Source organism: Phytomonospora endophytica, assembly GCF_014202425.1.
GTDB classification, from domain to species: domain Bacteria; phylum Actinomycetota; class Actinomycetes; order Mycobacteriales; family Micromonosporaceae; genus Phytomonospora; species Phytomonospora endophytica.
This window is the reverse complement of record NZ_JACHGT010000007.1, coordinates 1-57,671: the sequence shown is the minus strand read 5'-3', so window position 1 is coordinate 57,671 and position 57,671 is coordinate 1. Positions and strand designations below refer to the sequence as shown.

The window sequence follows — 57,671 nt, the reverse complement described above, 5'->3', positions numbered from 1 at the left end:
ACCGAAGTGGCCATCGCCTTCGCCCGGCACGGGAGGCCCAAGCACCTCCACCACGTGTCGACGCTGGCCGCCTTCGGTTCGGCGCGCGCCGCCGGAGTCGGCACCATCGAGGAGTCGACCGCGCCGAAAGAGGAGTACGCCTGCGGGATCGGTTACGCGCGAAGCAAACTCGCCGCCGAACAGCTCGTCCGCGCGGCCGGGGCGGCGGGCCTGCCCGTCACCGTCCACCGGCCCGGCATCATCCTCGGCGACAGCCGCACCGGCGCCTGCCCGGAAGGCGACGTCGAGGTCCGCCTCATTCGCGCGGCGGTCGAGACCGGCCTCGCCCCGGTCTGCCCCGGCCGTTTCCCCGCGGCACCCGTGGACTTCGTCGCACGCGCGATCGTCAGCCTGTCGCAGCGACCGGACGCCGCCGGCCGCACCTTCCACCCCGTGCACCCCACCCCGGTCGCCACCGCCGACATCTTCGCTCACGCCCGCGCCTTCGGCTACGAGCTCAGCGAAGTCACCCTCGACGAGTGGGACGCCGCCCTCCGCGAACGACTCGCGCTACCCAGCGCCTTCGTCGTACTCGCCCTGTCCGAGGCGATCTCCCACCTCCTCGGCCGCACGCCCGGCCACCTGCTCCCTGAGGTGGCGTGCGCCGAGACCACCCGGGCCCTGGGCGAGACCTCGCCGGATCTGGACCGGGCGCACTTCTTCCGCATCTTCCGGCACCTCGCCGACGCGGGCCGCCTGCCGGAACCACGAGCCATGACACGGGAGCCGAGCGCGTGGAGTTCTTGACCGGCGCCCTGCGACGGCACGCGCGTGAACGTCCCGGCGCCGTCGCGTGCGTCTTCCTCGACGAGAACCTGACCGCGCTGAGGATCACCTACGCCGAACTCGACCGTGACGTGCGCGCGGCCGCCGCGCGGTTGACCGCCGCAGGGGCCGCCGGCGAGGCGGTCCTGCTGCTCCACCCGACCGGCCCGGACTTCCTCCGCGCGTTCCTCGCCTGCCTCCACGCCGGCGCGATCGCCGTCCCCGCACCGGTTCCCGGCGCCGGGGCCGGCAGCGCCGAACGTGTTGAGGGCATCGTCGCCGACGCCGGTATCGCCTTCGCCTGCACGACCCCGCGACTCCGCGACACGGTCGCCCGCCACCTGCCCGGCTCGGTGCGGATACTCGACCTGGACGCCACCGGCACGCCCGCCGATCCGGCCCCCGGTGACATCGCGTTCCTTCAGTACACCTCCGGTTCGACGACGGCCCCGCGCGGCGTGATGGTCGGCAACGACAACCTCGCCCACAACCTCGCGCACCTGGCCCGCCAGATGCCCGTCGACGGCCCGATGGTCTTCGCCGGCTGGCTGCCGCACCACCACGACATGGGCCTCATCGGGCAGCTGCTCTTCCCCTTGAACGAAGGCGGAACAAGCGTCTCCATGTCCCCGCTCACCTTCGCCAAGGCACCCCACCGATGGCTGCGCGCCCTCTCCGGCCACCGCGCGACCCACTCGACCGCACCCGACTTCGGCTACGACCTGTGCGTCCGGCACATCGAGGACACCGACCTGGACGGCGTCGACCTCAGCGCCTGGCGATACGCGGTCAACGGAGCCGAACCGATCCGTGCGGCCACGGTCGCCGAGTTCGCCGAACGTTTCGCGCCCTGGGGCCTGCGTCCAGAGACCCTGTGTCCCGCCTACGGACTCGCCGAGTCGACGCTCCTGGTCACCAGCACGCCGCCCGGCCGGCCACCGGCGACCCTCACCGTCGACGACCGGCGCCTGGTCTCCAGCGGCCGCGCCACACCCGACGTCGACGTCACCGTCGTCGATCCCGAGACCCGGCACGTCCTGCCCGACGGCTCCCACGGTGAGATCTGGCTGCGCGGCGGCAGCGTCGCCCGCGGCTACCTCGGCCGGCCCGAACTCACCGGCGAGACCTTCGCGGCGACCACGGTGGACGGACGCGGACCGTACCTGCGCACGGGCGACCTCGGGTTCCTGCACGACGGCGAACTGTACGTCGTCGGCCGCCGCAAGGAGCTGATCATCCTCTCCGGCCGCAACTTCCACCCCCGCGACATCGAGCACGCCGTCGCGGAGGTCCACGACGCGCTCGCCGGACTCCGCGGCGCCGCGTTTTCCGTCGACACCGGCCGCGAGCACTGCGTCGTCGTCCACGAGCTGCGCGCCGCCAAACTCGCCGGCACCACCCCGGCCGACCTCGCCGAACGCATGCGCCGCGCGGCGCACCGGGCCCTCGGCGTCCCGGTCGCCAACATCGTGCTGGTCCGGCCCGGCGGCGTTCCGCGCACCACCAGCGGCAAAGTCCGGCGCGCGCATCTCCGCGAACTCTTCATGGCCGACGCCGTGCCCGCCGTCTACGAGGAGCTCGAAACGGCCGTCCGCGCGCGCTTCCGCACCGAGGCCGCCGATGCCTTATCCCGCAACCGAACCCGACAGCGAGAAGTTCCCCAGCGAGGCCGTCGACGCACTCACCCGCCAGGGCCTGCAGGGCCTCTACATTCCCGCGTCCCTCGGCGGACGGCTCACCGACCACACCGAGCTGCTCACGGCACTGCGCACCATCGCCGCCCGCGATCTCACCCTCGCGATCGCACACGGCAAGACCTTCCTCGGAGCCGTCGGCGTCTGGCTGTCCGGATCACCGGAACAGACCGCGCGACTGGCGGCGCTGATCACCGAAGGCGCACCCGTCGCGCTGGCCCTCACCGAACCCGAGCACGGCGCCGACCTGCTCGCCACCGACACCACCGCCGTCCGCACCGAGCGCGGATTCGTGCTGCGCGGCCGCAAGTGGCCGGTCAACAACGCCACCCGCGGCAGGCTCCTCTGCCTGCTCGCCAAAGGCGAAGGCGACGCCTTGAACCTGCACCTCATCGACAAGGAGGACCTGCCCGACAGCGGCTGGCGCCACCTTCCGAAGGTGCCCACGCACGGCATCCGCGGCGCCGACATCAGCGGTATCGAGTTCGACGGCGTCACCGTCCCCGCCGGCACGCTCATCGGCACGCCCGGCAGCGGCCTCGCCACGGTCGTCAAAGGACTCCAGCTGACCCGCACCATGTGCGCCGCCCTCTCCCTGGGAGCCGCCGACCACGCCCTGCGCCTCGCACTGGCCAACGACGACACCACGCCCTGGAACGACGAGGTGCTCGCCACCGCGCTCGCCGACCGGCTGATCAACGAGGCCGTCGCCCTCGTGGCCGCACGCTCCATCCACGCCCTCCCCGGCGAGATGGCCGTCATGTCGGCCGTCGTGAAGTACCTCGTGCCGACCCGCACCGACCGGCTCCTCGAAGACCTCGCCGACCTCGCCGGACCCGACGGCGACTACCGCGAAGTCGTCCGCGACCACCGCGTCGTCGGGCTCTTCGACGGAAGCACCGTGGTCAACCTCGCCTCGCTCACGGCCCAGTTCCCCCTGCTGCTCAACGGATACCGGTCCGAACACGTCGACCACGACGGCCTCCGCGCAGCCCTGGACCTGAGCGCACCGCCGCCCGCGTTCGCGCCGGAACACCTTTCGCCCCTGGCGATCGGCGGATCGAGCGTCCTCAACGCCCTGCCCGCGCACACACGATCCGTCACCGGCCCGGCGGCCGGACAGGTCGAAAGCCTCAAGGAACGCGTCGACACCATCACGGCCCGTCTCGGCGGCCCGGCAGCCCCGAACGGGAGAGCCCCGGCCGAGCGCCTCCATCTCGCCGCGCGCCTCACCGAGGCCGTCGCGGCCGCGGCCTGCGTCGGGCTGTGGCTGGCCAACGCCTACCGACTTGACACACCACTATGGACGGACGCGGCCTGGCTGCGCCTCGCTCTGTGGCGACTGGAGAACACGAGCCCGCTCGATCCCCGCCTCCGCGACATCTGCCTCGCCGAGTCACGCGCGACCAGCGGACGCACCCCGTCGCTGATGCCGTGCTGATGCCCGCCGACCGGTCCACCGTCGTGCGCTCGGTGGAGACCGCGCTCGCCACCACCCTCAACTTCGCCCTCGGACGGCGCCTCCACGGCGCCACCGTCGCCGAGTTCCCGCACGCGCGAACCGTGCTGGCCACCGCTCACCTCGACCTGGAGATCCTGCGCGCCGCCGCCGCGTCAGCCGACCCGGGCGCCGAGCATCTCGTCGTCGCCACCGCGAACCGCGCGCTCCGGGAACTGTCGGTCGTCCTCGGCGCGCGCTTCTACCTGCGCGAAGGCGACCACGCCGACTTCGGTGAAGCGTTGCTCGCGGTCACCGAGGGCCTGCCCCCGCCGAGCCGCACACGCCGGGAACTCGCCGAACGGCTGCCCGCCGACCCGCCCACCCGCCGACTCCCGGACCACGCCGCCCGCTGGCGACGCCGGCGAGCCGACGGCCCGGTCACACCGGCCCTCACCGACACCTACACGCACCTCCTGGCCGCAGAACACCACCCGGCCGACAGTCCCTGGCACCACGCCGTCCTCACGACGATCGCCCGGCGATGCGACGGCGACGGCTCACCACTTCCACCAGAAGACGTCGACGACATCTTCACCCACCTGACCCGAGGCGGCACGACATGACCGGACCGACGAACGACACCAGCACCGAGCTCGCCACCTGGCTCGCCGAGCGCGTCGCCTTCTACCTGAAGATCCCGGCCGAAGGCGTCGACCGGAACGCCTCCTTCACCGCGCTCGGCCTTGGTTCGGTGCACCTGATCTGCCTCGCGGCCGACGTCGAGCGCCGCTTCGAACGCCCCGTCGACTCCATGCTCGCCTGGGACCATCCGACGATCACGGCGATGGCGACGCACCTGGCGGGCTGAAGGCCGCGAGAGGTGCGCCGTCGGGTACCCGCTCAAAGACCGGGTGACCGACACCGCTCAGTTCGTCGACGCCGTACGGCGGGCCCACGCCGGTGGCACGGACCGAACTCGGCATCGGCGCCTCGGAGGGCGACAACCGGCGGGTGCCGGCGTACCCGCGCCGCCGGGGTCCTCGGCGAAGCGTCCCTTTAGTTTGGTCGTTGACTTTAATACCCCGACTACGGCAGGCTTTCGGATACCGTCCGCGCACACCGACGCCGACGGCCACAGCCGAGAGGAACCGCCGATGCCGCCCTTCCGCGCCCTCGTCTCGCTCGCCGACCGACTCCTCGGCCGTCTCGTTCCGGCCGCCCGCGCCGACGCGAGCTGCCCGGGCATCGACCTCACCTTCTGCCGGACCGACCTGGCCTGCGCCACCGGCGCCGGGAAACAGCGGATCCGCGTGCACGGCAGCGCCTGTCAGCCGACCGTCGACAACGTCGGCTGCTGCTGAGCCTCAGGCCCGCGCCGAGCGGTCGAGGTGGCCGAGCACCTTGCCGACCAGTGCCTCGACCGGCTCGGTGGCGTCGAGGCGGGGCACGTCCGCCGGCCAGGAGACGTACTCCTCCCGGCGGGCCTGGACCTCGGCCCAGGTCGGGTTGTAGAAGCCCGGAAGTGGCGAGCGGCCCTCGACCCTCGCCCGGTGCAGCGCGAGGTCGTCGAGGAAGCACTCGAACCACGCCACCTCGACCCCGGCCGCCGCACCGATCCGCGCCCAGGTCGCGCGGGCCTCGGGCACGGCGTTGACGGCGTCGACGACGGCGTCCCTGCCGGCCGTGAGCTGAACCTCGGCGACGGCCGCGGCCACCTCGTAGGCCGCGATCCCGCTGCCGGCGGCACGGTCCACACCGCAGCGCCACATCGCGGCCTCGGCGACGTCCACCGACAGGTGCGTGCAGCCCAAAGCCGCGGCCGTCGCGGTGGCCAGTGTCGTCTTCCCGGCCCCGGGCAGGCCGGAGAACACCACGAGTACCGATGCGGGCACGGTCGGCCTCCTCAATGGGGAAAGGATCACCGTAACCGCCGCCCCCGACGTTTTCGCCTTCGGCGTAGAACCTGGGCGGGCGCCGCGGCCTGCCCTAGCGTTTCGGCGACAGCCCTGAACGGAAGGCGGGACCATGCCCCTGTACGAGATCAACGGCACGCGCGTCTTCGCCGACGTGCGCGGCCCAAAGGACGCGCCGCCGCTGCTCTACGTGCACGGCGGTCCCGGCGCCACGGCCTTCGACTTCATGAACGTCCAGGGCGACCGGCTGGCCGAGTCGGTCCGCGTCATCGGTGTCGACCAGCGCGGGCTGCTGCGCTCCGACCCGCTCACGCCGGGCACCGAGCTCACCGCCGACCTCGTCATCGCCGACTTCGAGGCGCTGCGGGAGGCCCTCGGCTACCGCTCCTGGGCGATCCTCGGGCACTCCTTCGGTGGCTGGATGGCCACCGAGTACGCCCACCGCCACCCCGAGTCGGTCTCCGCGGTGATCTTCGACTGCCCCGGCTGGGACGCCGACGTGGCCAACAAGCACCGCCTGGCCCTCGTCGCGGACATGCTCGACGAGGACGGCGACACCGAGGGCGCCGAACGCGCGCGGGAGCTGATGACCCTCGCCCGCCGCATGACCCTCGCCGACGACGCCTGGAGCGTCATCGCCCGCCTCGGCGACCGCACCGCCGAACTGAACTTCCACGACCCGGCCGACGCCCGCCGGTTCACGGCGGCCCGCGCGGCCTCCGGTTTCAGCGACGAGGACTTCGCCCGCGGCACCGCCGAGCACGTCGCCGCCCTCCGGGGCTGCATGTTCGACTCCGCCTACCCGCGGCTGGCCGAACTGAAGCAGCCGAGCATCCTGATCTACGGGCGCCGCGATCCGGTCGTACCGCCCGTGCCCGTGATGGTCTACCGCGAGTCCATGCCGGACCCGAAGGTCGTGGTGCTGGAGAACTCCAGCCACCACGCCCACCTGGAGGAGCCCGACGCCTACGCCGCCGCCGTCCGCGGGTTCATCGCCGACGTGGCCGCCTCCTGACGGCCCTCACCGCAGGTTCCAGGCCCGGATCGTGGTGACCTCACCGGTGTTGCCCTCGGTGTCGGTGACCTTCGACCGGACCGACACCGAGCCGGCGTCGTCGGGATGGTCCAGGACCGTCCACGCGCGGTCGCCGATGCGCAGCAGCGGCGCCTTCCGCCACGACGCGCCCTCGTCGTAGGAGACCTCGAAGGACAGCGATGCCGTCCCCTCGGCGGTGCCCGCCGGGCGCTGGACGTCGAGCGCCACGACCTGCGGGACGGAGGCGTACGCGGCACCGTCGTAGACCCCGGAGGCCTCGACCCGCACCGTGTTCATGCCGACCGGCGTCCACGTGCCCGGATCGGAGGTCGGCGCGGTCGCGAACGTCCACGCGCCGACCGAACGCGTACCGACCGTCGACCAGGGCACAGTCCGCCGCACGTCGCAGCGGACCGTGAGATCACCGTCGAACCCCTCCGGCAGCGGGACCTGCCCGAAGCACGGGACCGGCCCGGCGGCCAGGACGTGGCCGTCGATCAGCAGTTCGGTCTCACCGGTCCACACATCGAAACCGCTGGTCACCGAGCCCTCGACCGGTCCGGTGAACATGGGGACCATCAGCTGGAACGCGTCCCCGCGCCTGGCCAGCAGCAACTCGCCCTCGTCCTGCCCGATGCCCAGGGGAGCCCGGTTCCAGCGCGTCGTCCGCTGTCCCATGGGGACGGTCGTGCGCCGGGTCTCGATCTCGGTGCGGCCCTCGGCGTCGGCGAACGCGAGCCGCTGCTCCCACTCCCAGTCGGGCGCGGGCGTGTAGTACTCCGTCACCGTCTGCGGGATCGGCTGCGGGAGGTAGTACCCGACGGGATCCCCCGGGAAGGCGCGCGGGATGTTCGCGCGAGCCGCCGGCGACGAGGCGCCCTGACTCTCGTGCACGGCCGTGCGCACGGCGAGGTCGGCGTCGGCGACCGTGACCGTCCCGCCCTCGGGCACCGCGCCGGTCGTGGGATCGACGACCTCATAGCGCCACGGCCTCCTCTCGCGCGGCTTGCTGATGAAACTGACATGCGGCGAATAGTGGAAGCCCGCCGACAGGCCCGCCGCGGGCAGCACGTACACCGGCCCCTCCTCGAACGCCTGCGAGAGCAGGAAACCCGTGCGGTCACCGCCCACGGCGACCGCACCCAGCTCGACGACCCCCTGCTCGGGCCGCGCCCGCGGCCTGTCCCGCAACGCGAAGTCCCGCGCCCGCCGCCCGCCGAGATCCCAGGTGAAGGCGACCTCGTCGTGGCCGACCGTCACGGCCGCCGCGACACTCACCAGCGCCGTCGCCGCGCCCTCCTCGCGGATCGTGCCGAACACGTCGTAACGCCCCGGCGGCACCCGCCCCGCCGCCGCGCCCGACTCCGGCGCCGACAACAGCCCGCGCTCGCCGGTGTCGAGGTTGAGCCAGCCGAGGTCGCCGCTCAACGATGCCCCGGGGGTGACGCCCTCGATCCGGGCGGTGAGGCGGTGCAGTTCGGGTTCGAGGTAGGCGCCGAGGGCCGTGCGGACCGTGGCGGTGCCGTCGGAGGCGATGAGCACGCCCCCGTACAGGCCGGGCGTGACGCCGTCGGCGGGGTCGACCGACACCGTCACGCCGGCGGTGCCGTGCGCGGGGACCGTGACGGTGGTGTTGTCCAATGTGTACGGTGACTCCTGGTCGAAGCCCAAGGACAGAGTCACGTCGGTGGCCGAGTGGTTGGCGTAGGTCAGCACGCGGGAAACCGGCTGCTCGTAGGGGAACGCCACGAGACCGAAACTGATCGAACCGGCGTCGGCGCCGACCGGCTGCGTCACCGCGCGGGCGACGTCGAGGCGGCCGGTGCCGCCCTCGTACACGCTCACCCCCTCGATCACCGCGGCCGTGCCCATCAGCACGGCCTTCAGGCGCGCGGCCGTCCAGTCGGGATGGACCTGCCGCAGGATCGCCGCCGCGCCCGCCACATGCGGGCTCGACATGGACGTGCCGTCGGCCGCGGTGTAGAACTCGTCCACCGGCGAACCCATGAAGGTCCCTTCGGCCCGCGCGGCCACGATGGCCTCGCCCGGCGCGAGGATGTCGGGTTTGACCGCCCGGTCGCCCATCCGCGGGCCCCGGCTGGAGAACCACGACAGCGCGTCGCCCTTCGTCACCGAGCCGACCGTGAGAGCCGCGTCGGCGCTGCCCGGGGCCTGGACGGAACCGTCGGCGCCCTCGTTGCCCGAAGAGATCACGAACAGCGTCTGCGTCTCCGCCGACAGCGCGTTGAGCGCCAGCGACATCGGGTCGGTGCCGTCGGAGAGGTAGATACCGATGCTCGCGTTGACCACATCGGCCCCGTTGCGCGCGGCCCACTCGAAACCCCGGATGACCGCGCTGACGTCACAGGTCCCCGCCTTGACGCAGATTTTTCCGACCATCAGGTGCGCACCCGGTGCCACGCCTTTGCGGCGCCCGTCGGAGGCCGCGCCTGAACCCGCCACGATCGACGCGACATGCGTCCCGTGCCCGTGGTCGTCGATTCCGCCCGGCGAGGTCCCGGTGAAGTCCTCGGCGGCCGTCACCAGGCCCGCGAGATCGGGATGCCCCGGGTCGTAGCCGCTGTCCAGCACCGCAACCGTCGAACCCTCGCCCGTGTACCCGGCCTCCCACGCCGCCGGTGCGCCGACCTGCGGCACGCTCTCCTCCAGCAGCAGCCGCGCCTTCCCGTCCAGCCAGACCTTCCGCACCCCCGACATGGCCCGCTCACCCCGTCCGGGCGCCAGCGAGTGCCAGAAGGCGGCGGCGCCGTCGCGGTCGACCTCGACGGCGGTCGCGTCGATGCTGCCGAGGCGAGCGGTGCCGTCCGCCGCGTCGAGGGACCGCAGCGCGCTTTCCGGCCCGCGCACGATCAGCGGCAGGGTCGCCGCCCCGCCGAAGCCGTCGCGCGCGAGCGCGGTGACGTTGAACAGTTCCCGGTCAAGGACGCCGTCGTCGAGCAGTGCGCGCGCGTCGGAGGGAACGATGTAGGTGTCGCCGGGATTGCCCGGCAGCCCGCTGACCCGGGTGAAGCCGACGTCCTCGCGACCCTCGCCGGGCAGGAAGACGGTCCCGCCGGGGAAGACCTCGACACGGTCCCCGGTGATCAGGGGGACGACGGAGGTGTCGCCGGCGGTTCTCGTCCATGGTGGGTCGACGGGCGCGGCCGGTTCGCCCGCGGAGGCCGGTACGGGGCCCGCCGCCAGCACGGCGGCGCAGGCGAGGGCAAGAGCGTGGCGGATCCTCAACGTCGTCCCCCTCGGGTCGTCGGTGCCCAGAGGCTAGTCGGATGTGCGGGCTTCGGGAAGGTCCGCGAGGGCAGCGTGAATCCGTGGGGAGCGCGGGTGAGCGAGACGGCCGATGGGCAGGCGAAGGATCACGCCGGTCGCGCACCACCGCACCCACGTCGACGGCATCTCGACCTTCTACCGTGCCGCCGGACCGCGCGACGTGCCGGCCGTCCTTCCCGTGCCGCGGCCCGCTCGCCGCCCGCGGCGACCGGTGGCGGCTGATAGCCCTCGACCTGCCGGGCTTCGGGAACGGCGCGACCCCGGGCGACTCTCCGTACACCTTCGACGGCCACGCCGCGTTCCCCGGGCGCTTCACCGAGACTCTCGGTCTCGATCGTCATGCCGTCTACCCGCACGATTACGGGACTCCGTTCGGCCTGCGGCCGACCATGAGCGCGCCGGAACGCGTCGCCGCACCGATCATCCGGAACGGCGGCCCAGAGTCCTCGCCCGTGCGCACGCGCGCTGACAGATCGGGTGGCGTTGACGGCGAGCGCCGGGAGTCGAGCCACGCGGCGTAGTCGGTCTTGCTCTCACCGGCGCACGCGCGCCGGCACCCGGCCACGATGAGGGCGGGACGCGGCGCCGCGTCCCGCCCTCATCCACCGGTGCCTAGACCTTCACCTCCTTGGTCACCGTCGCGGTCTTCCCGCTGGCGTCGGTGACCGTCAAGGCCACCCGGTAGGTGCCCGGGGCGTTGTAGAAGTGGGAGGTCAGCGCGCCGAAGCCGGTGGTTCCGTCGCCGAACTTCCAGGCGTAGCCGGTGATCTGCCCGTTCGGGCTGCTCGACGTGGTCCCGTCGAACATGCAGAAGCGGAAGCCCTGCGTGAAGCAGTTCTGGGTGAAGGCCGCCGTCGGGTCGCCCGGCTGCCCGACGTCACCGACCACCAGCGTGAAACCGGTCGTGCGGGTCGCCTTCGTCCCGGTCGCGGTGACCGTGACGGAGTAGCTGCCCTGCGGTGTGCTCGCCGAGGTCGCGATCGTCAGCGTCGACGACTGCCCGGAGTTGATCGTGGCGGGATTGAACGTGGCCTGCGCCCCCGACGGGAGCCCGCTCGCGCTCAAGGTGATCTGCTGAGCGTTGCCCTTGGTGATGGCCGTCTTGACCGTCGAGGTCGCCGACTCGCCGGGGTCGACGGTCGCCGACGACGGGTCGGCGCTCACCGAGAAGTCGTCCTCGACGGGTGGTCCGGTCAGGAAACCGGTGTAGAGCAGCTTGTTGGGGGAGCCGGAGCCCGGGTTGGTGACCTTGCCGGGTGTGGCGTTGTTGACGATCGCGTCGCGGACCTGCGCCGGAGTGGCGCTCGGGTTCGCCGCGAGATAGAGCGCCATGGCCCCGGCGACGTGCGGTGCCGCCATGGAGGTGCCGCTCATGGTGGCGCGGGCGGTGTCGCCGGCGTTGGCCGAGGAGACGATGTTCGAGCCGGGCGCGAACAGGTCGAGGCAGGTGCCGAGGTTACTGAAGCCGCTGCGGGAGTCGTTCTCCGCGGTGGAGCCGACGGTGACGGCGGCCGGGAGGCGGGCCGGGGAGAACCCGCAGGCGTCGCTGCCGTTGTTGCCGCCCGCCAGGGAGTACTGGATGCCCTTGTCGATGGAGCGCTGGACGGCGTCCTCCATGACGGGGTGACTGCCGTTGTCGCCGAGGCTCATGTTCGCCACGGCCGGTTTGACGGCGTTGGCGGTGACCCAGTCGATCGCCTTGCCGATGACGTCGTTGGGACCGCTGCCGTCGCAGCCGAGGACGCGCACCGAGACGACCTTGGCCTTCTTGGCCACGCCGTACTCGTTGCCCGCGGTGGTGCCGGCGACGTGGGTGCCGTGGCCGTGGCAGTCGGAGGCGTCGCTGTCGTTGTCGATGAAGTCGTAGCCGGAGGCCGCGCGGCCGCCGAAGGTCTGGTGGGACATGCGCACGCCGGTGTCGAGGACGTAGATCGTGACGCCCTGTCCGCCGTTCGACGGGTAGGAGTACTTCTTGTCGAGCGGCAGCGCGGTCTGGTCGACGCGGTCCAGGCCCCAGCTCGGCGGGTTGGCCTGGTCGTCGGCGAGGCGCACCATGTGCACGGCCTCGACGTACTCGATGGCCGGGTCGGCGGCCATCCGGCGGGCGTCGGCGGCGTCCATCGTGGTCGAGAATCCGCGGATGGTCGCGTAGTAGGTCAGGTCGACCGTGCCGTGGTACTTCGCGGCGAAACCGGCCGCCTTGCTCTCCACGGTCGAGGCGACACCGGCGACCGCGGCGTCCTTGAAGACCGCGATGTAGCGGCCTTCGACGACGGTCGGTCCGGCGGCGTTGCGGATCTCGCCGGTCGCGGCCTGCGCCGCCGGAGCGGCGAGCAGGACGCAGGCCGCGGCGATGCCGGCCGCCGCGGCCGTCCGCCACAGGTTCGTCGTTCTCATGGGTCGGTCCTTTCGGGACACGGCGGGGGAGGCCGCGTCCGGGGAGTGCGGCGCCTCCACCGGGCACCGTCGGTTGAGCCGACGCTAGGGCCGTGGCGGGTACGGCGCTATCGGGGAAAGCCCTGCGCGAGGGGTAGGGGAGGGGTGGGGTCACTCCCTCGGGCGGCCGGTCGCGGCGAGTTGCCCGCGGGAGCGAACGCCCAGCTTGCGGTAGACGCGCGTGAGTGTCGCCTCGACGGTCTTGACGCTGACGAACAGCCGCGCGGCGACTTCACTGTTCGACGCGCCCGCCGCGACGAGCTCGGCGACGCGGGCCTCGGCGGGGGTGAGCCGCGCGTCGGCCGGGCCCGGGGCGGAGGCCGGTTCGAGGCGGGCGCGTTCGCGCGCGGTGGACTCCAGCCACACCGCGGCCTCGCAGCGGGTGAAGATCTCCTCGGCCTCGATGAGGGTGGCGCGAGCCGCCGAACGCCTGCGGCGCCGCCGTTCCACGTGAGCCAGCGACAGCAGCGCCCGGCCCTCTTCGAGGGGCAGGCCGCGTGCGGCGAAGACCTCGCGCGCCGAGTGCAGGAGCCCGGCGGCGGCGTCGAGGTCTCCGTTGCCGACCAGGACCGCCGCCTCGGCGCGGTCGAGTTCGGCCAGGACCGGTCGCCGGTCGTACTCGACGGCCGCCGCCCGGGACTTGTCGCAGATCTCGGCGGCGGCGCTCAGCTCCCCGGCGATCGCGAGGGCCTCGACGAGTTCGGCGTGCCAGTGCAGGACCGACGGGTCGGACACCTCGAAGGCGGTGTGCAGCGTCTGCACCTTGCGCAGTGAGTCGACGGCTGCGGTGACCTCGCCGACGGCGAGCTGTACGCGGCCGAGCGCGTAGAGACTGTTGGCGGTGAACCAGATGTCGTGGTCTTCGCGGGACGAGCGCAGTCCCTGCCGCGCGTAGGACTCGGCCATGTCGAGGTCGCCGCAGGAGGCTTCGACCAGGGACGCGGCGTATAGGGCCGAACCGGGCGAGCCCTCGCTGTCGGAGACGTGCGCGATGGCACGGCGGGCGTAGTCGCGGGCCAGGCCGCAGCGCCCGGCGCGCAGTTCGACCTCGGCGAGGCTGCGCCACACCTCGACCAGGGCCTTCATCTCACCGAGCCGCTGGGCCACCGGCAGCAGGCGCAGCAGGTCGTCGCGGGCCTCGGTGAGCCGGTCGTCGAACAGCGCGAGGCGGGCGCGCACGAAACCCGGCGCGCCGTGCGGGCTGGCCGGTTCGTCCGGGGTGGACAACTCCTCGGCGCGGGCGAGCAGTTCGTCCGAACCGGGTTCGCCGCAGAGGAACTGGAAGCGGGCGACGGTGGCCAGCGCCTCGACCAGGAAACCGCGGCCGGCGCGGTCACCGGCCTGCTCGGCAAGATCGACGGCTTCCCTGGCGAGGCGGGCGGCCGCGCGGGTGTCCCCGTCGCGAAGGTGGGCGCGCCAGGCCAGCCAGAGCCGTACCTCGCCGAGCAGTTCGGGCCGCCCGGCGGCGTGCGTCTCGGCGTCGGCGAAGACCTCGTCGAGCACGTCGAAGGCCTGCCCGGCGACCTCCATGATCGACAGTCGCGCCCGGACCCGGTCGGCCGGGTCGGTGGCGCGGTCGAGGACGGCGTCGGCCGCGCGCTGGGTCAGTTCGGTGTCCCCGGCGAGCGCCGCCTGCCGGGCGGCGGCCCGGTAGCGGCGGACGGCGGCGGCGGTGTGCGCGGGCGGGGTCCGTTCGGCGGCGAGCATCGACAGCGCGGCGGCCCTGCGGCGGTCACCGCGCCGCTGCGCGGTCTCGGCGGCCTCGTCGAGGCGTTCGGCGATGGGCTCGGAGACCGCGTCGGTGGACAGCGCGCGGTGGTGAGCGGCGGCGACCTGGTCGGAGACGGCGGCGGCCAGCGCCCGGTGCGCCGAGGCCACGGCCGTCTCGGCGGCGTCGACGCGGAGCGTGTCGGCGACCAGCCCGGCGCTGAAGCGGATCCCGCCGTCCCCGTCGAGGGAGAGCAGGCCCGCGGCCGCGGCGGCGGTGAGGTCCTCGTGGATCTGTCGACGCCCGCAGGCCCGCAGGAGCCGCACCGTCGGCCTTTCGGCGAGCGCGGCGAGCAGGAGGGTCTCCCGCGCTCGCCGGGGGAGGGCGGCCAGGCCGCGGCGGGTCGAGCGGCGCGCGGCGGCACCGATCTCGGGCGGCGCGGGCAGGGGCGCGCGCGGTGGACGGGTACCGAGGGCACCGGCGATGCGCAGGGCGAGGGCGGGGTTGCCTCCGGCGGCGGCGTGGATGCGCCCGGCCAGCCGCGTCGGCAGGCCCACCCCGGCGAGGAGCTCGGCGATCTCGGCGACGCTCCACCCGGGGACCATGAGCTCCTGGCACGGGCTTCCGCACACCTCGGCGACGAGCGCCGGGTCGGTGGTGGCGAACAGGACCGCGAGACGGCCGGGCCGCAGGTTGCGGCAGACGAAGCGCAGTACGTCGGCGCTGCCCTCGTCGAGGTGCTGGGCGTCGTCGACGGCCACGAGCACCCGCCGCCCGGCCGACAGTGCGCCGAACGCGTCGAGGACGGCGAGACGGACGGCGATGCGGTCGGGCGCGGGATCGCGGCCCGACTGGCGTAACAGGGCCGAGAGGGCCGCGCGCCGGGGTTCGCCGAGCCCGTCGAGGATCTCGCCGGGGACCGCGGAGAGCAGGTCGGTCACGGCGGCGTAGGCCTGACCGGCGTAGGCCTCGGACAGATGGGCGCGCAGCGCGACCGCGTCCGACTCGTCGACGACGGTGTTCAGCAGGGTGGTCCGGCCGGTCCCGGCGGCGCCCCACAGGACGACCCGGCCGACCGAGGACAGGCGCTCGCGGAGCTCCCCGAGCACGGCGGCGCGTTCGATGAGGCGGGCGTCAATGTTCATGCGCACTCCCCGGGCACCGGCGACGTGTCCTTGAAAATACACCGATCTTGGATTTTCCCCGCGTGGATTCACACCCAGGCGGCGAGGAAGCGCCCGGTGACGCCGCCCGGGGCCGCGGCGACGTCGGCCGGCGTTCCTTCGGCGACGATGCGGCCGCCGGCGTCCCCGCCGCCGGGTCCGAGGTCGATGACCCAGTCGGCGGCGGCCACCACCGGCATGTCGTGTTCGACGACGATCACCGTGTTCCCGGCCTCGACCAGGCCGCGGAGCTGCGCCATCAACAGGTCCACATCGGACGGATGCAGGCCGGTGGTGGGCTCGTCGAGGACGTAGAGGGTGCGTCCCCGCCGCTTCCGCTGCAACTCGGCGGCGAGCTTGACGCGCTGCGCCTCACCGCCCGACAGCGTCGTGGCGGGCTGGCCGAGCCGCAGGTAGCCCAGCCCCACCTCGTCGAGGACGGTCAGTGCGCGGGCGGCGCCCGGCACGTCGGCGAAGACCTCGCGCGCCCGCTCCACGGTCATGTCCAGCACGTCGGCGATCGACGCCCCGCGCACCTTCACCTCAAGCGTTTCGGGGTTGTAGCGCCTGCCCCGGCAGACCGGGCAGGGCGCGGCCGCGCCGGGCAGGAACAGCATCTCGATGTGGATCTCGCCTTCGCCCTGGCAGTTCTCGCAGCGCCCGCCGGCGACGTTGAAGGAGAAGCGCCCGGCGTCGTATCCGCGCTCCCGTGCCTCGCCGGTGGCGGCGAACATCTTCCGCACGGTGTCGAACAGACCCGTATAGGTGGCCAGGTTCGAGCGGGAGCTCCGCCCGATCGGCCGCTGGTCGACGCGTACCAGGCGATCGACCGCGTCGAGACCGGTCGCGGTCACCCCGGCCGCCGGGTCGTCCTCGACCGGTACGCCCTCGGCGTTGTCCTCGCCGTCGGCGGGCGGCTCGCCGCCTAGTTTCGCGGCCACCACACCGGTCAGCACCTGACTGACCAGTGTGGACTTTCCCGAACCCGACACTCCCGTCACCGCCGTCAGGGTCCCGAGCGGGAAACGGGCGGTGAGGTCGCGCAGATTGTGCCGGGTGATCCCCGACAGCTCCAGCCACCCCGAAGGCTCGCGCGGCTCGGGTCGCGCCCGCCGCTCACCCGCGAACAGGTACCGCCTCGTGGCCGACTCCCCGGCCGCCGCCAGTCCCGGGACCTCACCGCTGTACAGGACCAGGCCGCCGCGTTCACCGGCGCCGGGACCGACGTCGACGATCCAGTCGGCACGGCGCATCACGTCGAGGTTGTGCTCGACCACGAGCAGCGAGTTGCCCGCCCGGCGCAGCCTCCCCAGTGCCGTGAGGAGCGCCTCGGTGTCGGAGGGATGCAGTCCCGCCGAGGGTTCGTCGAGGACGTACACCACCCCGAAGAGCCCCGACCGCAGCTGCGTGGCCAGCCGCAGCCGCTGAAGCTCCCCGGGCGAGAGCGTCGAGGTCGACCGCGACATGCTCAGGTATCCCAGCCCGAGCTCGGTCATCGTCGTGATCCGTTCGGCCAGGTTGGCGACCAGTGCCCGCGCGGCCTCCCCTTCGGCGCCTTCGGTGTCCGGGGTTTCCTTCCTGAGGAACTCGGCCAGCTCGCTCAGCGGGAGGGCCGCCGGGAAGGAGATGTCGTGCCCGCCGAAGGTCACGGCGAGCGACTCCGGCCGCAGCCTTTTCCCACCGCACACCGGGCACGGGCGCGAGGTGAGGAAACGCGCGGCCCGCGCCCGCAGTGCCGGGCTGCGGGTCGTGGCATAGGTGTGCAGGACGTAGCGACGGGCGCTGCTGTACGTGCCCTGGTAGGGGCGCGTGATCCGGTCGGCGTCACGGACGGGGTGGACGGTCACGACCGGCTGGTCCTCGGTGAGCAGGATCCACTCACGACGGTCGGCGGGCAGTTCCCGCCACGGCAGGTCGACGTCGACGCCCAGCTCGGCGAGGATGTCGCGGTAGTTCTTGCCCTGCCACGCCCCCGGCCAGGCCGCGATCGCGCCCGCGCGGATGCTCAGGTCCGGGTCGGGCACCATGCGCTCGGTGTCCACGTCGTGGATCGTTCCGATCCCGTGGCAGTGCGGACAGGCGCCGACCTGGGTGTTCGGCGAGAAGGAGTCGGAGTCGAGACGTTCGGCGCCCGGCGGGTACGCCCCGGCACGCGAGTAGAGCATCCGCAGCACGTTCGACAGGTGTGTCACCGTCCCCACCGACGATCGCACCGACCCGCCGCCGCGCGGTTGCTGCAACGCGACCGCGGGCGGCAGGCCCGTGACGTCACCGACCTTCGGTGCCCCCACCTGCTCGATCAGCCGCCGTGCGTAGGGGCTCACCGACTCCAGGTACCGGCGCTGCGCCTCGGCGTAGATCGTGCCGAACGCCAGCGAGGACTTCCCCGACCCCGACACGCCCGTGAAGACCACGATCCGGTCGCGCGGGACGTCGACGTCGACGTGCCGCAGGTTGTGCTCGCGCGCGTCGCGCACGCGGATGAAGGGATCGTGCCCGCCCGGCGCCGCGTCGATCATGGGATGACCGTAACGCCGGTGGGGGAGGCCGGTACGGGAAACCTAGGCGGCCGCCCGCTCGCCGAGCGGACGACGCCGCTGCGCGACGTCGGTCAGGGACGGCGGCTTCCACGCCCCGTCCGGGTGGTAGACGTTCGTTCCGGGCGGGACGATCGCGTCGATCCGGTCGAGGGCCTCGTCGTCGAGTACGAGGTCGGCGCCGGCGAGGAGCCCGTCGAGCTGCTCCATCGTGCGCGGCCCGATGATCGCCGAGGTCACCGCGGGGTGGGCGACGGTGAAGGCGACCGCGAGTTCGGGCAGGCTGCGGCCCAGATCCGCGGCGAGGGCGGCGAGGCGCTCGACGGCCTCGAACTTCGCGGCGTTCTGCGGCAGTGACGGGTCGAAGCGGCCCGGGGTCAGCGCGGCCCGGCCTTTCGACAGGTCGACGTCTTGTCCCTTGCGGATCTTCCCGGACAGGAAACCCGATGCCAGGGGGCTCCACACGAGCACGCCCATGCCGTAGCGGCGGGCGGTCGGCAGGACCGAGGTCTCGATGCCGCGCGCGAGGATCGAGTACGGCGGCTGCTCGCTGCGGAAGCGCCCGAGCGCGCGCCTCTCGGCGACGTGGTGTGACTCGGCGATCTCCTCGGCGGGGAAGGTCGAGGACCCGAAGGCGCGGATCTTGCCCTGCCGCTGGAGGTCGGTGAGGACCGCGAGGGTCTCCTCGACGTCGGTGGTGTGGTCGGGCCGGTGGATCTGGTAGAGGTCGATCCAGTCGGTCTGCAGCCGCCGCAGGCTCCGCTCCACCTGCGCGACGATCCACCGCCGCGAGTTGCCGCCGCGGTTGGGTCCCTCCCGATCGGGGAAGTGGACCTTGGTGGCGAGGACGATGTCGTCGCGGCGGCCCTTGAGGGCCTTGCCGACGATCTCCTCGGACTCGCCCGAGGAGTACATGTCGGCGGTGTCGACGAAGTTGACGCCCCGGTCGAGCGCCGAGTGGATGATCCCCACGCTGTCGTCGTGGTCGGGGTTGCCGACCGCGCCGAACATCATCGTGCCGAGGCAGTGGACGCTCACTTCGATGCCGGTTCCGCCGAGGACGCGGTAACGCATGCTTGCTCCTTCGTGCTGGTCAGCGCCGGTCGCGGGCGTTTCGCCCGGCCGGATCGGACCCGACTCTAGGAGCTAGAGGGGACTCTAGGTCAAGTTCGCGCGAAGACGGCCGGCCCGCCGCGTGCGCGACGGGCCGGCCGGACCTTCCGCGTCCTAGAAGACGAGCCGCTCGATGGGCTCGGCGAAGAAGTACACCGTGAACAGGGCCGAGACGACCCACAGCAGCCAGTGGACCCGCCTGGCCTTGCCCGCGACCAGGCTCAGCACGACGTAGGAGACGAAGCCCGCGCCGATGCCGTTGGTGATCGAGTACGTGAAGGGCATCACGGCGATCGTGAGGAACGCCGGGATCGCGATCGTGATGTCGGACCAGTCGATGAGCCGGACCTGCGTCAGCAGCAGGAAACCGACGACGACGAGGGCCGGGGCGGCCGCCTGCATCGGGACGATGGTGAGCACCGGCGTGAAGAACAGCGCCACGGCGAACAGCGCGCCGGTCACCACGCTCGCCAGGCCGGTGCGGGCGCCCTCACCGACGCCCGCGGCGGACTCGATGTAGGACGTCGCCGAGGACGACGAGCTCGCGCCACCGGCCGCCGAGGCGACCGCGTCGACCATCAGGACGCGCCCGATCCGCGGGACCTGGCCCTTCTCGTCGAGCAGCCCGGCCTCGCCGGAGACGGCGACGACGGTGCCCATCGTGTCGAAGAAGTCCGACAGCAGGAGTGTGAAGACCAGCAGGACCACGGTCAGCGCGGTGACCTCGCCGAAGGCGCCGGTGACGCTGAAGTCGCCGAGGAGCCCGAAGTCGGGCGCGGCGACGGCGCTGTCGGGGAAGGCCGGGGTCGTCAGACCCCACTTCTGCCCGGGCGCGATCGCCTCGATGACGATGGCGACCGCGGTCATGCCGATGATGCTGATCAGGATCGCGCCCTTGACCTTGCGGACCATCAGCGCGAAGGTCAGCAGCACGCCGAGGCAGAACACCAGGATCGGCCAGCCCGACAGCTGGCCGGAGGCGCCGAGCTGCACGGGGACGGTGGTGTTGGCGGCGTCGCCGATGCGGGTGACGAAGCCCGCGTCGACGAAGCCGATGAAGGCGAGGAACAGGCCGATGCCGACCGCGATCGCCTGCTTGAGCTGCATGGGGATCGCGTCCATGACGGCCTTGCGGACGCCGCCGGCGACCAGCACGCACAGCACGATGCCGGTGATGACGACCAGGCCCATCGCGTCGGCCCAGGCCATGCGGGGCGCGATCTGGTAGGCGACGAGGGCGTTGATGCCCAAGCCCGCGGCCAGCGCGACCGGCAGGCGGCCGACGATGCCCATCAGGATGGTCATGATCGCGGCGATGAGCGCCGTCGACGTGACCAGCTGGACGGTCGACAGGTGCGCGCCGTACTTGTCGGTCGCACCGCCGAGGATGATCGGGTTGAGGACGAGGATGTAGGCCATCGTGAAGAACGTGGCCAGTCCACCGCGAAGCTCTCGGCCGATGTTCGAGCCGCGCGCGCTGATCTCGAAATAACGGTCGAAGGCGCCGGTCTGGGCCGGTGGCGGGTTCTTCGTGGTCGGTGACGGGGACGAGGGCATGATTCTCCCGGAGTTACCGCGGGCGGGGGCGATCGACGATGATCCCTTGACGGTCGCTGAGAGGCTAACCCGGCGGTCGTCGTCCCTGCTCACGGGTGCGCGATGGTCTCGGCGAGGTCTCGGGAATCTCGCGGTTCGGTTCCACGCGGACCGTCACCCTCCGAAGGCTCGTCGCACATGGTCGACGAGCGTGCGCAGCGCGGGACCGCCGGGCGCCTTCGGCCACACCAGTGCCAGCACGCCGGGGATGTCGACGTCGTCGATGATCCGCACGGCGAGGGAGTCGCCGGCGCGGACACTCGACTCGCTCAGGATCGCCGTGCCCAGGCCGCGCGCGGCCAGGTCGGCGACGGTGTCGGGGGCACTGGCCTGGAGGGCGATGTCGGGACGCAGGCCCTGTGCGGCGCAGGCGCGGTCGAAGACCGTGCGGATCCCGGTGCCCGCCGGCAGGGACACGATCGGGCTCGTGCAGACCTCGCCGAGGCTCGGCCGCTCCGACTTGGCGAGGGGATGGTCCGGCCGGACGGCGGCGACGAGGCGCTCGCTGACGATGGTGAAGGACGACAGGTCCTCCGGCGGCGCGGCGGCGGCGCCGATGAGCGCCAGGTCGAGCAGCCCGGTGCGCACCTGCTCGGCGAGACGGTCGGAGGTGTCCTCGCTGAGCACGATCTCGACACCCGGGTGGGCGTCGTGGAAGGCCGACAGCCCGTCGAAGAACGGCGTCACCGTGCACGCGGTGATCATCCCGATCGACAGGCGGCCCCGGATCAGATCGGCCACCTCGCCGACGGCCTGCCGGACCGACTCGGCCGCCGACAGGGCCGCGCGGGCGTGTTCGAGTGCCGCCGCGCCCGCCGAGGTGAGCCGGGCCGTGCGCCCGGAGCGGTCGATGAGTTCGGCGCCGAGCTCCCGTTCGAGCTGCCTGATCTGGGCGCTCACCCCGGACTGGCTGATGTGGACGCGAGCGGCCGCGCGCGTGAAACCGGCTTCCTCGGCGACCGCGACGAAGTACTCCAGCTGCCTCAGTTCCATAAGCGCTGATTCTAGTAGCCATGATAACCATCTGTTGGACTTCCGGAGCCGATCGTCGCAGACTGGTAGGGAACCAGCGATCTTGAGAAGGAGACAGTCGTGAGCGACTACGAGAAGGCCATGCGACCCGAGGACATCACCCGTCTGTTCGTGGAGCGCTCGAACGCCGGGGACGCCGCCGGCGTCGCCGAGCTCTATGAGGAGGACGCCGTCATCGCCTTCCCTCCCGGGCAGCAGACGGTCGGCCGCACCGCCATCCGTGAACTGTGGGCCTCGGTCCTGGCCAACGCGCCGAAGTTCGAGCCGGAGACCCCGCTGCCGACCCTCATCAGCGGCGACCTCGCACTGACCTCGACCCCGCCGAAGGACGGCTCGGGCGCGCGCGCCCAGGTCGCCCGGCGCCAGGCCGACGGCAGCTGGCTGCGCGTCCTCGACCAGCCGGAGTTCGTCACGCCCAAGGCGTGACGTCGCGGGCGGCGCCGGTCACCGGCCGGCGCCCGCCCCGCCACCTGCCCGCCTCGCTGCGAGTCGCCGGGCCCTCACCCAAGGGTCCGGCCGGACGACTTCCGGCTGCTCACCGTGGACTCCGGAGCACTCCCTCCACCCCATCGCCCTCCCACCAGCGACCCCGCCTCCCTTCCCTTACGCAGCATCGGGACTGTCGCACCCGCCGGGTATAAAAAACCCACCACGGACGACCGTTCGTGGTGGGGCGTCGCCGCCTTTCCGGCCAGCGACGCTGCCCGAAAGCGGTTGGAGGTCGATGGTCTTGGTGTCGGACAGGCCCGCTGACGAGAGGCGGAGCACCACACGCGTGCTACCGCCCGTCGAGGCCCGCAAGCTCACGAAGGTCCCCTTCGTGGAAATGGCGGACGGGCGGCTGCAGGGCGTGGTCTCCAGCGGCTCGGACCCCGCCCGCGTCTACGTCTCGTCGATCGGCGCCGCCGAGCACGGACTCGGCTGCAGCACCAACAACAACAGGCCCTGCGGCGGCCTCGGCGGCAGATGGGCGTGCAACCACATCAAGGCGATGGTGGACGAGGCCGTCAAACAGTACGGCCCCGAACGCGTCGGACGTTTCCTCGGCGTCGAGGCCGATGAAGTCAGCACCGGCCGCGACCTGCTCGACCGCATCAACGGCACCGCCTCCTCGACACCGGCCGCCGTGGTCTTCGCGCGTTTCCTGCGCCACCTGACCTACCTGGAACTCCCGTCGACCAGCGGCCCGATCCCCGAGCTCCACTGGTTCCCCGCCACCGGCGGGGCGGTGTGACGATGCTCGCGACACAACTGGCCGCCCTCACCGAAACCCGCGAAGGCCTCACCGAGACGCTCGCCGTGGTCGACGGCTTCGACGACGCCCTCGTCCACGGCCTCAGCCGACTCGGTGCGGCCCAGTCGGCCGCGCTGGCCGCACTCGCCTCCGCCGTCGCGGTCACGCCCCTCGGCGACCGCGTGAACGAGGCCGTCGAGAAGATCTCCGCGGGTTCCATCGGCGACGAACACCTCGCCGCCCTCGCCGCCGCCCGCTCCGCCCTGCTCGGCGCCGTCCACGACGAGCTGATCACCGGACTCGACACCGCCCTCGGCCGTACCCGCACCGCCTGGACGGAAGGCGCCACGCCCGCCGAGGCGATCCGCAGCCCACGCGGCGCCGCACGCGCCTGGCTCGCCGAACTCGCCATCACGGGCTGGCGCGGCGTCGAGCACGAACTGGTCTCCGGAGCCGCCCAGGCCATCGACGGCCTTCTGGCCGACCCGGCCTCCCGCCGCCTGGCCGTCCTCCTCGACGGCCTCGCCGCCGAACTGCGCGCGTCGAGCCCGGTGGCGACCGCCGAACTGGTCCCGATCCGCCGCTGGGCCGACCTGTGGACCCGCGCGGTACTGCTCGCCCAGGACTCCTGGACCCCGGCCGCCACCGCGGAGACGGTCACCGGCCGCCTCCTCATCCTCGGCGTCGACCTCCACGAGCACCCCACCGCCGTACAGGCCGAGGTGCACGCGGTCCTCGAAACACCCGGCGGCCCCACCCGCCTCGTCCGCACGGCCGTGTCCGCCACGAAGGTCGACACCGTCGTCGGCCCGGCCGTCTGGAAGCTCTTCACCGCCTACCCGGTCCTGATCGCCGCCCTCGCCGAACGCCGGAGCGTCGAGATCACCGACATGCCGCTCCTCGACGGCGGCGACCTCTACTGGATCGACGGCCAGGCCGTCGCCGGCGCCCCGGCGGAACCCTTCGCCACGGCCCGCGTACAGCTCGCCGAGGCCGCCGCGCCCGCCACGCAGCCCCTCGACCGCCACCCGGCGCGCATCGGCGAACTCGTCCTCGTGGAGGGCTACCAGCTGACCAAGGGCGACGGTTACGTCGCCTTCGCGATCGGCGACGACGCGATCGTGGTCGACACCGACCGCCTCCCGGCGGCCGGACCGCTCACCTGGAACCTGGTCGTGGCCTCGACCGCCTGCATCGGCCTGCTCCGCTGGGACGCCGGGACCTGGACCCTGCAACCCCTCGCACTCCAGGCGATCGTGAAGAAGAAGCCCGCCGAGGCCCACACCGCCGACTGGGCACAGGGCCCCACCGACCCCAAGGTCGTCAAGGCCGCCGCCCGCGCCGGCGACGCCGTCGCGGTTCTCCGCGAACGGGCGGGACGGTTGCTGCGCAAATGAGCATCGACATCAACCCCGACGAGAACCGCCGCCAGGTTCTCTACTGGCGCCTGCTCGCCCGCGTCTTCGGCGCCGAGGAACAGGCCGCACTGGAATCGGCGAGCGTCGCCATCGTCGACGACATCGGACTGCCCCCGGTCCTGATGGACCCAGGCGTCTCGGTCGACAACGTCGTCCAGCGCTTCCCCGAGCTCGCCGACGAGTTCGACGGGCTTATCAGCGGCCAGACCCAACCCGGTACGGACGGCGCCGAGGACTCCGCAGACCCGTCACGCCCCGGACCCGCCGAGGTCCGCCGCGCGGCACTGGTATCCAAGATCCTCCTCAGCGTCTTCGCCACCGGCACCGGCGACGTCAACGCCGGACAGCTCGCCGACTGGCAGGCCGACGCGGGCTGGCTCGAACGGGCCATGGGCTGCGCCCCCGGCGAACTCCGCGGCCGGGGCGCGGGCAACGCGCCCGGCATCGGCGCCGGAAACGGCCCCGGCAACGGTGAACTCGCCGCCGTCCTCGCCGGGATCGAAGGCGACCTCGTCAAGCGCATGCGCCTGCGAGAGGTCCTCGCCGACCCCCAACTGGCCAAGAAGCTCACGCCGAGCATGTCCCTCATCGAGCAACTCCTGCGCGACAAGGACAACCTCTCCGGCGTGGCGCTGGCCAACGCCAAGGCGCTCATCCGCCGCTACGTGGACGAGGTCGCCGAGGTCCTGAAGACCACGATGGCGCAGACCAGTGTCGGCACCATCGACCGCTCCGTCCCGCCCAAGCGCGTGTTCCGCAACCTCGACCTCCAGCGCACGATCTGGAAGAACCTCACCAACTGGAGCCCGGAGGACCAGCGCCTCTACGTCGACCAGCTCTTCTACAAGCAGACCGCCAAACGGGTCACGCCCGCCCGGATGATCGTGGTCGTCGACCAGTCCGGTTCGATGGTCGACGCGATGGTCAACTGCACCATCATGGCGTCGATCTTCACCGGACTGCCCAAAGTGGACGTTCACCTGGTCGCCTATGACACGCGCGCGCTCGACCTGACGCCGTGGGTCGCCGACCCCTTCGAGGTCCTGCTGCGCACCAAACTCGGCGGCGGCACCGACGGGACGGTCGCGATGGACCTGACCGAGCCGAAGGTCGCCGACCCGCGCAACACCGTCGTGGTCTGGATCTCCGACTTCTACGAGTGGCGCGAGCGCGAGCTGTTCGACAGCATGCAGGCCCTGCACCGCTCGGGCGTCAAGTTCATCCCGGTCGGCGCGGTCAACGGGCGCGGCGGGCAGAGCGTCAACCCCTGGTTCCGCCAGCGCTTCAAGGAAATGGGCACCCCCGTGCTCTCCGGTCACATCAAGAAACTCGTCTTCGAGCTCAAGAACTTCCTCACCTAGGAGAATCCACCACCATGTCTGCTGAGATCCTGCGCGCGCCCGCCGAGGTCAAGTACGCCGAAGAGCTGGACTGGCTGGAGTCGGTCGACGACGGCCCCAAGCCGTTCTCGTGGCGGCTGAGCCCGAAGATGGTGCGGCTGTTCATCCTCGGCTCGGAGCGCTCCGACGGCCTTGACCGCCAGATCGGCCAGAAGTGGTTCGGCGACCGCAGCTTCGTCGAACGCAGCATCGTCACGCTGGCCTCCGACCGGGGACTGCTGCTCATCGGCGACCCGGGCACCGGCAAGAGCTGGCTGGCCGAGTTGCTGTCGGCGGCCATCTCCCGCAACTCGACCCTGGTCGTCCAGGGCACGGCCGGTACCACCGAGGACCACATCAAGTACTCGTGGAACGTCTCGATGGTGATCGCCAAGGGCCAGTCGCGCGACTCGATGATCCCCTCGCCGATCATGAACGCGATGGAGCAGGGCGTCATCGGCCGCTTCGAGGAGCTGACCCGCTCCACGAGCGACGTCCAGGACGCGCTCATCTCGATCCTGTCGGAGAAGTACGTCTCGATTCCCGAGCTGGAGGACGACAACATCGTCTTCGCGCAGCCCGGCTTCAGCATCATCGCCACCGCCAACAGCCGCGACAAGGGCGTCAACGACCTGTCCTCGGCCCTCAAGCGGCGGTTCAACTTCGTGCGCATCCCGGTGGTGAGCAACAAGAAGAGCGAGACCGAGATCGTGCGCTTCCGCACCACCGAGCTGCTCGACCGCCACCGCATCGAGCTGGACCTCCCGCCGACGCTGCTGGACATCCTGCTGCAGAGTTTCGCCGACCTGCGCGCGGCGGCGGCCTCGGCGACCAACGACGACGACAAACTGGAGTCGGCGCTGTCGACGGCCGAGCAGATCGGCGTCCTGGAGGACGCGATCCTGCACAGCCACTTCTTCGGCGACCGGATCCTGCGCGCCGAGACCCTCGCCGGGTCGCTGGTCGGCTCGCTGGCCCGCCGCCAGCCGGAGGACCTGGCGATCCTCAACAAGTACTGGCACGGCGTCATCGAGCCGCGCAGCAAGGCCGACGGCGGCGAGTGGAACGGCTTCCTGGAGGGCGGCCGCGAGGCGATCGCGACGCTCTCATGACCGAGGGCCCTTTCGGTGCGCTCCGCGAACAGCTCCTCGACGCGGCGGCCGCCTTCACCGGTACGCCCGGAGCGCTGCCCGGCATCCTGTCGGGCATGGTCGACGACGTCGACCGGGCGCTGCGCGAGGAACTGGAGATCTTCCCGGTCTGTCACCACTCGCCGGCCTCGGCGCTGGCGATGGCGCGGCGGCTGCGGGAGAAACAGCCCAAGGTCATCTACATCGAGATGTGCGAGGATCTGCGGCCGCTGCTCGGCGAGCTGGCCAACTGCCGGCTGCCGGTGGCCCTGCAGGCCTACGCGACCGACCTCGACGGTTTCCCGCCCGGGTGGGGGCCGTTGAGCGTCATCGCGCCGATCACCGAGTCCTCCGCGGAGTACCAGGCGATCGCCTACGCGCTGTCCACCCCGGACGTCGAACTGGTGGCCGTGGACCGTTCCAGCGACCACGTCTTCCAGTGGGCGCCGAAGGACGATCCGACGGCCGAACCGGGGGAGCAGGCGGCCGTGGTCGCCGACCCCGACGGCGAGGACGCCGCCGAGGGCCAGGCGCTGCACGGTGACGCCGTCGGCATGGAGATCGGCGACCTCCGCCCGCGCTTCGCCGAGCTGGAGGAGCACCTGCTCCACCACGGCAAGGTGCGGCACTGGTCGGAGTGGTGGGACCAGTACGTCGAACAGCCCCTCGCGGGCGCCGACTACCACACCTACCGCCAGGTTCTGGTCCTCATCGGCAGCCTGTTCCGGCACCTGCGTCCCAGCGGCTCCGCCAAGAACGACCGCGACGAGGACCGCGAGCGCTACATGTGGACGCGGATGCGGCAGCACATGGCGGCCACGGGCACCAGGCCCGAGGACGCGATGTACGTGTGCGGGTCCTTCCACGCGGCCAGCCGGGTCGCGGAGTTCGGTGTCGGCGGGACCGACACCTACGAGATCACCGAGCCGAGCGCGACGAAGTGGCTCTACGGGCTGATCCCGTCGAGCAACTCGGCGATCGAGGCGCAGTTCGGTCTCGCTTCGGGTTCGGTGTCGATCGCGTCGGCGACGTGGACGAAGGCGATCGCGAGCTACGGCGTCAAGCCCTTCCGGCTGGAAGGGCAGAAGTCGGCGAAGAAGAAGCCCGCGAAGCGCGCGGCGAAGGCCGTCGTGCCGGCGGCACCCGGCCCGGTCACCGACCGCCTGTCCGGCTTCCTCGCGCAACCACCGCGGCCGGGCGGCCTCGACGAGTCGGAGCTGCTCGGCTGGTGCGTCGACATCGTTCGCCTCGCCCGCCGGAACGGCTATCTCGCCAGCACCGCCGACGCCATCGCGGTGTACGAGACGTCGATCCTGCTGGCCGGGATCCGTGACCGGGCGCGGCCGACGCCGTACGACTTCCAGGACGCGGCGGTCACCTGCATCGAGAAGGACTCCGTCCCCGGCAAGCGCGACGTGCGCCGCCTGTGCGAGATCCTCCTCGGCGGCGACCGGATCGGCCAGGTCGGCTACCACTCCCTGCCGCCTCTGGCCCGCGACGTCTACGACCGGCTCGCGCCGCTCGGCCACGATCTCACCAAACGCAACGTTCAGCGCGTGCTGCTCGACCTCGCCGCCGACGAGAGCCTGCGGCCGTGCTCGGACCTGCTGTGGATCCTGCGCAGGCTCATGCCCGAGGACGCCGCCCGCCCGATCATGGGCGCGCGGAAGCTGGGGGAGCGGTCCATCCAGGAGAGCTGGGACCTCGCGCTGGGCCGCAACCAGCGGGCGCTCATCGAGCTCGGCTACGAGGGCGTCACGATCGAGCAGGTCCTCGAACAGCGGTTGCGCAAGGAGGTCTGGGCCGACAACGCGACCGCGGCGGGTGCGCTGCGGGCGGTGGAGGACTCGATCCTCTACCTGTCGAACCCGCGGTTCACCGACGAGCTCGGCGCCCGTGCCGTCGACCTGCTGTCGGCCGAACGCACCGTCGACGGGGCACCGGAGGTGCTCAGGCACATCCGGCGTCTGCAGGCGCACTACCGGGCCACCCGCCCGGACCTGCCGGTCTGGTGCCAGGACTTCGTCACCGCCGGATACGCGCACTACTGCACGCTCCTGCCGACCGCCTTCGTCGACGACGACACCGGCATCCGGCAGGTCGCGGCCATGCTGGGCTTCCTGTTCAGCATGGAGAGCCTGGCGCTCGCGCTGGGCTGCGACCGGGCGCAGCTCGAACTGGCGGTGCGGCAGTCGCATCCGGAGACGCCGGGCAAGATCGCGCTGCTGTGGGCGTCCCACACGCAGCTCGGCATGCTCCCGATCGCCGAGCTGCGGGAGCGCTGCGACGGACTGCTGGCCAACCCGCTGGTGATCCCGTCGTTCCCGCAGTACCTCAGCGGATTCGTGCAGGCGCTCGATCCGGTCCCGGTGCTCACGCCCTTCGTGGTCGAACTGATCTCGAACGCCTTCGGGCGGCTGCCCGACGGTGTCCTGCTGCCGTGGCTGCCGACGCTCATCACGACTCTCCGTGAGCACGCCGGCGAGTTGGTTCCGGTGCTGATCAAGGAAGCGGGCCGGACGTTCCCCGGCACGCTCCCGGCGGTTGACGCCTGGATCCCGCCGTGGGTGGCGGCTCCCGCCCCCGCGCGGGCTGCGGGCGGGCCCGCGGTGGAGAGCGGGCCGGTGACCGAGCTGCTGCTCGCGCACCGCGACACGCCCGACGCGCTGGCCGCCCTGCTCGGCTGCGGAGGCGAGTGGAAGAACGTGGGCGAGGGCGGGGACGCTCAGGCGGGCGACCCGAAGGTCGGCGGGCTGCTCACCGCCCACCCGGCGTCGGCCGAGGCGCTGGCGGTGCTGCTCGGCGGGGTCTAGCCGGGCTGTGGCGGAAATGTGGGGCCGCCGTGGCGGGCGGTTCTAGCGTCACCGCAATGCGATCGGCTCGCTGCGCGGCGCCCCGGTCGTGTGCCGGCTTCGGCGGGGCCGTCTCCCCACGACGGTCCCGCCGGACACGCGGTGAGGGTCCGCGTCGCGGCGGCCGTCGGCCGGATACCCTGCCGGGATGCTCGACTTCACCACCACGTCCGGTCGCGTCCGCGGGCGGGAGGCCGCGCCCGGCGTCACCGCCGCGCTCGGGATCCCCTACGCCGCCGCGCCTTTCGGTGCCTTCCGCTTCCTCGCGCCCCGGCGCCCCGGCTCCTGGGACGGAGTGCGCGAGGCCAACGCCTTCGGGCCGATCAGCCCGCAGTCGGCCGCGCTGCCCGGAGCCCCCGCATGGGCGCCCGGTGACGTCGACATCCTCACCGTCAACGTCTGGACCCCCGGCGGGCCGAACGACGGTATGCCCGTCGTGGTCTGGATCCACGGCGGCGCCTACACCTTCGGGTCCTCCGCCCAGCCCGACTTCGATGGGACCGCACTGGCCCGGCTCGGGATCGTCGTCGTCACCCTCAACTACCGGCTCGGCTTCGAGGGCTTCGGCCACGTCTCCGGAGGGCTGCACCCCGACAACCGCGGCCTGCTCGACCAGGTGGCGGCCCTGACGTGGGTACACGCCAACATCGCCGCGTTCGGCGGCGACCCGGGCAACGTGACCGTCGCTGGCCAGTCCTCGGGGGCCGCGTCGGCCGCCGCGCTGGCCGTGATGCCCGCCGCGCGCGGCCTGTTCGGTCGCGCGATCCTGCACAGCGTCGCCAGTCCCTTCTACGAGACGGTCCTCGCGCGTGAGACCGCGCGGCTGGTCGCCGCCTCCGCGGGCGTCACCGCCGAGGCGAAGTCGCTGCTCGCGGCACCTCCGGAGACACTCGTCGCGGCCGGTGACCGCGTCGCGGCGTCCTATCGCGAGGATCCCGGTTCGGGCTGGCGCCACTACGATCCGGTGCTCTACGCGCCGATCGTCGACGACGCGACCATGCCCGTCGATCCGCTGTCGGGGATCGCCGACGCCGACGTCGGCCTGCTGGTGTGCTCCACCGCGGACGAGTACTGGCTGCTGCACGCGGTGGGCAGCGCCAAGGACGTCACCACCGACGACGGCCTGGCCTCCTTCGTCAAGGACTACGGCCTCCCCGGCGACATCGTCGACGGCTACCGCGCCTTCCTCCCCGGCGCCGACGTCCGTGACATCTACCTGGCGATCTACGGCGACCAGCTCTTCGGCGAGTACGGCGCGCGGCTCGCCGCCGGCGCGAAACGCGCCCACCTGGCGCGTTTCGAGCGCCGCCGGGAAGGCGTGCGCCCGTGGCACTGCGCCGATGTGCCCTTCGCCTTCGGCACCATCGGCGACCCGGCTCTGGACTTCCTCATCGGCGGTCCCCCCGACGACGCCGACCGCGACCTGTCGGCGCGCATGACCCGTGCCTGGGCCGACTTCGCCGCCACCGGTGACCCGGGCTGGGACCCGGTCGGCGCCGACGGCGGCCCGGTCCGCCTGTGGCACAGCGGATCCGGGCCCGACCTCGGTGAGGCGGCGCCCACCCGGCGCCTCTGGAGCGGCGTGGGTTTCGCGGCGGCGCGGTCCTGATCAGCCGAAGGGGGACAGGCAGGTCGAGGAGTAGACGTCCCGATCGCCGAAGGCGAAGCCGCCTGGCGCGATCCTGACGGTGACGGCGCCCAGGGAAAAGCCGCAGCGTCCGGAGAACTTCTCCACCGGCCTGTCGGGGTGGTAGTAGGGGCGGCCCTCGCCGCTGACGCGGATCACGCCGGGTGCGACGGTGATCAGCGAGAAGTCGCTCGGGCCGGGTGTCAGGCGCACCACCGGATACTTTTCGACCTCCCAGACGACCGTCGGGGTGTTGTACTCGGATCCGTCCTCCAGCGCCACGCGGTTCGCGCCGCCGTAGCCGGCTTTAAAGGGGCAGCCTGTGGGGTTCGGCAGTCCCTGCGCCGCGCAGGCGTCCAGCCAGGCGGCGAGCCCGCGCTGAAGGGCGTCGGCCAGCTCGGGTCCGGCGGCGAAGAGCGGCAGGTACTTCTCGCCGACGATGCCGTCGGGTTGATCGCGCCCGTCTCCCGACCTGGGCACGGCGACGTAGGACGGTGCCGTGACAACCTCGGCGAGACTCGGATAGGGGCGGTAGGCGCCGGGGAAGAGCCAGAGGTTCTCAGCGGTGCTCACGACCCCGTTGAGCTCCAGGAAATCGGCGGGGAGCTCGCCGGTGCGCAGCTTCACCAACGGGTTGAGGATGCGCCAGCCGTCGTCGCCTTCGACGAGCTCGAAACGGCCTTCGCGGGAGGTCCCGTCGGCGGCGGTGATGGTCACGTCGACCGCCGCGGGGTCCTCGTCCTCGTTGTGGCGGCGGACGAGGCGGGTGACCTCCCAGTCGTCGGCCATCGCGGCGGGGACGAGAAGGTCGGCGGAGGTGTCGGCGAAGAAGGCGAGCTGGTCGGTGTACTCCAGCGCTCCCTCGGCGTCGCGCGCGAGCAGGTGCGCGAAGTAGTCTTCGACGACGTCCTCGGGGGTCGTGCGGTTCACCGCGATGACGACGACGGTGGCGGCGACCGCGACGGTGAGCGCCCCGGCTCCGAGGGCCCACCGGCGCTTCCGGTGAGACGGGGTGTTCTCTTCGGTGCTCACGCTTTCCCCTTGTACTCGCAGGTGGACGCCGCCGGACCGGCCGGGAGCCCGAAGCGGCCAAGGGCGGGTATCGCGTAGACCTCGGGGGTCCCGTCGGGGCGCAGCGCCGCGCGCAGGAAGCCGCCGTCGACGCCGCAGTCGGCCTGGAAGCGGACGTCCTTGAGGCCCTTGGTTCCGCTGGCGGTGAGGCGGATCAGGCCGGGCTCGGCCGCCGTCACCGCCAGGCCGACGGCCGGGTTCGTGGCGTCGACGGTGACGACCGGGCGTTCGACGATCTCCCAGGTGACGTCGTGGACATCGCGCACGATGTCGTCGCCGGCCTCGATGCCGTCGCCGACACCGAAAGGGCAGCCTTCGGGAGTCGCGACGGTGAAGGTCACGCAGTCGTCGATGATGGCGTCGGTCTGGGCCTGGACGGCCGCGAAGGTGTCCGGAGAGGGCACGAACGGCGGCGGGGACACTTCGAGCACGTCGTTGAGGTACTGCTCGGGCGGCAGGAGGTCGGCCGGTGCACCACCCCAGAAGGTGTAGCGGCCGGGGAGCAGCTCGATGCGCTGGTCCTGGTAGCCGTGGACGTTGCCGCCGTAGAGGTCGGCGGTGAGCACCTCGCGGCCGTTGACGGCGATGTAGGTGAACGCGGGCGCGGCCACCTCGACCTCGATGAAGGGGTCGATGATGTTCCACTCGCCGCCGAATTCGAGCACCTCCAGGCGTCCGGTGGTGCTCGACGCGTCGTCGCCGATGGTGACTTCGACGTAGTCGGCGACGGGGCCTCCGCCGCCGTACTCGGCGTCGAGAAGACGCCAGCCGTCGGCGATCGCGTCGGGGTGGAGGAAGGTCGCGCGCTCGCCGTAGGGGACGCCGTAGCCGATGCGGCCGACGTAGGTGAGAGCCTCGTCGACGTCTCCGTCCACGATGGCGGCGAAGAAGTTCTCGACGACGGACACGGGATCGTCGTCGCGGCCGACGACATAGGCGGTGACGGCGATGCCGACGAGGAGCGCCGCGACGCCGGCGATCAGGCGGTTGCGGCGGACGTCGCCGGGAGTGCCGCCGGCGGGCTCCGGGGAGGAGGCCGGTTCGGTCGCGGGGGCCGGCGACTCATCGGTCGTCACGCGCAACTCCAGGGGGCTCGGGCACGAGGACTTCCGCAGGGTAAGGCGCCTGTCAAGCGGTGATCGTGACGTGACCATGACCCGGTCGGCACCGATCGGGGACATTCGCCGCGTAGCGTCTTATATCGACGGGCACGACATGATCACCAGGACGAACGGAGGCCGCCGAGATGAGCGAACGCACCGCCGAGATCGCCCTGCGCCGGTGCCACTGCGGCACCGAACTCGCCGCGCTGGAGCACGCCATCGCCGGGCTTCCGGGGGTCACCTCGGCGCGGGTCGACCGGACCCGCTCGGTCGCGCGCCTGGCCTACGACCCCGGGCGGACGGGGCCGGAGGAGCTGCGCGCGGGCGTCGAAGGGCTCGGGCAGGACTGCGACCGCCGGGGGGAGCCGCGCGCCGGCCACAAGAACGAAAGCCACGCCGAGCACCGGCCACCCGCCGGTCATCGGCCGGATCCCGGTTCGGCCGAGCACGCCGACCACTCCGGTGCCGGCACCCACGACTCCCACGCCGGCCACGGCGCCTCCATGGTCGCCGACATGTTCCGCCGCTTCATCGTCTCGGTCGTGCTCACCGTCCCCATCGTCCTGTTCTCCCCGATCGGCCACAGTCTCGGCTTCACCGCCCAGCCTCCCTTCGGCCTCTCCATGGGCTGGTTCGGGCTGATCCTGGCCACGCCCGTGGTGTTCTGGTGCGGGTGGCCCTTCCTGTCGGCGGCCTGGCGCGCGCTCCTTCAGCGCGAGGCGAACATGATGACCCTGATCGCCACGGGCATCCTCGTGTCCTACGTGTACTCGGTCGTCGCGACGCTCTTCCTGCACACCGAGGACGTGTACTTCGAGGCCGCGGCCATGCTGACCTCCTTCAGCCTCGCCGGGCACTGGCTGGAGATGCGCTCCCGCTTCGCCACCGGCCGCGCCGTCGAGGCGCTGCTCGCGCTCGCCCCGCCCACGGCCCGGGTCCGCCGTGACGGCACCGACAGCGAGATCCCGCTCGACCAGGTCGTCGTCGGGGACACGGTCGTCGTCCGGCCCGGCGGGAAGATCGCCGTCGACGGGCGCGTCGACGGCGGCGAGTCCTACGTGGATGAATCGATGATCACCGGCGAGCCGGTCCCCGTCGCCAAACGCCCCGGGGACCGCGTCACCGGCGGCACCGTCAACCAGACCGGCGCGTTCACCTTCACCGCCACCGAGGTCGGAGCCGACACCGCACTCGCCCGCATCGTGGCCATGGTTCAGGACGCGCAGGCCTCGAAGGCACCCGCGCAGCGCCTCGCCGACACCGCCGGCAAGTACCTCGTGTTCCTCGCCCTCGGCTCCGGCGCGCTGACCTTCCTGGTCTGGGCCCTCTTCGGCGGGCACGGCGTCGCCTTCGCCGTCACCGCCGCCGTCTCCACCATCGTCATCGCCTGCCCGGACGCCCTCGCGCTCGCCACCCCGACGGCCATCACCGTCGGCGTCGGTACCGCCGCCAGACACGGCGTGCTCTTCAAGAACGCCACCGCGCTGGAGGCCACCGCCGGGATCGACACCGTCGTCTTCGACAAGACCGGCACCCTCACCCTCGGCCGCCCGACGGTCACCGACATCCGGGCCGAAGGCGCCGGGGCCGACGAGATCCTCGCCCTCGCGGCCGCCGCCGACGGTTCCTCCCAGCACCCGCTCGCCGAGGCGATCGTCCGCGCCGCGAAGGACAAAGGACTCACCGTGGCGACCGCCGCGAGCTTCGACTCGGTACCCGGCCGGGGCGTCGTCGCCGACGTCGAGGGCCGCCGCGTCCTCATCGGCAACGCCCGCCTCCTCGCCGCCCACGGCGTCGACCCGGGCTCGCTGGCCGCGCAGGTCAGCGCCCTCGCCGCCGACGGGAGGACCGCGATGTACGTGGCCGCCGGTGAACACGCCCTCGGCGTCATCGCCGTCGCCGACCCGGTCCGCGAGAGCTCACGGCCCGCCGTCGGCGCCCTCCACGCCGCCGGTGTCACCACCGTCATGCTCACCGGCGACCAGCGCGGCACCGCCGCGGCCGTCGCCCGCGCGATCGGCATCGACACCGTCATCGCCGAGGTCGCCCCCGAGGACAAGGCACGGCACATCGCCGCCCTCCAGAAGTCCGGCGCCACGACCGCCATGATCGGCGACGGCGTCAACGACGCCCCCGCCCTCGCGCTCGCCGACGTCGGCGTCGCCATCGGCGCGGGCACCGACGTGGCCGTCGAGGCCGCGGACGTGGTTCTCGTCCGCAGCGACCCCGCCGACGTCGCCGCCGCGATCGACCTCGCCCGGGCCGTGCGCGGCAAGATCAAACAGAACCTCTTCTGGGCCGCGATCTACAACCTGCTCGCGATCCCCGTCGCCGCGGGCGTCCTCTACCCCGCGACCGGCGTGCTGCTCAGACCCGAATGGGCCGCGCTGCTCATGAGCGCGTCCACCGTCATCGTCACCCTGAACGCGCTGGCGCTTCGGCGTCGCAGGGCACCGGTGCCCGCGGCGGCCTAGGATCGCCGAGGCGCCCGGCGATCATGGCCTTGAAATGCGGGCACGCGGCGATGTCCTCGTGCTCGCAGGCCAGCGCGCACTCCACCAGCGCGAGGGAGTCACGCGCGGCGGCGATCCGCGCCCGCAGCTCCTCGCGGTTGCGGCCCAGCACCTCCCGGCGCACGCGCCGGTCGGCGCCGAGCATCACGGCGATGTCACCGAGCCCGAGACCGCCGTCCTTGGCGCGCAGGATCATCGCGACGCGCTCCAGGTCGGCCGGACCGTAGCGCCGCCTGTCGCCGCCCACCCGCTCCGGCGCCAGCAGGCCCATCGACTCCCAGTGCCGCAGGACGTGCGCGGGAAGCCCGAAACGCGCCGCCGCGTCCCCGATCGCCAGACTTGACTTCATGTCGACATTAAGTCGCACGATGATCGGCATGTCAACCGAAACACTGATCCACCTCCTCGACCGCGCCGAGACCCTGCCCGGCGCCGCCGAGCTTCGCACCCGCACCTACGAGCTCCTCCGCCTGCGCTCGGGCGCGCGCGTGGTCGACATCGGCTGCGGCGGCGGCCGGGCCGTCGCCGAACTCGGAGCCCGCTGGGCCGACGTCGTCGGCATCGACGCCGACCCGCGGATGGTCGCCGCCGCCCGCGCCCGCCACCACACCGCCGACATCCGGCAGGGCGACGCCACCGCCCTGCCCTTCGCCGACGGCGAACTGGACGGCTACCGCGCCGACAAGGTCTTCCACGAGCTCCCCGACCCCGCCGTCGCCGTGACCGAGGCCCACCGCGTGCTCACCCCCGGCGGCCGCGTCGTCCTGGCGGGCCAGGACTGGCACGCGCTCGCCATCGACAGCGACCACCCGGGCCTGACCACCCGCGTCGTGCACGCCCGCGCGAACGCGATCATCGCACCGCGCGCCGCTCGCGCCTTCCGGAACCTGTTGCTGACGGCGGGTTTCACCGAAGTCGCCGTCGAGGTCCACACCGGGATCTTCACCGACACCGCCATGCTGCCGATGCTGACGGGACTGGCGAGCACGGCTCTGCGGACCCTGGCGATCTCACCCGGGGAACACGCGACCTGGCTGGCCGAGCAGACCGCCCGGGCCGAGGCGGACCGCATGCTCCTCGCCGTGCCGATCTTCGTCGCGTCGGCGACCAAACGCGCCTGAGGTGACCACGGGTGCGGGCGCGGGGCCCAGCTGCCACACGGCCATCGGTGCCGTGCGGTGCGGCGCGGCGAAAGATGTCGGACCGGGCCGATAGCTTTCGAGACACCGTCTCGTGTCGTCGGATGACCGGAAGTAGCGCGAATGCAGATCAAGGCCAACGATGTCCAGCTGTGCGTCGAGACCTTCGGCGACCCCGCGGATCCACCGATCCTGCTGATCGGCCTCACGATGCTGAGCTGGCCGGACGCGCTGTGCACGGCGCTGGCCGGGCGGTACGTGGTGCGCTACGACCTTCGCGACACCGGCCGGTCGACCTACGTCGACCCGGATGCACCGGCCTACGACCTGCGCGACCTGGTGACCGACGCGTCCGAACTGCCGGCGGCGCTGGGCCTGGGGCCCGTACACGTGGTCGGGATGGGCGTCGGCGGGTTCATCGCGCAGCTGCTCGCGCTCGACCACCCCGAGCGGGTCGCGTCGCTGACGCTGATCTCGACCCGCCCGGTCGCGCCCGGTCCGGTCGACGCCGACCTGCCCGACCACGCGGGAGAAGTGATGGGGCGGCTCTTCGGGCGCCCACAGCCGGACTGGACCGATCGCGAGAGCGTGATCGAGTACCTGACGGGGTCGGCGCGGCTGCTTTCCGGATCGAGGGGATTCGACGAGCGGGACGCGCGAGCGGCGGTCGGCGCGATCTTCGACCGGACCGAGCGAACGGCGAAGGCACAGCGCGCCGCCCATCTCGGCACCGTCTTCGCGGCCCTCGACTGCCGGCCGCGCTGGCGCGAACGGCTCGGCGAGATCACCGCCCCGACCCTGGTGGTGCACGGCGATGAGGATCCGTTCTTCCCACACGGGAACGGGGAGAGGCTCGCCGCCGAGATTCCCGGCGCCGGCCTGCTCACACTGCCCGGCATCGGGCAGGGCATACCGCGCGTGACGTGGCCCGTCGTGGTCGACGCCCTGTTGCGCCACACCTCTTGACCCACCGCCCGGGCTCCATGGTGGAGGGGACGCTCCATCGGGTCCACCGGTCTCATCGAAGCGTCGACCGGTACACGCCGACTGCCGCGTGCGGCGCAACATCGTGACGGCGTGAGGGGACGGTCCACGACCGCCGGCCAATGACGAATACCGGTGTCGGCGACCCGCCGGGTCTCGGGTGGATCGCCGTGTTCCGGTTCCCGCCACACGCCACCCGAACGGCGTACCTCCGGCCGCGATCGAGGCTCGCGAGGCTCGCCTTTTCCTCACCGTCGTCACCCCTTTTCCGCCGATTTGCTACCCTCCGCCGGGGCATTCGTCGGCATCGGGGGAGGAGAGTCGGATGCGCGAGGTGGTCGTCATAGGGGCCGGATTCGCCGGCATCGGCATGGCCGTGGCGCTCAAACGCGCCGGGCGGCACGACTTCGTCGTGCTGGAACGGGCCGACCGCCTCGGTGGTGCCTGGTGTGCCGATCCTCGCGGGAGCCGCCCGGCCGACGTTCCGTCGTACTCCTTCGAGCCCTACGCGGAATGGTCGCGTGCCTTCGCCGCACCGCCCGGATTCGCCGACTACCTGCGGCACTGCGCCGATGAACACGATCTCAAGGCGCACATCCGTTACGGGGCCGAGGCGAGCTCCGCCGTGTACGACGAACCCTCCGCGACCTGGTCGATCGCGACCACGGGCGGAACGGCCTACCGGGCGCGCGCGGTGGTCGCCGCCGTCGGCGCGTCCCGGAATCCCGTGACGGCCGGGCGGCACGCTTTCCGGCTCGACGGCCGCGACGCGGCGGCCGCCGCGATCGAGCGCCGGATCCGTGACGTGGCCGAGGCCCTGGACGACTCACCCGCACCCGAGCCCCGGTCGTGGTCCCCCGGTGGCCTGCGCGCACGGCTGCGTCGTGTCCTGTGGCGCGTGGGCGGCTGCGCCGACTGGTACCTTGATCGCCACCGTGGTCGACCCGGGCACTGACCGGACGGGCCGCTTGGTTACGCTATAGACGTTTGGGACATTTCGTCCCGGCCGACCATCTACCCCCGAGGATTCACGTGCCGGTTTCCGCCGTCCTCACTGGACTGTCGGGGTGGCTCCCGCCCCGTGCGGTGGACAACGCCGAACTCATCGAGCGCTTCGGCCTCGAAGCGGACTGGATCCCGCAGCGGACCGGCATCCTCAGCCGCCGCCACGTCGACCCCGGTGTCGCGACCTCCGACCTCGCCGTGCGCGCCGCCGCGCCGCTCGTCGCGGCCGAGCCCGGCCGGATCGACACCGTCGTGCTCGCCACGATGACCCCCGACAATCCCTGCCCCGCGACGGCCCCGGTCGTCGCCGCGGCCCTCGGGCTGACCGGTGCTGCCGCTTTCGACGTCAACGCCGCGTGCGCGGGCTACGTGTACGCCCTGGCGACCGCGACCTCGCTGGTCGTCTCCGGTGTCGCCGAGCGCGTGCTGGTCATCGGGGCCGACGCGATGTCGACCATCGTGGACCCCGGCGACCGCAACACCGCCGTCATCTTCGGTGACGGCGCCGCCGCCGCGCTCATCGAGGCGGCCCCGGACGGCCCGGGCAGCTTCGGTCCCTTCGATCTTGGCGGCGACGGGGGACAGGCCGGGCTCATCACGATCCCGGCGGGTGGTTCGCGGCAGCGTTCCGACGGCACCGAGGTCGAGCCCGGCGACCACTTCCTGCAGATGGCGGGGCTTCAGGTGTTCCGGCAGGCCGTCGAGCGCATGGCCTCGTCGTCGGCCCGTGCCCTCAAACAGGCCGGGCTGCGCGCCTCCGATGTGGACTGGCTGGTCGCGCACCAGGCCAACCGCCGCATCCTCGACGCGGTCGCCGACCGTCTCGGCGTCCCCGCCGACCGTCGCGCGGTGCATCTCGACCGCGTCGGGAACACCAGCGGCGCCTCGATTCCGCTGGCCCTGTGGGACCTGTGGCGCGACGGGCGGGTCAAGCCGGGCGACCGGATCCTCGTGACCTCCTTCGGCGCGGGACTCGCCTGGGGTTCGACGACGCTGACCTGGCCGTCGCGTCCGCTGATCCCCTGACCGGAGAGCACCGGGAAAACACCGGGGACCGTCCATTCGCGACGGTCGCCTCGCGCGAGCGCCGCCGGGTCGGATCACCCCGTGGGCTGTGTCGACCTTGCGACAAGGGGTCCCGAAGGGACACCGCATACCAGGACGTGACCGACTCGTTACCTTTTGTCGAGAGGCGGTCCTGGCCGGGCCTCACTATTCTCGGTAATGAACAGTCAATCCGGGCGGGAACACCCACAGCAGAACGGATCGCGACACGATGAAGAAACTGATTCCATGGGCGGCGCTGGCTTTCGTGGTGTTCTTCATCGCGTACCGGCCCCAGGAGGCGGCGAGCATCGTCAGCACGATCCTCGGCGGCATCGGTGACGTCGGCGAGGGCTTCGGCGACTTCGTGGCGGGCGTGTTCGACTGACCTCGGATCTCAGTCCGCTCACAGCGGGCCTCAGCGGCCGCACAGGGCCCGGGCGGAAGTGTCGGGTCCATGGAGACCACACGACGCGCACTGCTCACCGCGGCCGGTACGGCCGCGCTCACGGTTCCCTTCGTCCTCCCCGGGGCGGCGGCCGCCGCCGAGGGGGAGGCCGTGGTGCCGGTACTGCCCGCACCCACCGGTCCGTACCCGGTGGGGCGCACCGAACTGCACCTGATCGACCACTCACGTCCTGACCCGTGGCTGAGCACCCAGCCGTACCGCGAGATCATGATCAGCGTCTGGTACCCGGCGCGCGACATCGGCGGCCACGAACGGGCGCGCGTCTTCCCGGCGAGGACGGCCGCGTTCATGTCGAGCCGGTCGATCTACCCGGGTGTCCCGGCCGGCGCGATCGACTGGGCCGCGACGACCTCCGCGGCCTACACCGACGCTCCCGCGGCCCGCTGCGGGCGCGCGCCGGTCCTGCTGTCGGTGTCGGGGCACTTCCAGCCACGCGAGATGTGGACGACGATGTCGCAGGAACTCGCGAGCCGCGGCTACGTCGTCGTCACCGCGTCCCGCACCCACGAGTTCCCGGTCGAGTTCCCCGACGGCCGCTACGTCGACACCCACCAGCCCGGCCCGATCCCGCCCTCCGACCCGATCCCGTGGCTGCGGCAGACCATGGACTCCTGGTGCGACGACGCCCGCCACATCCTCGACTCCCTGGAGGTCCTCGCGGCAGGGGGCGACCCGTCCGAAGGGGACCGTCCGCTGCCCGACGGTCTCGGACGCCTCGTGGACCCCGCGCGCACCGGGACCTTCGGTGCCAACGCGGGAGGCGCCGCCGGCGCGATCGAGACGGCCTTCCGCGACCGGCGCGTCGACGCGGTCCACGCCGGCGAGGCCGGCTTCACCTACGAGGTCGACGGCGTCGCCGAACCTTTCGTCACCTTCCACGAGAACGGCATCAGGCGCCCGCTGCTGGTCATGCGGGCGTCGACGGAGTACCAGACGGCCGATCCGCTCTACGACCGCTTCTTCGGGCTGTGCACGGGCCCGGCCCGAGAGCTGGAGCTCGTCGGCGCGGGCCAGGGCTCCCAGAACGACCAGCAGACCTTCCTCCCACGCTTCCAGGAGGCCCTCGGCCTGCCGCCGGGCCACTTCGCCGGGGAGATCGGCGACATCGTGCCGCGCCGCTCGGTCCGCGCGCAGAAGGCCTACCTGACCGCCTTCTTCGACCGCTACCTGCGTCGCCGCGGCGGGCACCTGCTCGACGGCCCCTCACCGGCCTTCCCGGAGGTCGCGTTCCGCCGCTGACCACGGTACGAAGTGGACCGAAGGCCGGATACTACCCGCAACCAAAGTCGTCGGGACGCATCATGTCGGAGCATGATCCTTCTGCCCGAGAGCCGTGTGAAGGTGTTCTGCGGGGGCCGCATCCCGACGCGGCCCGAACGAGGGGGGAACGATCAGATGTCAGTGCGCACACGCACCCTGGCGATCGGCGGAGTCGCCGCGGCGACGGGACTGGCGCTTCTCGCGCCGGTGCCCGCAGCGGCACACGGGCCGGCGGAGGTCAGCTGCAACAACGGGGTGTTCTGCATCTACACGCCGGACGACCCACCGCGCCAGGGGAACCTCACCGAGGGCGTCTACGACCTTGGCGGGTGGGCCGGCGGTGTCCTGAACGACAACGTCAACTGGTTCTGGAACCTGACCGGCGACAACTGGTGCGTCTACGAGCACGCCGGTTACGAAGGGGCCGTACAGGTCGTCTCGCCCGACTACTTCGGGAACCTCGACGGCTTCGGTTACCGGGTGAGCTCGCTGAGGGTCCGCCCCTGGCACGGCTGCTGACGAGCCGTCGCCGCGCCGCCCGCCTCCGCGCGGGCGGCGCGGTGCGTCAGCCGCGCAGAGCCCCCTCGCCTTTCGACGTGAGGGACTCGATCATCACCGGGTAGTCGCGGTCGTCGGGCACGAACCCGTCGATGTAGTCCCCCTCGTACAGCCTGCGCAGCGCGGCCTCCACGTCCGGCCGGCGCGGCGAGTCCACCTCGGCCAGATCGAGAGCGGGCACGTCGTCGGCGTTCTGGAGCCGCTGGCGAAGGTCGCGCAGCACCTCTGTCTCGAAGTCGTTCAGTTCACGCTCGTCCATGCCCCTGATCGTCTCGCGCGCTCGTCGCGGCGGGAGGCCGAACGAGGGAAACGGGCAGGTCGAAGGCCGTGCCGAGCGCGTCGAGTTCGGCGGCGAGCGCGTCGCCGGGCACGGCATCGAAGGCGTCGACGGTGACCTCCAGCCGACGCGCCTTCGGTGTCCGGCTCCAGGTTCCGGCGACCCGGCCGTCGACCACGACCACGGGCTGGAGGAAACCGCCGCCGCGCTGGACGGCGCCCGAGCGCGCCGGATCGAGCGCGAAAGCACGGTCGCGGTAGGCGAGCAGATAGGGGTCGAGGTGGCCGAGGAGCCGCACCCGGGGCACGGGATCGGTGACGGGCTCCGGCGCCCGCTCGGGGATCACCGCCCGGGCCTTCCCGAGCGGCAGGCCCGACCAGGACGCGAAGTCCTCGGCGTTCGCCGGACCGTGCGCGTGGAGGAACCTGGAGGCCAGTTCGGTGAGCGGTTCGGCGGGGGAGACGCCCGTGGGAAGCGGCACGAACAGTTCGCTCTCGGTGCCGTCGAGGCAGGCGCGTCCGCTCATGCAGAGGTGGGACAGCAGATGCGCGCGGGCCTGTCCCTTCGGGACGCCCACCGACGCCGCGACGGCGAGCAGCTCGTCGCGGGTGGCGGGCAGCGCGCGGGCGACGGCCGCCGTCGCCCGCGCCAGGAGCTCGTCGGTCAGTCCGAGCTGGAGACGCCGTGGTCGCGTCTTCGCGGCGAAGACCGGGCCGAGGAGGGCGACGAGCCATCCGGCGTCCTCCGACGTGACCATGTGGAGGGTCCCGCGCATGACCCACGTGCGCACCACATCGAGCGGTGCGAGCTCGGCACCGGCGGCGAGGCGAGGCCGGATGACGTAGGGGGCGACCCACGGGCTCTGCGCCTGGACGCCGACGAGGTGGGCCACGACCTCCCGCGCGGTCGGCAGCGGCCGGGTCAGTGCCTGTGCGGTCATGCGGGCCGCGCGAAGATCCATGCGGCGACGATAACCACCGCCCCGGACGCAATCGGCGTGACACCGGCCCGGCCGCGACGGTATAAACTCTCCGTGCCCCTCAGCCGCCGCTCCTATGCCGACGCCGACCTGCCCGGCGTCGTCGACGCCGTGTCGCGCTGGATCGCCCAGGCCGGCCGGGTCGGCTACGACCACGTCGGCGAGATCCCGCACCGGATCTACGAGAACCTGCGCGGACGCCGCCCGGTCGGCGAGACCGTCCACCTGTGGGAGGACGCCGCCGGGCTCGCCGGGCTGGCCGTCACCACCCGTTTCGGGAACGCCTTCGACGTGTTCGCCGCGCCGAGGCACCGGGGGAGCGCGGCGGAGTCGGCGATGATCCGCTTCGCCTTCGAACGGACCGCCGCGCTGAGCCCGCTCGATCCGGCCGACCCCTTCGTCTGCACCGACGTCTTCGCCGCCGACCACGCCCGTGTCACGCTGCTGGAAGCCGAGGGCTTCGAGGAGTTCCGGGTCTGGGACGACGTCCGCGAACGCGCCCTCGACGGCCCGCTCGACCCGCCGTCGGTCGCCGTCGGTTTCCGGCTGCGATCGGCGCGCCCGGACGACGCCGAAGGCCTCGCCGAGGCCCGCAACACCTCTTTCGGCGAGGACTGGACGGGCGCGAGGTACGCCGCCTTCATGCGTGCGCCCGGCTATGACCCGGCGCGGGAGATCGTCGCCGAGGCGCCCGACGGCCGCGTCGCCGCCTTCACCGTCCACTGGACCGACCCGCGCAACGCGACCGGCCACTTCGAGCCCGTCGGGACCCACACCGCCTTCCAGCGGCTCGGGCTGGCGCGGGCGGTGATGCTCCACGCCATGCGCCTCATGCGCGACGAGGGCATCGCCACCGTCACCGTCAACCACAACACCGTCAACATCCCGGCCCGCCGCCTCTACGAGTCGCTCGGGTTCGAGCGCACCCACCGCACCCTCGGCTTTCGCAGGCCCCACCCGGACCACGCCGGACCCGCGACGGCGTGACATGCTGCTCCGACAACCGCCGGGAGCAGCCCTCGATGCCGCGGCACGATGAGGGGGACACGTGGGCGCACGTTTCGAGGAGCTCGACTGGAAGCCGACGCCCATGGGCGAGATCAGCCTGCGGCGCCGCCGTGAACCCGTGACCGGCAGCGACATCCTCGAAGTGAAGCTCGGCGAGGAGTTCCTCATGTCGAGCCTCTTCACCGTCGCCGAGATCGAGGTCGCGCGCCTCGCGCTCGCCGGCGTGAGCGGCGCGGGGCTCGACGTCGCCGTCGGCGGACTGGGGCTCGGGTACACGGCCAAGACGGTCCTCGACGACGAACGCGTCGCCTCGATGATCGTCATCGACGCCCTCGGCGAGGTCATCGGCTGGCACGAGAGCGGGCTCATCCCGCTGGGCACCGAGCTGAGCGCCGACCCGCGCTGCCGCTTCGTGCACGGCGACTTCTTCGCACTCGCCGCCTCCGGCGACGGACTCGACCCCGAACGTCCCGGTCACCGTTTCGACGCGATCATCGTCGACATCGACCACTCCCCGCGCCACCTCCTGCACCCGAGGCACGCGGCCTTCTACGAGCCCGAGGGCGTCGCGCGCCTGGCGCGGCTGCTGACGCCCGGCGGCGTGTTCAGTCTGTGGTCCAACGACCCGCCGGACGCCGACTACGCCGCCGTCCTGTCGGGCGTGTTCGGCGAGGTGCGCTCGCACGTCGTGCGCTTCGCCAACCCGCTCCAGGGCGGGGAGTCGGCGAACACGGTCTACACGGCGAAGTCGGTTCAGGCATCCGAGCGCGGCACGACCAGCCCCGCCTCGTAGGCGACCGCCACGGCCTGGGCTCGATCGCGCAGCCCGAGTTTGTGCAGGATCCGGCTGACGTGGGTCTTGATCGTCTCCTCACCGACCACGAGCCGCACGGCGATCTCCACATTGGACAGTCCGGCGGCGATGAGCTTGAGGACGTCGACTTCCCGGGGCGTGAGCGCGTCGAGCCGCGGCGGTGTCGGCCGGGGCCGCAGACGCGCGAACTCGGCGATGAGGCGACGCGTCACGCTCGGCGCGAGCAGCGCCTCCCCGGCGGCGACGACGCGCACGGCGTCGAAGAGGCGCTCGGCGGTGACGTCCTTGAGCAGGAAACCGCTGGCCCCGGCCACGAGGGCGTCGTAGACGTGCTGGTCGAGGTCGAAGGTCGTCAGCATCAGCACGCGCGGGGCCTCGTCCCCGGCGGTGATCAGCCGGGTCGCCTCGATCCCGTCCATCACCGGCATCCGCACGTCCATCAGCACCACGTCGGGCCGTGCCTCCCGGCACACCCGCACGGCCTCCTCGCCGTCCGAGGCCGTCCCGACGACCGCCAGGTCGGGCTGCGTGCCCAGCAGCGCGGCGAAACCCGCGCGCACGATCTCCTGGTCGTCGGCGACGACCACCCGCACCGCGCTCACGCGTCTCCCACCGGAATGCTCGCCTCCACCATGAATCCACCGGCCGGCGCCGCGCCGGTCCGCAACTGTCCGCCGACGGTCCCGACGCGCTCGCGCATGCCGAGCAGCCCGTGTCCCGCCGGTCCAGCACCGGGCCGTGGACCCGGCCCGTTGTCGCGGACCCGCAGGCGCAGCAGCTCCGGTGCGTAGTCGATCTCGACGTCGACGGCCGCGCCGGGCGCGTGCTTGCGCGCGTTGGTCAGCGATTCCTGCACGACACGGTATGCCGCGAGCTCCACACCGGCGCCGAGTGGGGCGAGCCGCCCCGACACGATCAGCCGCGTCCGGCCGCCACCGGCCGCGCGATTCTCGTCGACGAGGTCGAGGAGCTGGTGCAGGCCCGGCTGCGGCGTACGGTCGGGTTCCTCATCGGTGTCCTCGCGCAGGACCCCCAGCAGCCGCCGCATCTCGGTCAGCGCGGTCCGGGCCGTCTCCCCGATCGCCAGCAGCCTGCTCGCGCCCTCCGGCGGCATCCCGGGCGTGGTCAGGCGCGCCGTCTCGGCCTGCACCGAGATCATCGAGATGTGGTGGGCGACCACGTCGTGGAGCTCCCGCGCGATCCGGGCCCGTTCCCCCAGAGCCGTGTACTCCACCATGGAGCGCTCCATCTCGCGACGGGCCTCGTCGCGGGCGGTCGCCTCGGCCCGCGCCTCGGCCAGCCGCCCGTACAGCAACGCGAACCAGGCCAGCAGGACCGCGACGACACCGCTCACCGCCGGGCGCGTGTAGAGCACCGAGGCCATCGCGGCCGCGACGGTCACCGTGAGCGCGACGGGCAGCGGGTACGCCCGCGAGAAGGCCAGTGGCACCGTCGCCGCCAAGCCCACCAGCAGCAGTATCGTCGGCGTCGGGGCACCACTGTGCAACGCCTCCACGACCGCCAGCAGCGCCAGCGGCACCGTGGCCGGGGGCTGCCAGCCGTAGGCCGCGAGCGCCCGCCCGACCGTTCCGGTTCTGTTCACAGACGCCATTGTTCCGCCCGCCGCGCGCGGCGTCGTCCTCCCCGGCCGGGACCCCCACGTCCCACCACAGGGGGACACCCGGCCCCGGCGTCCCCAGGACACGCTCCCCGAAGACGGCTCTCCGGCGTGACGACCGGCCCGCCCTTCACCCCATAGCGTTCGTCGGTATGGAAGCAACCATTGAAGTCCGCGGGCTGCGCAAGCGGTTCGGCGCGACCGTCGCCGTGGACGACCTGTCGTTCACCGTGGAACCCGGCCAGGTGACCGGCTTCGTCGGCCCCAACGGCGCCGGCAAGTCGACGACCATGCGAATGATCCTCGGCCTGGACCGGCCCGAGCGGGGCACGGCCCTCATCGGCGGCCGCCGCTACCGGGAGCTGCGCTCACCGCTGCGCGAGATCGGCGCCATGCTCGACGCCTCGGCGATCCACCCCGGTCGCCGTGCCCGCAACCACCTGCTCTGGATGGCCCACGCCAACGGCCTGCCCGCCTCCCGAGTCGACGAGGTCATCGACCTCGTCGGCCTCTCCTCGGCCGCCCGCCGTCCCGCGGGCGGATACTCCCTGGGCATGTGCCAGCGGCTCGGTATCGCCGCCGCCCTGCTCGGCGACCCGCCCGTGCTGATGCTCGACGAGCCCGTCAACGGACTCGACCCCGAAGGCATCCGCTGGATCCGGGGACTGCTGCGGTCCCTGGCCGCCGAAGGCCGCGCCGTACTGATCTCCAGCCACCTCATGAGCGAGCTCGAAGGCAGCGCCGACCACCTCCTGGTCATCGGCCGCGGCCGGCTCGTCGCCGACACCGCCGTCCGCGAACTCCTCTCCGCCGCCTCCGGCGACCGCGTCGAAGTCCGCACCGACGAACGCCGCGAGGCCATGGCCGTGCTCACCGACGCCGGGGCCACCGTCGCCGTGACCGAAGGCGACGCCCTCGTCGTCTCCGGCCTGACCGCCGCCGCGATCGTCGAGATCCTCACCGGCAAGGGCGTGGCGTTCCGGGGCATCGCCGAACACCGCGCGACCCTCGAAGAGGCCTACATGGACCTGACCCGCGACGCCGTGGAGTTCCGCGCGCTCGCCGGGGAGGCGTCATGACCGTCACGGCCTATCGCAGCCACGTCGAAGTCCGGCGCGCGGCCTTCGGCCGCCTCGTCCGCGCCGAGTGGACCAAGTTCGCCACCGTGCCGCGCTGGATGATCACGGTCACGGCCGCGATCCTGCTCAGCGTCCTCCTCTCCGGCCTCGTCGCCGCCGGCGCGGGGGAGAACACCTCCAACGACGGCGGCGGCCCGCCGGTGTCGGCGGACCCGCTCCAGCCCTTCCAGGACCGTGGCCACTTCGTCAGCCAGCGCCGCTCGGGCGACGTCGACGTCATCACGCGCGTCGACTCCCAGACCGGCGGCGGCGACTGGGCCAAGGCGGGCCTGATGATCCGCGGCGGAAGCGAGACCGGGGCCCCCTACGCCGCGATCGTCGTCACGCCCGGCCACGGCGTCGTACTCCGCTCGGGTACCGACGTCGACATCGCCGGATCAGACGGCGCGGCACCCACGTGGCTGCGCCTGACCCGCTCCGGCGACAAGGTCACCGCGCTGGAGTCGGCCGACGGCGTGTCCTGGACCGGCGTCGGCACCGTCGAACTCGGCGGCCTCGGCGACGACGTCCTCGCGGGCCTGTTCGTGGCCGCGCCCGACGAGGTCGTCGTGACCCGCCAGTTCGGCACCGAGGCGATCTCGGGCAACACCGCCTACACCACCGCGACCTTCGACAACGTCACCCTCACCGGCGGCGCCACCTCCGACTGGACCGAACGCGAGCACCCCTCCGGGCCGGCGGTCCAGGACGACACGACCGGCTTCACCGTCGCCGGCGGCGTCTACACCGTCACCGGTTCCGGCGACCTCGGCCCGGACCTGTTCTCCCCCGACAGCACCCGCATGGTCCTCAACACCGTCCTCGTCGGACTGTGCGCGACGATCGCACTGGCCGTCCTGTTCATCACCTCCGAATACCGGCGCGGCATGATCCGCACGACCTTCCTCGTCAGCCCCTCCCGGGGACGGGTCCTGCTGGCGAAGGCCACCGTCATCGGCGGCGTGGGCTTCGCCGCCGGGCTGCTGTCGGCCCTCGGCTCGCTCCTCGCCGCCAAGGCGATGCCGGGCGGTCTCCCCCTCCCCGACCTCTTCGCTTGGCCCGTCGTGCGCGCCACGCTGGGCAGCGGCGTCCTGGTCGCCGCCGCCGCGGTCTTCGCGCTGGCCCTCGGTTCCCTCATCCGCCGCAGCGCCGTCGCCATCGCCGTGGCGCTGCTGGCCCTCCTCGTGCCGCAGGTGGCCGCCTCCGGGCTCCCGCTCGACGTCGCCAACTGGATGGAACGCCTGTCCCCGGCCGCCGGGTTCGCCGTGCAGCAGACCGTGCCCCGCTACGACGTCGCGATCGGCCCCGAGGCCGGGATCGCCGTCCTGTGCGCCTACGCGGCCATCGCGACCGGCTTCGCGCTGTGGAGCCTGAAGCGGAGGGACGCGTGATGCGGGTGATGCGCTCGGAATGGACCAAACTGCGGACCCTGTCCAGCACCGGCTGGCTCCTCGCCGGAGCCGTCCTCGCGACCATCGCGGTCAGCGTCACCGGCGTCCTCTCCGTCGACACCTCCCACTGCCCCACACCGGCAGAGTGCTTCGAGGACACCGTCCGGCTCAGCCTCGGCGGCATCCGCTTCGGGCAGGTCGTCGTGGTCATCCTCGCCGTCCTCGCCGTCAGCGGCGAGTACGCCACCGGCACCATCCGGGCCACCCTCACCGCCAACCCACGCCGCCTGACCGTCCTCGCAGGCAAGGCCGCCGTGCTCGCCGCGACCGTCGCGGCCGCGGGCGTCCTCGGCGTCCTCGGCTCCCTGCTCGCCGGGCGGCTCATCCTGCCCGGCAACGGGTTCAGCGAGACCAACGGCTACGCGCCGCTGTCCCTCACGGACGGCCCGACCCTGCGCGCGGCCACCGGAAGCGTGCTCTACCTCGTGCTCATCGCCCTGCTCGCCCTCGGTTTCGCACTGATCATCCGGGACACCGCCGGAACCATCACGACCGTCTTCGCGCTGCTGTTCGTCGCGCCCGTCGTCGGCCTCCTGGTCACCGACCCCGAATGGCGCGAGAAGCTCGACCAGCTGACGCCCATGACCGCCGGACTGTCCGTCCAGTCCACCATCGGGCTCGACACCATGCCGATCGGACCGTGGCCGGGCCTCGGGGTCCTCGCCGCCTACGCCGCCGCGGCCCTGCTCGCCGGCGCCGTGCTCTTCGCCAGGAGGGACCAGTGAGGGCCCGCAGGACGGCGGCGCTCGCCGCGGCCGTGCTCGCACTCGCCGCGTGCAAGCCCGAAGTGGTGCCCGCCGGGCCGGACGCCGGTGGCACGGGACCCGTGGAGACCTGGGCGACGTCGCTCGTGCCGTGGGGCCTGCGGGGCGCCGTCGCCGTCGTCGAGGACGGGACCACGACCGTCTCGGCCGGTTTCGGCGCGCTGACGCCCGGCGGGACGGCGCCGATCGGGACGGGCACGCGCATGGCGATCGGCTCGCTGACCAAGCCGGTCACCGCGCTGGCGATATGGCGGCTGACCGACCAGGGCCGCGTCGGGATCGACGAGACCCTCGGCGAGCTCCTGCCGGGCGTGCCGGGCGACAAGGCGCCGATCACGGTCGGGCAGTTGCTGTCGCACACGTCCGGCATCGCCGACGCGCACGGCCCCGACGAGGAGCAGATCGACCGGGCCGAGGCACTGCGCCGGATCTATGCCGCTCCGCCGCTGTTCGAGCCGGGGGAGGACGAGTCCTACTCCAACAGCGGCTACACGCTCCTGGCGGCCGTCATCGAAGAGGCCTCGGGCCGCGCGTACGAGGACTACCTGGCCGAGGAGATCTTCGCGCCGGCCGGGATGACCGCGTCGGGCTTCCACGCCGACCCGCCGCCTCCGGGAACGACCGAGGCGACCGGGAGCAACGCGACCGGGACGTCCGGGACACCCTCGGGTCTGCCCGCGCTGAGCTGGACCCTCCGGGGAGCGGGCGGCGTGGTGTCCACGGTCGACGACCTGCTCGCCCTCGACCGCGCCCTGTTCACCGGGTCCCTGCTGTCACCGAAGACGCGCGAGGTCGCGCTGGAGCACTCCCTCGGCGAGATCGCACCGGAGATCGAGGGCATCGCCGCGGCCGGAGAGACACCCGAGATCGACCAGACGAGCATGTGGCTGTCGGCCCCCGGCGAAGGCCGCGTGGTCGTCGTGCTCAGCGCCGACCGCCGCGTCCTCGCCGAAGACCTCGCCGGGCGTCTCGGCCGCCACCTCCTGCTCGGCGAAGGCCTGCCCGCGCCGCCGCCGACGGCCGCGCCCGACCCGGCGGCCGACGCCGCCGTCGCCGGGGAGTACCGCTCCGAGACCGGCGCCGTCATCACCGTCGCCGCGCACACCGACGGCATCCGCCTGAGCACCGACGACGGCCGGGCCTTCGGCGACCTCTTCGCCGTCGGCGACGACACCGGCGAGATCGCCTCCCCGGAAGAGGTCGTCGCCACCGTCGAAGAACTCCGCGACGAGTACTACCTCGACTGGCTGGCCGCGAAGGAGGCCGAACTCGGGCCCCTCGACCGGATCGAGATCGTCGGGATCGCGCCCGTCGACTCCCCGGAACCCGCGACCTACCTGCGCCACCACTTCGTGCGAGGTACCGCACTGACCTTCTGGGCCGTGAGCGCCCACGGCGAGGTGCTCAGCGTCGAGCTGGGCGCCGCCCCGCCGGGCGCGGTGTTCCGCAGAAGCGCCGTCGAGGGCTACGTGTCCTACGCCGTCGCCGGCGCCTTCGTCGCGGGCCAGATCACCTTCGACGGCGACGTCATGCGGATCCGCAACGGCGACCGCACGACCGAGTACCACCGTTGAACAGGCGCGGAGGGCCGCTCCCACGGCCCTCCGAGCCTCGTCGCGTACCGTGTCACGGTGTCCCAGCCCCTCCACGCCAGACTCGTGCCGCTCGCCCGGCGCGGGTGGCTCCTGCTCGCCGGGCTCGCCACCGGGGCACTGACGGCGGCACTCGAACTCCTCTTCCTCCTCGCCGCGGGCCTCGCCTGCGCCCTCACCGCGCCCTTCCCCCGGCCCCGCACGACCGTCCGGCGCGCGATCCTCGACAACGCCCACCGCCTCGCGCGGATGGAGACCCGCAGGCTGCACCACTTCTTCGGCGACCCCGGGGCCTCCACCTACACCGGCCGCCGCGTTCTCGCCTACCTCGCCACCCGCCTGTGGGTCGGCGCCGCCGGCGGGCTCATCGTCTCCCTGCTCGCCATGGGCGGCGGCATCGCCGGGATCCTCCTCGCACAGCTCGTCGACGGGAGGTTCAACGACGGGCCCTCGATGTTCTTCGTCAACGTCTTCCTCGGACTCGTTCTCCTGTTCATCGACCTCCAGGGCATGGCCGGGCTCGCCACCGTCGAGAAGCGGCTCGCCCGCGACCTCCTCGGACCCAGCGGCACCGAGGAACTGGAACGGCGCGTCGGCGAGCTCGCGGCCAGCCGCGCGGCGGTCATGTCGGCGGTCAACGACGAACGCCGCCGCATTGAACGCGACCTCCACGACGGCGTCCAGCAGCGACTCGTCGCGCTGGGCATGCTGCTCGGCCGCGCCAGGCGCGGCGGGGACCCCGACCGGACCGCGGAACTGCTGCGGCAGGCTCACGAGGAGACCGCCGAAGTCCTGCGCGACCTGCGTGAGGTGTCCTGGCGGGTGTTCCCCACGGCCCTCGACGACGGCGGCCTGCGCCCGGCGCTGGAGGCCGTCGTCGAACGCAGCGTGATCCCCGTCCGGCTCGACTGCCGCGTCGACGGGCGCCTCGACATCGAACTGGAGACGGTCGCCTACTTCGTGGTCAGCGAGGCCGTGACCAACGCCTCGAAGCACTCCGGCGCCGCCGCGATAGAGGTCGAGGTGTCACGGCACGGCGACCGGCTCGGCGTCACGGTCACCGACGCCGGCGAGGGCGGCGCCGACCCCGGAGGCGGCGGCCTGTCCGGACTCGCCCGCCGCGTCGCCGCCGTCGACGGGGACTTCCATGTCGAAAGCCCACCCGGGGGCCCCACCATCGTCAGAGCGGAGCTACCGTGCGCGTGATCGTCGCCGAGGACTCGACCCTGCTACGGGAAGGCCTCATCCGCCTCCTCGCCGAGGAGGGCCACGAGGTCGTCGCCGGTGTCGGCGACGCCGAGGAGCTGATGGCCGCCCTGGCGGCGGTCGGTGCCGACGGCGTCGACGCGGTCTGCGTCGACGTGCGCATGCCCCCGGGGCACACCGACGAAGGGTTGCGGGCCGCGCTGAAGATCCGGGCCGAGATGCCCGGGATCGGCGTCCTCGTGCTCTCGCAGTACGTCGAGAAGCGCTACGCCACCGAACTGATCACCGACCACGCCGGAGGCGTCGGCTACCTGCTCAAAGACCGCGTCATGCACGTCGGGGAGTTCCTCGACGCGCTGGAGCGCGTCGCGCGCGGCGGGGCCGCCTTCGACCCCGAGGTCGTACGGCAGCTGCTCGCCCGCACCACGCACGTCGACCCGCTCGCCACGCTGACCGCGCGGGAGCGGGAGGTTCTGGACGTGATGGCGCAGGGCTGGACGAACCAGCGCATCGCCGGGCGACTGCACATGTCGCTCAGCGCCGTCGAGAAGCACGCCGCGGCGATCTTCACCAAACTCGGGCTGGCACGCGGCGACGGGTACAGCCGCCGCGTGCTCGCCGTGCTGCGCTACCTGGACTCGTGACGCCCGCGCGGTGACCGCAGCCGTGCGATCACCCACCACACCACCGCCACGGCGACCGCCGCGATCACGACCTTCGACAGGACGCCGACATAGGCCTCGACGACGTCCCAGCTCTCCCCGAGGTAGTAGCCCGCGATGACCAGGGCGCTGTTCCAGATCAGGCTGCCCAGGGTCGTGTACAGCAGGAAGGCGGGCATCGACATGCCCGAGATCCCCGCCGGGATCGAGATGAGGCTCCGGAAGATCGGGATCATCCGCCCGAAGAAGACCGCCTTGCGGCCGTGCCGCTGGAACCACGCCTCGGTGCGGTCCACGTCGGCGAGTTTCACCAGCGGGAGCTTCGCGGCGATCGCGCGCACCCGGTCACGGCCCAGCGCCGCGCCGATCAGGTAGAGCGCCACCGCCCCGACGAGGGAGCCGAGCGTGGTCCAGAAGATGGCCTCGGCGAGGGTCATGTCGCCGCGACTCGCGGTGAAACCGGCCAGCGGCAGGATCACCTCGCTGGGCAGGGGCGGGAAGAGGTTCTCCAGGGCGATCGCCAGGCCCGCGCCCGGCCCGCCGAGGGACTCCATCAGGCCCACGGCCCAGCCCGCGATGCCGGTGGGTTCATCAGTCAAGGTCACGAATGTGAAGTTATGCGGCCGCGGGCCCCGGCGCCTTGGGGTAAACCGCACTTCCGCCGTCGGCGGGCACTACTTTCTCCTTACGGTCGCCGCCCAGGCCTCCCGGCCCGGGCGGCGAAGGCCGATCCGGCCTAGCAGTCCTCGCCGGTGTCGACACACCCGAGGAACTCGCCGGTGCACTGGTTGACGGTGCACCACGCGCCACCGTGAGCGCCACGGCACTCGAAGCGGGTGACGACGCACGGGTCGTCGGCGGCCGCGGCGGACGACCGGGGCACGACGCGGGAGAGGAGACGGTCGCTGAGGTTGTTGAGAAGGCGCACGGTGACTCCTTGATCGATCACGGGCAGTTCGTCGGAGCTTACGGGCCGCTCGCACATCAAAGCGCATATCCGTCCACTGAGGACGTATGCCTCCCGGCCGGATACCACCGCGGATGACGACCCGGACGCAACCCGGGGACGACGACGCCGCCAGTAACGCGCGCCTAGCCTCGGCCGGGCCGGGATCAGCACCGGCACGACCGAAGGAGCAATCATGCGCAAGCACTGGCACAAGGCGGCGATCGTGCTCGCCGCGCTCGCCGTGACCCTCACCGGACCCGCCGTCGCGTCCGCCGGCACCACGCCCGAGGGAACGGCCGGGCGCCCGTCCGACCGTGCGGCCTTCGCCGCGATCCTCGAAGCCCAGACCGACGCCTGGTTCGCCGAGGACGGCACGGGCTTCGCCGCGACCTTCTGGCCCGACGGTGACGTGGTCACCTTCAACGGCGACCACCTGGCCACGCGCGAGGGGATCGCGAGCGGGATGCAGTACTACTTCGACGAGTTCATGGATCCCACGCACATCAAGACCCTCGGCGAGCACGTGACCTTCGTGAACGCGAACCTCGCCGTCATCGTCCGCATGTCCTGCCTGCTCGTCGAGGAGAACGCGCCCTGCCGCGCGGGGTCGGAATCGACGAACACCAACGTGATGGTGAAGAAGTGGGGGCGGTGGCTGCAGCAGTCGTTCCAGAACACGCGGAGCTTCACCATCGGTTGAGGCCCGCCGTCCGCCGTTGATCCTTCGTGGCCGGCGGACCCCAACCCGGAACCAACGCCCGGCCACGGTTCGGCGCGTAGCGTCGACAGCCCCGAGGGAGCCGGAGGCGGGCGTGGCCGATCTTTTCGACAAGTGCGCGGCGAGCACCGAGAGGGCCGCCGGGATGCGTGCCACCCGGTCGTTCCCGTACGGGAAACCCGTGGAGGCGCGCGACGGGACCGTGGTCACCGTCGACGGCCGCCGCGTGATCATGGCCGGATCGAACGACTACCTCGGTCTGGCGACGGATGCGCGCGTCGTCGCCGGGGCGGTCGCGGCGACGGAGAAGTACGGGGCCTCGTGCACCGGCGCGCCCATCATGACCGGGACGATCGCGCTCCACCGCGAGCTGGAGGAACGCCTCGCGGCCTTTCTGGGCCGCGAGGCCGCGGTCGTCGCGACGACGGGCTTCCAGACCAATCTCGCTCTCGCGACGTTGCTGGGCAGGGACGACGTGGTGTTCGCCGACGCCGCCAACCACGCCTCGCTGGTCGACGCCGCCAGGCTCGGCTTCGCCCGCCACCACCGCTACCGGCACGGCGACACCGCCCACCTGGAGCGCCTGCTCGCCGGGAGCGACGCGCGAGGGGGAGGGCTCATCGTCACCGATGGGCTGTTCTCCATGGAAGGTGACGTGTGCGACCTGCCGACGCTGGTCGACCTGGCCGGTCGGTATCACGCGAGACTCGCCGTCGACTGCGCGCACGACATCGGGCTGCTCGGGCCGGGCGGGCGTGGCGTGCCGGCGATGTTCGGGCTGGAGTCGCGGGTGGACATCGTGACGGGGACGTTCTCGAAGTGTCTCGGTTCGACGGGCGGTTTCATCGCCGCCGAACGGGGCGTCGTGGACTTCTTTCGCCATCACGCCCGTTCGATCGTGTTCTCGGCCGGTCTGCCGCCGGCGTCGACGGGCGCCGCCCTGGCGGCGCTGGACGTGATGGAGGCGGAGCCGGAGCGGCGGGAGCGGGCGTTCGCGTTGGCGTCGCGCATGCGCGATGGGCTGCGCGGCCTGGACTTGGCGGTCGGCGGCGGCGATACCCCGATCGTGCCGGTGCACGTGGGGGACGACTTCGTGTGCCGGAGGTTGTGGTGGGAGTTGTTGGGGGAGGGTGTGTTCGTAAACGCGGTGTCGTCGCCCGGCGTGCCGGTGGGACGTGAGCTGGTCCGCGTGTGCGTGACGGCGGGACATTCGGAGGCTCAGGTGGATCGCGTCGTGGACGCGTTCGCCCGGGCGGCGGCCCGCGTGGGCTTGGGTGCGGAGGCGGGGGCGGGTGCGGGTGCGGGTGCAGGGGTGGGGACGGTGGCGGGGGAGAGGTGAGAGCAGGGGAGCGGGAGACGCCGACGGCCCCGCCTACGGTGTGCGGGGTGCGGCCCACGCGGGTTGAGCGGATTGAGCCAAGGGCGCCGGTCCGCCGTGAGCGTGAACCTTCCTCGGCTCGTTCACGCAAGCCAGGAGCCCGGCCTCAGCGGTTCTGCCTCCGGTGAGCCGCGAAACGGGCTCACCCGGTGTGAGTCCTGCCTCACGACTTCCTCACGCCGGGAACCCGCCCGCAGCAGTGTCACCAAGGCCGAGTCTCGCTTCGCTCGCCCGCCCTGGCCGGGGACCTGGCACCGGCGGCGGGCCGCAGCCCGATCCCATGCCTTTCAGGCGGTTTCGTTCGCGCCGCCCAAACAGGCACAGGCCCTTAAAAGCTCATCCACCAACACCGGGAACCCAAGACGCCGGTCCCACGAGCGTGAGCCTCGCTTCGCTCACCCACGCAGCCCAGGGGACCCCGGCCGCAGCAGTGTCACCTAGGCCGAGTCTCGCTTCGCTCGCCCGCCCACCCGGGAACCCGGCCGCGTCTCCGCACCCTGGCCGGGGACCTGGCACCGGCGGCGGGCCGCAGCCCGATCCCATGCCTTTCAGGCGGTTTCGTTCGCGCCGCCCAAACAGGCACAGGCCCT

At 72.4% G+C, this 57,671-nt stretch carries 49 protein-coding genes and 1 pseudogene (1 of these 50 running past the window's edge); 33 read left to right on the top strand and 17 right to left on the bottom strand.

Going from position 1 to position 57,671, the window contains the following annotated elements; genetic code table 11:
- The 6 genes and pseudogenes from HNR73_RS16875 to HNR73_RS16850 all read left to right on the top strand — a co-directional run.
- On the top strand, positions 1 to 786 hold the 3' portion of the coding sequence (locus HNR73_RS16875) for an SDR family oxidoreductase (RefSeq protein ID WP_184788457.1). The gene continues 363 nt to the left of window position 1, outside the view; only the last 786 of its 1,149 coding nucleotides appear in the window; its start codon lies off the left edge, out of view; the stop codon is at positions 784 to 786.
- A pseudogene (locus HNR73_RS41195) lies at positions 774 to 1,844 on the top strand (AMP-binding protein); the annotation flags it as partial. The gene HNR73_RS16875 and the pseudogene HNR73_RS41195, both read left to right, overlap by 13 nt.
- Positions 1,845 to 2,424: 580 nt before the next feature.
- Positions 2,425 to 3,939, top strand: a complete 1,515-nt coding sequence (locus HNR73_RS16865; RefSeq protein ID WP_184788455.1) for an acyl-CoA dehydrogenase family protein — start codon at positions 2,425 to 2,427, stop codon at positions 3,937 to 3,939.
- The gene (locus HNR73_RS16860) at positions 3,939 to 4,562 is read left to right on the top strand and encodes a hypothetical protein (RefSeq protein ID WP_184788454.1); all 624 of its coding nucleotides are present in this window, start codon (positions 3,939 to 3,941) and stop codon (positions 4,560 to 4,562) included. The genes HNR73_RS16865 and HNR73_RS16860 overlap by 1 nt, the downstream gene beginning before the upstream one ends.
- Positions 4,559 to 4,807 carry an acyl carrier protein gene (locus HNR73_RS16855; RefSeq protein ID WP_184788453.1) on the top strand — a complete coding sequence of 83 codons (249 nt, stop codon included), beginning with the start codon at positions 4,559 to 4,561 and terminating at the stop codon, positions 4,805 to 4,807. The genes HNR73_RS16860 and HNR73_RS16855 overlap by 4 nt, the downstream gene beginning before the upstream one ends.
- A gap of 286 nt (positions 4,808 to 5,093) precedes the next feature.
- Entirely contained in the window at positions 5,094 to 5,300 is a 207-nt protein-coding gene (locus HNR73_RS16850) for a hypothetical protein (protein WP_184788452.1), read from the top strand.
- 3 nt (positions 5,301 to 5,303) lie between these two features.
- Here HNR73_RS16850 and HNR73_RS16845 read toward each other — a convergent pair whose 3' ends face one another.
- Positions 5,304 to 5,831, bottom strand: a complete 528-nt coding sequence (locus HNR73_RS16845; protein WP_184788451.1) for a P-loop nucleotide/nucleoside kinase family protein — start codon at positions 5,829 to 5,831, stop codon at positions 5,304 to 5,306.
- Between the two features lie 133 nt (positions 5,832 to 5,964).
- Between HNR73_RS16845 and HNR73_RS16840 the strand changes: the two genes are divergently transcribed.
- Entirely contained in the window at positions 5,965 to 6,867 is a 903-nt protein-coding gene (locus HNR73_RS16840; protein ID WP_184788450.1) for an alpha/beta fold hydrolase, read from the top strand.
- 6 nt (positions 6,868 to 6,873) lie between these two features.
- Here HNR73_RS16840 and HNR73_RS16835 read toward each other — a convergent pair whose 3' ends face one another.
- Complete coding sequence (locus tag HNR73_RS16835; protein WP_184788449.1) at positions 6,874 to 10,134, bottom strand: S8 family serine peptidase; 3,261 nt, start codon at positions 10,132 to 10,134, stop codon at positions 6,874 to 6,876.
- 182 nt (positions 10,135 to 10,316) lie between these two features.
- Between HNR73_RS16835 and HNR73_RS16830 the strand changes: the two genes are divergently transcribed.
- The gene (locus HNR73_RS16830) at positions 10,317 to 10,697 is read left to right on the top strand and encodes an alpha/beta fold hydrolase (RefSeq protein ID WP_184788448.1); all 381 of its coding nucleotides are present in this window, start codon (positions 10,317 to 10,319) and stop codon (positions 10,695 to 10,697) included.
- 91 nt (positions 10,698 to 10,788) lie between these two features.
- Here the strand turns inward: HNR73_RS16830 and HNR73_RS16825 are convergent, their stop codons facing one another.
- The 6 genes from HNR73_RS16825 to HNR73_RS16800 all read right to left on the bottom strand — a co-directional run bounded on the left by HNR73_RS16825 (position 10,789) and on the right by HNR73_RS16800 (position 21,722).
- On the bottom strand, positions 10,789 to 12,573 hold the full coding sequence (locus HNR73_RS16825) for a S8 family serine peptidase (protein ID WP_184788447.1): 1,785 nt from the start codon (positions 12,571 to 12,573) through the stop codon (positions 10,789 to 10,791).
- Positions 12,574 to 12,723: 150 nt separating this feature from the next.
- Positions 12,724 to 15,465 (bottom strand): helix-turn-helix transcriptional regulator, encoded by a 2,742-nt coding sequence (locus HNR73_RS16820; RefSeq protein WP_184788446.1) that lies wholly within the window; start codon positions 15,463 to 15,465, stop codon positions 12,724 to 12,726.
- Positions 15,466 to 15,533: 68 nt separating this feature from the next.
- Positions 15,534 to 18,002 carry an excinuclease ABC subunit UvrA gene (uvrA, locus tag HNR73_RS16815; RefSeq protein WP_184788445.1) on the bottom strand — a complete coding sequence of 823 codons (2,469 nt, stop codon included), beginning with the start codon at positions 18,000 to 18,002 and terminating at the stop codon, positions 15,534 to 15,536.
- 42 nt (positions 18,003 to 18,044) lie between these two features.
- Positions 18,045 to 19,094, bottom strand: coding sequence for an aldo/keto reductase (locus HNR73_RS16810; RefSeq protein WP_184788444.1), 1,050 nt, complete (start codon positions 19,092 to 19,094; stop codon positions 18,045 to 18,047).
- Between the two features lie 153 nt (positions 19,095 to 19,247).
- Entirely contained in the window at positions 19,248 to 20,690 is a 1,443-nt protein-coding gene (locus tag HNR73_RS16805; RefSeq protein ID WP_184788443.1) for an NCS2 family permease, read from the bottom strand.
- A gap of 153 nt (positions 20,691 to 20,843) precedes the next feature.
- Positions 20,844 to 21,722 (bottom strand): LysR family transcriptional regulator, encoded by an 879-nt coding sequence (locus tag HNR73_RS16800; RefSeq protein ID WP_184788442.1) that lies wholly within the window; start codon positions 21,720 to 21,722, stop codon positions 20,844 to 20,846.
- A 120-nt stretch (positions 21,723 to 21,842) separates the two neighbouring features.
- On the opposite strand from HNR73_RS16800, the gene HNR73_RS16795 reads away from it, so the two are divergent.
- The 7 genes from HNR73_RS16795 to HNR73_RS16765 all read left to right on the top strand — a co-directional run bounded on the left by HNR73_RS16795 (position 21,843) and on the right by HNR73_RS16765 (position 31,383).
- Positions 21,843 to 22,187, top strand: a complete 345-nt coding sequence (locus HNR73_RS16795) for a YybH family protein (RefSeq protein WP_203686822.1) — start codon at positions 21,843 to 21,845, stop codon at positions 22,185 to 22,187.
- A gap of 298 nt (positions 22,188 to 22,485) precedes the next feature.
- Positions 22,486 to 22,995 (top strand): hypothetical protein, encoded by a 510-nt coding sequence (locus HNR73_RS16790; protein WP_184788440.1) that lies wholly within the window; start codon positions 22,486 to 22,488, stop codon positions 22,993 to 22,995.
- A 2-nt stretch (positions 22,996 to 22,997) separates the two neighbouring features.
- Positions 22,998 to 24,392: a hypothetical protein gene (locus HNR73_RS16785; protein ID WP_184788439.1), complete on the top strand. Its 1,395-nt coding sequence runs from the start codon at positions 22,998 to 23,000 to the stop codon at positions 24,390 to 24,392.
- A complete protein-coding gene (locus tag HNR73_RS16780; protein ID WP_184788438.1) occupies positions 24,389 to 25,774 on the top strand; it encodes a vWA domain-containing protein in 1,386 nt (461 codons plus the stop codon). Before HNR73_RS16785 ends, HNR73_RS16780 begins: the two co-directional genes overlap by 4 nt.
- A 14-nt stretch (positions 25,775 to 25,788) precedes the next feature.
- The gene (locus HNR73_RS16775) at positions 25,789 to 26,904 is read left to right on the top strand and encodes an ATP-binding protein (RefSeq protein ID WP_184788437.1); all 1,116 of its coding nucleotides are present in this window, start codon (positions 25,789 to 25,791) and stop codon (positions 26,902 to 26,904) included.
- The gene (locus tag HNR73_RS16770; RefSeq protein WP_184788436.1) at positions 26,901 to 29,735 is read left to right on the top strand and encodes a DUF5682 family protein; all 2,835 of its coding nucleotides are present in this window, start codon (positions 26,901 to 26,903) and stop codon (positions 29,733 to 29,735) included. The genes HNR73_RS16775 and HNR73_RS16770 overlap by 4 nt, the downstream gene beginning before the upstream one ends.
- A gap of 187 nt (positions 29,736 to 29,922) precedes the next feature.
- Entirely contained in the window at positions 29,923 to 31,383 is a 1,461-nt protein-coding gene (locus HNR73_RS16765; RefSeq protein ID WP_184788435.1) for a carboxylesterase/lipase family protein, read from the top strand.
- Here the strand turns inward: HNR73_RS16765 and HNR73_RS16760 are convergent, their stop codons facing one another.
- Together HNR73_RS16760 and HNR73_RS16755 are read right to left on the bottom strand one after the other, a co-directional pair.
- On the bottom strand, positions 31,384 to 32,433 hold the full coding sequence (locus HNR73_RS16760) for a hypothetical protein (protein ID WP_184788434.1): 1,050 nt from the start codon (positions 32,431 to 32,433) through the stop codon (positions 31,384 to 31,386). It lies immediately after the preceding gene.
- A complete protein-coding gene (locus HNR73_RS16755) occupies positions 32,430 to 33,548 on the bottom strand; it encodes a hypothetical protein (RefSeq protein WP_184788433.1) in 1,119 nt (372 codons plus the stop codon). Before HNR73_RS16755 ends, HNR73_RS16760 begins: the two co-directional genes overlap by 4 nt.
- Before the next feature lie 170 nt (positions 33,549 to 33,718).
- On the opposite strand from HNR73_RS16755, the gene HNR73_RS16750 reads away from it, so the two are divergent.
- Entirely contained in the window at positions 33,719 to 36,049 is a 2,331-nt protein-coding gene (locus HNR73_RS16750; protein WP_184788432.1) for a heavy metal translocating P-type ATPase, read from the top strand.
- On the opposite strand, the gene HNR73_RS16745 is transcribed toward HNR73_RS16750, so the two are convergent.
- Entirely contained in the window at positions 35,991 to 36,437 is a 447-nt protein-coding gene (locus tag HNR73_RS16745) for a helix-turn-helix domain-containing protein (RefSeq protein WP_184788431.1), read from the bottom strand. The genes HNR73_RS16750 and HNR73_RS16745 overlap by 59 nt on opposite strands.
- 28 nt (positions 36,438 to 36,465) lie before the next feature.
- Here HNR73_RS16745 and HNR73_RS16740 point away from each other — a divergent pair, with 28 nt between their 5' ends.
- The 7 genes from HNR73_RS16740 (at position 36,466) to HNR73_RS16710 (ending at position 42,508) form a co-directional block, all read left to right on the top strand.
- On the top strand, positions 36,466 to 37,209 hold the full coding sequence (locus tag HNR73_RS16740; protein ID WP_203686815.1) for a methyltransferase domain-containing protein: 744 nt from the start codon (positions 36,466 to 36,468) through the stop codon (positions 37,207 to 37,209).
- 141 nt (positions 37,210 to 37,350) lie between these two features.
- Entirely contained in the window at positions 37,351 to 38,193 is an 843-nt protein-coding gene (locus HNR73_RS16735) for an alpha/beta fold hydrolase (protein WP_184788430.1), read from the top strand.
- 343 nt (positions 38,194 to 38,536) lie between these two features.
- Positions 38,537 to 39,166 carry an NAD(P)-binding domain-containing protein gene (locus tag HNR73_RS16730; RefSeq protein WP_184788429.1) on the top strand — a complete coding sequence of 210 codons (630 nt, stop codon included), beginning with the start codon at positions 38,537 to 38,539 and terminating at the stop codon, positions 39,164 to 39,166.
- 77 nt (positions 39,167 to 39,243) lie between these two features.
- Complete coding sequence (locus tag HNR73_RS16725; RefSeq protein ID WP_203686817.1) at positions 39,244 to 40,242, top strand: beta-ketoacyl-ACP synthase 3; 999 nt, start codon at positions 39,244 to 39,246, stop codon at positions 40,240 to 40,242.
- Positions 40,243 to 40,492: 250 nt separating this feature from the next.
- Positions 40,493 to 40,648 (top strand): hypothetical protein, encoded by a 156-nt coding sequence (locus HNR73_RS16720; protein ID WP_184788428.1) that lies wholly within the window; start codon positions 40,493 to 40,495, stop codon positions 40,646 to 40,648.
- A gap of 69 nt (positions 40,649 to 40,717) precedes the next feature.
- A complete protein-coding gene (locus HNR73_RS16715; RefSeq protein WP_184788427.1) occupies positions 40,718 to 41,968 on the top strand; it encodes an alpha/beta hydrolase in 1,251 nt (416 codons plus the stop codon).
- Between the two features lie 156 nt (positions 41,969 to 42,124).
- A complete protein-coding gene (locus HNR73_RS16710; RefSeq protein ID WP_184788426.1) occupies positions 42,125 to 42,508 on the top strand; it encodes a peptidase inhibitor family I36 protein in 384 nt (127 codons plus the stop codon).
- 46 nt (positions 42,509 to 42,554) lie between these two features.
- On the opposite strand, the gene HNR73_RS16705 is transcribed toward HNR73_RS16710, so the two are convergent.
- Both HNR73_RS16705 and HNR73_RS16700 read right to left on the bottom strand, forming a co-directional pair.
- Positions 42,555 to 42,806 (bottom strand): hypothetical protein, encoded by a 252-nt coding sequence (locus tag HNR73_RS16705; RefSeq protein WP_184788425.1) that lies wholly within the window; start codon positions 42,804 to 42,806, stop codon positions 42,555 to 42,557.
- Positions 42,793 to 43,785 (bottom strand): DNA glycosylase AlkZ-like family protein, encoded by a 993-nt coding sequence (locus HNR73_RS16700; protein WP_184788424.1) that lies wholly within the window; start codon positions 43,783 to 43,785, stop codon positions 42,793 to 42,795. The genes HNR73_RS16705 and HNR73_RS16700 overlap by 14 nt, the downstream gene beginning before the upstream one ends.
- Before the next feature lie 72 nt (positions 43,786 to 43,857).
- Between HNR73_RS16700 and HNR73_RS16695 the strand changes: the two genes are divergently transcribed.
- Complete coding sequence (locus HNR73_RS16695; protein ID WP_184788423.1) at positions 43,858 to 44,790, top strand: GNAT family N-acetyltransferase; 933 nt, start codon at positions 43,858 to 43,860, stop codon at positions 44,788 to 44,790.
- 61 nt (positions 44,791 to 44,851) lie between these two features.
- The gene (locus HNR73_RS16690) at positions 44,852 to 45,604 is read left to right on the top strand and encodes a polyamine aminopropyltransferase (protein WP_184788422.1); all 753 of its coding nucleotides are present in this window, start codon (positions 44,852 to 44,854) and stop codon (positions 45,602 to 45,604) included.
- On the opposite strand, the gene HNR73_RS16685 is transcribed toward HNR73_RS16690, so the two are convergent.
- A complete protein-coding gene (locus HNR73_RS16685; RefSeq protein WP_184788421.1) occupies positions 45,565 to 46,227 on the bottom strand; it encodes a response regulator in 663 nt (220 codons plus the stop codon). The two genes, HNR73_RS16690 and HNR73_RS16685, sit on opposite strands and share 40 nt — an antisense overlap.
- Complete coding sequence (locus tag HNR73_RS40750) at positions 46,224 to 47,228, bottom strand: sensor histidine kinase (RefSeq protein WP_203686819.1); 1,005 nt, start codon at positions 47,226 to 47,228, stop codon at positions 46,224 to 46,226. The genes HNR73_RS16685 and HNR73_RS40750 overlap by 4 nt, the downstream gene beginning before the upstream one ends.
- Positions 47,229 to 47,395: 167 nt before the next feature.
- Between HNR73_RS40750 and HNR73_RS16675 the strand changes: the two genes are divergently transcribed.
- The 6 genes from HNR73_RS16675 to HNR73_RS16650 are packed head-to-tail and all read left to right on the top strand — an operon-like array spanning position 47,396 to position 54,018.
- Entirely contained in the window at positions 47,396 to 48,322 is a 927-nt protein-coding gene (locus tag HNR73_RS16675; protein WP_184788419.1) for an ABC transporter ATP-binding protein, read from the top strand.
- Positions 48,319 to 49,752: a DUF1349 domain-containing protein gene (locus HNR73_RS16670; RefSeq protein WP_184788418.1), complete on the top strand. Its 1,434-nt coding sequence runs from the start codon at positions 48,319 to 48,321 to the stop codon at positions 49,750 to 49,752. The genes HNR73_RS16675 and HNR73_RS16670 overlap by 4 nt, the downstream gene beginning before the upstream one ends.
- Positions 49,752 to 50,537, top strand: coding sequence for an ABC transporter permease subunit (locus HNR73_RS16665; RefSeq protein WP_184788417.1), 786 nt, complete (start codon positions 49,752 to 49,754; stop codon positions 50,535 to 50,537). The genes HNR73_RS16670 and HNR73_RS16665 overlap by 1 nt, the downstream gene beginning before the upstream one ends.
- Entirely contained in the window at positions 50,534 to 52,150 is a 1,617-nt protein-coding gene (locus tag HNR73_RS16660) for a serine hydrolase domain-containing protein (protein ID WP_184788416.1), read from the top strand. Before HNR73_RS16665 ends, HNR73_RS16660 begins: the two co-directional genes overlap by 4 nt.
- Positions 52,151 to 52,207: 57 nt before the next feature.
- A complete protein-coding gene (locus tag HNR73_RS39835; protein WP_239122323.1) occupies positions 52,208 to 53,374 on the top strand; it encodes a sensor histidine kinase in 1,167 nt (388 codons plus the stop codon).
- On the top strand, positions 53,365 to 54,018 hold the full coding sequence (locus tag HNR73_RS16650; RefSeq protein WP_184788415.1) for a response regulator transcription factor: 654 nt from the start codon (positions 53,365 to 53,367) through the stop codon (positions 54,016 to 54,018). The genes HNR73_RS39835 and HNR73_RS16650 overlap by 10 nt, the downstream gene beginning before the upstream one ends.
- Here HNR73_RS16650 and HNR73_RS16645 read toward each other — a convergent pair.
- Entirely contained in the window at positions 54,003 to 54,590 is a 588-nt protein-coding gene (locus HNR73_RS16645; protein WP_184788759.1) for a DedA family protein, read from the bottom strand. The two genes, HNR73_RS16650 and HNR73_RS16645, sit on opposite strands and share 16 nt — an antisense overlap.
- Before the next feature lie 182 nt (positions 54,591 to 54,772).
- Complete coding sequence (locus HNR73_RS16640) at positions 54,773 to 54,964, bottom strand: hypothetical protein (protein ID WP_184788414.1); 192 nt, start codon at positions 54,962 to 54,964, stop codon at positions 54,773 to 54,775.
- A gap of 214 nt (positions 54,965 to 55,178) precedes the next feature.
- Here HNR73_RS16640 and HNR73_RS16635 point away from each other — a divergent pair, with 214 nt between their 5' ends.
- Both HNR73_RS16635 and HNR73_RS16630 read left to right on the top strand, forming a co-directional pair.
- On the top strand, positions 55,179 to 55,685 hold the full coding sequence (locus tag HNR73_RS16635; protein WP_184788413.1) for an SgcJ/EcaC family oxidoreductase: 507 nt from the start codon (positions 55,179 to 55,181) through the stop codon (positions 55,683 to 55,685).
- Between the two features lie 112 nt (positions 55,686 to 55,797).
- Positions 55,798 to 57,042: an aminotransferase class I/II-fold pyridoxal phosphate-dependent enzyme gene (locus HNR73_RS16630; protein WP_184788412.1), complete on the top strand. Its 1,245-nt coding sequence runs from the start codon at positions 55,798 to 55,800 to the stop codon at positions 57,040 to 57,042.
- The last annotated feature ends 629 nt before the right edge of the window (positions 57,043 to 57,671 follow it).

Coding starts and splice junctions, on each gene's coding strand:
- HNR73_RS16865 (WP_184788455.1), top strand. CDS start 2,425: ATGCCTTATCCCGCAACCGAACCCGACAGCGAGAAGTTCCCCAGCGAG.
- HNR73_RS16860 (WP_184788454.1), top strand. CDS start 3,939: ATGCCCGCCGACCGGTCCACCGTCGTGCGCTCGGTGGAGACCGCGCTC.
- HNR73_RS16855 (WP_184788453.1), top strand. CDS start 4,559: ATGACCGGACCGACGAACGACACCAGCACCGAGCTCGCCACCTGGCTC.
- HNR73_RS16850 (WP_184788452.1), top strand. CDS start 5,094: ATGCCGCCCTTCCGCGCCCTCGTCTCGCTCGCCGACCGACTCCTCGGC.
- HNR73_RS16840 (WP_184788450.1), top strand. CDS start 5,965: ATGCCCCTGTACGAGATCAACGGCACGCGCGTCTTCGCCGACGTGCGC.
- HNR73_RS16825 (WP_184788447.1), bottom strand. CDS start 12,573: ATGAGAACGACGAACCTGTGGCGGACGGCCGCGGCGGCCGGCATCGCC.
- HNR73_RS16820 (WP_184788446.1), bottom strand. CDS start 15,465: ATGAACATTGACGCCCGCCTCATCGAACGCGCCGCCGTGCTCGGGGAG.
- uvrA (WP_184788445.1), bottom strand. CDS start 18,002: ATGATCGACGCGGCGCCGGGCGGGCACGATCCCTTCATCCGCGTGCGC.
- HNR73_RS16810 (WP_184788444.1), bottom strand. CDS start 19,094: ATGCGTTACCGCGTCCTCGGCGGAACCGGCATCGAAGTGAGCGTCCAC.
- HNR73_RS16805 (WP_184788443.1), bottom strand. CDS start 20,690: ATGCCCTCGTCCCCGTCACCGACCACGAAGAACCCGCCACCGGCCCAG.
- HNR73_RS16800 (WP_184788442.1), bottom strand. CDS start 21,722: ATGGAACTGAGGCAGCTGGAGTACTTCGTCGCGGTCGCCGAGGAAGCC.
- HNR73_RS16795 (WP_203686822.1), top strand. CDS start 21,843: ATGCGACCCGAGGACATCACCCGTCTGTTCGTGGAGCGCTCGAACGCC.
- HNR73_RS16790 (WP_184788440.1), top strand. CDS start 22,486: ATGGTCTTGGTGTCGGACAGGCCCGCTGACGAGAGGCGGAGCACCACA.
- HNR73_RS16785 (WP_184788439.1), top strand. CDS start 22,998: ATGCTCGCGACACAACTGGCCGCCCTCACCGAAACCCGCGAAGGCCTC.
- HNR73_RS16780 (WP_184788438.1), top strand. CDS start 24,389: ATGAGCATCGACATCAACCCCGACGAGAACCGCCGCCAGGTTCTCTAC.
- HNR73_RS16775 (WP_184788437.1), top strand. CDS start 25,789: ATGTCTGCTGAGATCCTGCGCGCGCCCGCCGAGGTCAAGTACGCCGAA.
- HNR73_RS16770 (WP_184788436.1), top strand. CDS start 26,901: ATGACCGAGGGCCCTTTCGGTGCGCTCCGCGAACAGCTCCTCGACGCG.
- HNR73_RS16765 (WP_184788435.1), top strand. CDS start 29,923: ATGCTCGACTTCACCACCACGTCCGGTCGCGTCCGCGGGCGGGAGGCC.
- HNR73_RS16750 (WP_184788432.1), top strand. CDS start 33,719: ATGAGCGAACGCACCGCCGAGATCGCCCTGCGCCGGTGCCACTGCGGC.
- HNR73_RS16745 (WP_184788431.1), bottom strand. CDS start 36,437: ATGAAGTCAAGTCTGGCGATCGGGGACGCGGCGGCGCGTTTCGGGCTT.
- HNR73_RS16740 (WP_203686815.1), top strand. CDS start 36,466: ATGTCAACCGAAACACTGATCCACCTCCTCGACCGCGCCGAGACCCTG.
- HNR73_RS16735 (WP_184788430.1), top strand. CDS start 37,351: ATGCAGATCAAGGCCAACGATGTCCAGCTGTGCGTCGAGACCTTCGGC.
- HNR73_RS16730 (WP_184788429.1), top strand. CDS start 38,537: ATGCGCGAGGTGGTCGTCATAGGGGCCGGATTCGCCGGCATCGGCATG.
- HNR73_RS16720 (WP_184788428.1), top strand. CDS start 40,493: ATGAAGAAACTGATTCCATGGGCGGCGCTGGCTTTCGTGGTGTTCTTC.
- HNR73_RS16715 (WP_184788427.1), top strand. CDS start 40,718: ATGGAGACCACACGACGCGCACTGCTCACCGCGGCCGGTACGGCCGCG.
- HNR73_RS16710 (WP_184788426.1), top strand. CDS start 42,125: ATGTCAGTGCGCACACGCACCCTGGCGATCGGCGGAGTCGCCGCGGCG.
- HNR73_RS16705 (WP_184788425.1), bottom strand. CDS start 42,806: ATGGACGAGCGTGAACTGAACGACTTCGAGACAGAGGTGCTGCGCGAC.
- HNR73_RS16700 (WP_184788424.1), bottom strand. CDS start 43,785: ATGGATCTTCGCGCGGCCCGCATGACCGCACAGGCACTGACCCGGCCG.
- HNR73_RS16675 (WP_184788419.1), top strand. CDS start 47,396: ATGGAAGCAACCATTGAAGTCCGCGGGCTGCGCAAGCGGTTCGGCGCG.
- HNR73_RS16670 (WP_184788418.1), top strand. CDS start 48,319: ATGACCGTCACGGCCTATCGCAGCCACGTCGAAGTCCGGCGCGCGGCC.
- HNR73_RS16665 (WP_184788417.1), top strand. CDS start 49,752: ATGCGGGTGATGCGCTCGGAATGGACCAAACTGCGGACCCTGTCCAGC.
- HNR73_RS16645 (WP_184788759.1), bottom strand. CDS start 54,590: ATGGAGTCCCTCGGCGGGCCGGGCGCGGGCCTGGCGATCGCCCTGGAG.
- HNR73_RS16635 (WP_184788413.1), top strand. CDS start 55,179: ATGCGCAAGCACTGGCACAAGGCGGCGATCGTGCTCGCCGCGCTCGCC.